Below are 57,671 nucleotides of genomic sequence, written 5' to 3'. Positions count from 1 at the left end.
TTGTCACCGTTCTGGCCAGTTGCTCGGAAGACTACCTGGACATCAACAGTGACCCCAACCGCGCAGTGGAGAGCAACATGACCGCGGCGGTGATTCTTCCACAAGCCATGCTCAATACTGCCAACCGGGTAGGTACTGGTTTTGGCTTTTTGAACAACTGGTTGGGTTACTGGGCACCCGGTGCCAACTACTCACCCAACGGGGAAGAACAATCTTACAACATCACCACGAACTTCGGAGCTGGTTTGTTTACGGGGATCAATGACAATACCTACGATTACGTGTTTGCTGAATTGAGAGCACGTGCTGCCGGGGAAAACTTCTATGCGGCAGTTGCCAAAACTATGAAGGCACACAACTTCGTTCAATTGGTCGATATTTATGACAAAGTGCCTTACACTGAAGCCATGAAAGGGCTAGAGTTTGTGCGGCCTAAATACGACGATGGTAAATTGATTTATGATGAATCCATGAAACAATTGGACTCTGCCTCCATTTTGATGAAAAAGGCGATCGCCGCCAATGAAATTGGTGCAGATGCCCGTTTCCGCGACATCATCTTCAAAGGTGATGGTACCAAATGGCTCAAGTTTATCAATACCCTGAAGTTACGCCACCTCATCCACCAATCAGCAAGAACTGATCGTGCGGCGTACATCACTGCGGAAATTGCCAAAATTACGACTGAAGGTTCTGGCTTCTTGGGTACAGGTGAAGACGCTGCTGCAAAACCAGCGTATACGCAGGACAAAGCCAACGCTTATTATGCTTCATACGGATTCAATACCGCTGGAAACCAGGCCACTGACTTCTGGAGAGGCAACAAAATTGCCATTGGCTACCTGAAAGCAGATAGCGACCCTCGGATTGGTTACTTCTACAAAAAAACGACCAACGCATTCCCTGCCAACGGTGCTGAGCCTTTCAGAACTGAAGCTCCTGCTGAATACCGGGGTAATGAGTATGGCCGTCCGATCGACAACTCTACTTATCCTTACCAAATTGCCAACTTTGTATCTCAAGTAGGTGGAGTTGCTGCTGCTGGACCTGTTTCAGCCAGCTCTTTTGGTCTGGTGAAAGGGTTTGACCAGGCCGCCTGGATTCTTACTTCGGTAGAGTCTATGTTCCTACAGGCTGAAGCCATTCAAAGAGGTTGGTTGCCAGGTGACAAAGAAGCTGCATATAAGGCTGCGGTAAAGGAATCTTTCCGCTGGTTGAATGTAGATTTGAGCAGAGCTGCTGCTGATGCCAGTTTCGACAAGTGGTACCAGACTCAAGATGAGAATGGTAATAAAAACGTGAGCTATGCCAAAGCTGATGACAAGCTCAAGATTGTGTTGTATCAAAAATACCTGGCCATGAACGGCAGCAACCCACTGGAAGCTTGGACCGATTATCGCCGCAACGGTGCCTATCCTGCCATTCCACTTTCTGTGAATCCAGGACGTACCAGCCCTGTTTTGCCCGTTCGTTTGTTGTACCCACAAATAGAGTACAACCTGAACACTGCTAGTGTAACTGCGGTGGGAACGATCAGTCAATTCAACTCCAAAGTTTGGTGGATGAATTGATTTTGTTTAATTTTCAAATACAACACGAATGAAAACCATTTTTAAAATAGCTTTAATAGCCTTAGTTGGATTCAGTTTTAGCGGGTGCTTGAAAGATGAGCCGATTACTGATTACTCGGATACGTCCATCAAACCCGTTATACTCATTCCCAATGGCAATTTCCCTGCGGTGCAGTCCGTCAATCCGATTGCACTGGATTTCAAATCAACCGCACAAACCGTTGATTTGTATGCTCGGGTTTCCTGGAGCAAACCACTGGACAAGGACATCACCGTAACCTTTGCCAAGGATCCTAGCATCATTGCTGCTTACAACACCAAATTCGGTACTAAGTACGAAGAACTGCCAGCTGCAGCGTACAAACTTCCTGCTTTGTCTGTGGTAATTCCTGCAGGCCAACAGGAGGTCAAAGTGCCGATTGAATTGTTTGCCGATAAAATTGATCTGGCCAAAAGCAACATGATTGCTTTCCGCCTGACCGATGCATCTGGCCAAACTGTAGCCAGCAACTTCCGCCAGATCGTTTTCCCTGTATTGGTGAAAAACGTTTACGAAGGCAACTACAATGTGACCGGATATTTCTACCACCCAAGTGCACCTCGAAGCATTAGTGCAACGAAGTACCTGTCCACTGTGTCTGGTACACGTAGCGAAGGCCAGGTAGGTGACCTCGGTGGCTGGGGCTTCCGCTTCGATGTTGCGGCTAACGTTGGTGGCTGGGAAAGTGCGGGCTCTACGCCTGCTGCACCATCTGCTGGGTTCATGACCCTGGACAACCCATTTGGCAATGGTACTTATCCAGGCCCAGGTGGATTCACCAGTGCATTGTTCCCCAATACCTATGATGCTGCGACCAAAACCTTTAAGTTCCACTATGGCTATGCCGGTGGTTCTACAGGGCAGACGGGCTATTCTCGGGAAATTTTTGAGACTTGGAAAAAGCTTTAAGTTAACAAGCAAGTCATAAAAAAGTCCATTTGAGCCTTAGCGGGTTCAGATGGGCTTTTTTTTGTAACTTGTATAGTTTCTGTTATATTTATACGTTAAATCATAAAAAATCTTCCGACATGAAATCAAATCAATTCCTCAGCGTAATGCTGCTGTGCTGCGTTCCCATTCTGGGCTTTGGACAAGCGCGCTCTTTTCGTGACTTCATCGTAGCGGCCAGTTCACCGACCAACCCGAAGGCCAGCGAGACCAACTTTAAAAATGCAGGCGGAACCGATCGCTTCCTGCTCAGTGAATGGGGCAAAGGCTGGGCGCTGTCCCGGGGCAGCGAACTGGTCAAAGACGGTTACGCATTTAACTTCGATTTTGAAAAAAACGAACTCTACCTCCGTAAAGACGATGAAGACATGATGATTGTAGCCGACAACAATAGTGTGCGACGTTTTGTGATCGCCAATGGAACCGATTCGGTTCGTTTTGTCAAAAGTATTGCAATCGATAAAACCAATAAGGTGTTTTTTCAACTCATGGGAGGAAGTACTACCGGAAAAATAGCCTTATTGAAATTGCGCACTTCGAAAGCACTCCCAGTCAATAAAAATGACTATGCCCGCAATGTGAGTGGCGATTATTCCACCCAATATCGTAGTGAAAGTGTGTACTATTTTGTGGATTCGGAAATTGGAGTGAAGGGTTTTGAAAAAATAACCCGCGATGAATTGCTCAAATTATTTCCCCAGCACCAGGCCATCATCGTGAAATTGGTGACCTCGAAGAAAAACATTGACGAAAAAACCTTGATCGCCTTTACGAATGAGGTGAATGGATTGTAATTGATATATATTAAGCTGTACATTCAGCGCAAAATCATGCAAATGTTTTCCAACCCCCGACCCCTAAAGGGGAGTACATTGTACGTTAAATCAAAATGCTCCTTTTTTTTCAAACAGGAAGACGGCATTTTTTACCACCCGAAAATGTACTCCCCTTTAGGGGTCGGGGGTTCTGAGGCTATTTCGCCCCCAAGGGGGCTTGAAACCTTCTGGAGTACTGCATTATTTTTTTCCTTTTTCCTCCTCTTCCACTCCTGCAGCCCCAAACCCCAAAACTTCCAACTCCAGGTTTCCTTGCGCAACGCTCAACCCTGTACCTTCTATTTGTATCGACTTTCAGATAAAGATGGTCCCACTTTGATAGACTCCTTTCAAAATGCCCAACTCGATGCCCAATTTACCTTGAAGGATCCAGCACCATGGAGCGAGGCATTGTACCAACTCAGCATCCCCAATTTGCGCAGCAATTTGTATTTCATTGCGGACGCAGCAAGTATCCAAACCGATATCGATGGCGTTGCTCCACGAAATTATACGACCAGAGGCTCTCGGGGTTCCACTGCTTTACAAAACTTGCAACACATCCAGAATCCTTTGCAAGACAGCATGACCATTCTGAACAATAAAATCAACAACAAAATTGGAGATCAGGCTACCTTGCTCGCCGCATTTGGCATTTTGAGTCAACAAATGAAGGACAACTATTTCCACTTTGCCGATACCACCACTAGCCCCTTGGCTGCTTTGTTCATCACCCAGCAGCTGGATTTTGGCAATGACCGCGCGGGGCACAAGGCATTTATCACCCGCCTGGAAAAACGATTCAGGCAACACCCTCAGTTGGCTGCCTTTATCCAAAAAACGAAAGATTATTTGGCCCTTTTTGAAGTAGAATACGAAATTGGGGATAGCTTGCCCTCCGCCAGTTTTGTGGATCGCAGTGGTCAAATCCAAAGCCCGGCCCAATGGAAAGGGGCCTACTATTTGCTTGAATTTTGGTCAAGTTATTGCGCCCCCTGTCTGTTTAATCTGGAGCAAAAGAAATCGCTATACCAAAAATACCATCCTGATGGCTTCAATATGTTGGCCTTTTCGCTGGATGAAGACCAGGAGATGTTGAATGGTACCCTGCAAAATGGGCAGTATCCCTGGCCAGTGGTGGCTGATTTGAAAGGTTGGGCCAGTCAGGCGGTCAACACCTATAAAATTGACAGTATTCCCTATAATATTCTGGTGGGACCCAGTGGAAAGGTCATTGGTAAAAACATGGATGCAAAGGCCATCGAGGGCTTCCTGAGGCGGGCAAAATAGAGCTTGAAATTTCAAGTTTAAGGCAGATTTGACAAAATAGGCCCAGGAAATGTCGGCTATTTGTCATTTTTTCAACTAGTAACCCATTTTACTAAGCAGCGAATTTTCAAGTTGCTTCGTTAACTAAATGCAATAACATTCGGCGCTTAGCCCGTATTTCTTTTTTCAAACAAACAGCATTTCAACATTCCCAAATAATAGTCTGGAAAAAATACCTGCTCTATCAACACTGTTTTACGCATTTATTCTGCCATTGTTAAAAAATTTAGAAATAGTTATTGCTTTTTTAAACAATGGCTTAATTTTGAGTTAGGATTAGTTTCTTAAACAGATAAAATCGGATTAGTATGAAAAAACACTTACTAGCGCTTGCGCTGGTAGTCTTTGCTATGGCGTCAGCTGTAGCACAAAGGGCTATTACCGGCAAAGTGACAGACAAAAGTGGCGGCCCGCTCATCGGTGCCAGTATCCTTGTGAAAGGAACAAGCAGTGGTAGCGTGACGGATGTAGATGGGACCTACTCCTTAAACGCTCCTAATGGTGCAACTACCCTCGTGGTAAGTTATACCGGTTATGCTACCCAAGAAATCACTCTTGGAACTTCCAACATCATCGATGTAACACTGGAAGAAAGCGCATCTCAATTGGGTGAAGTGGTTGTAACTGCACAAGGTATCCGTCGGGAGAAAAAAGCCTTGGGTTATGCCGTATCCACCGTGGGCGAAGAATTGATTGCGGATCGCCCTCAGGCGGACGTAGGTCGTGTGCTTCAGGGCAAAGTACCTGGGGTAAACATCACTTCTACCTCTGGCGTATCTGGTACCGGTACCAACATTACCATCCGTGGTTATTCTTCGATTACTGGTTCGGTTCAACCTTTGTTTGTAGTGGATGGGGTTCCATTCAACTCCAATACCAACCAGCGGGGTGGTTTCACCCAGGGTGGCCAATCGGCTTCCAGCCGCTTCTTGGACCTGGATCCCAACAACATTGAGAGCATCAGTGTATTGAAGGGTTTGGCTGCAACCGTAACATATGGTGACCAAGGCCGGAACGGGGTAATCCTGATCACTACCAAGAGTGGTAGTAAAAAAGCCCGCAAAGCTGAATTCAGCCTGACTCAGTCTTACTTCACCAACACTGCTCACCTGCCTAAGTATCAAAACGATTACGTAGGTGGTTTCCAACAGAACCTGGGTTACTTCTTCAGCAACTGGGGCCCAACCTTGGATGAAGCAAGAACCTACCCTTCGCAGAACACCAATGCGGCACTGACCCAGCACCCTTACGCCTTTTTGTCCAACGCGGCACTGCGTGCAGCGATGGCCGATTATGTGGCTTCCGTACAGCCTTACAAAATGCAGGTATTCCCCAACAACGTGAAGGACTTCTTCCGTACCGGGAAAATTTACAACACCTCCTTGAATGTATCGGGTGGTAGCGAAAATGTGAGCTACAACGTTTCGGCAGGATACCTCAATGAAGAAGGTTACATTCCAGAAAACGGCTTGAAAAAGTTGAACCTGGGGGTTGGTTTGAATGCCAAGCTGAGCAAAAAACTCTCTGTAATCACCTCCTTTACCTTTGCCAATACCGACCAATTCTCTCCACCTTTGAGTGGCGGTACGGGTAACAACGCCCTGGACTTTCCTTCGGTATTGGGTAACGTAATGTACACCCCTCGTCAGGTTGACTTGATGGGCTGGCCATTCGAAAGCCCAGTTGACGGTAGCTCAGTGTATTTCCGTAGTGGTAACGACATTCCTAACCCACGTTGGGTGTTGAAAAACTACAAAACGACTGGTGTCGTAAACCGTATCTTCTCGGCGACTACCTTCAATTTTGAAATTGCGAAAGACGTTAACCTGCTGTACAAAGTGGGTTTGGATACCTACACCGAAGACCAAGAGTTCCGATTTAACAAAGGAGCAGGTTCATTCTTCCCTAATGGTGCTTACTTCACACGTAACATCAACAACACCATTTGGGACAACTCGGTGATCTTGTCGGCTACCAAACCGATCGGTGCAAAACTGAACGTTTCTGCCCGCGTGGGTGGCAACATGCGCAACGACGTATACAAAGAAGATGGTGCAACCAGCCAAAACCAATTGGCGCGTAACCTCTTCCGCCACAGTAACTTCATCGACAACGTAGCCAGTGATGGTATCTCTGAACAAACCCGGATGGGTATCTTTGGAGAAGTTACGGTTGATTACAGCAACTTCTTGTACTTGAACTTTGCTGGTCGCAACGACTGGACATCTACTGTAGAAAAAGAAAATCGTCGCATTTTCTATCCATCAACTAGTTTGTCCTTCATTCCGACTTCTGCATTCTCTGGATTGGATGGTGGATTCCTTAACTTCTTGAAAATTCGTGCGGGTGTAGGTACTTCGGCTGGTTTCCCCAACCCTTACCAAACGCGTAACACACTTGGCCAGTCCGCTAGAGCCTGGTTGAATGCGGCTGGTGCTGCGGTACAAAGCCACGCGGTAAGTGACTTTTTGGGTAACCCCAACCTCAAGCCTGAGTTGCACACAGAATACGAAGGAGGCATCGAAGCCAAAATGTTCAACAACCGTTTGAGCTTCGACCTGACCGTATACCGTCGCGATACCCGTGACCTGATCACCAACTCTCCATTGGATCCAGCTACTGGTTATACTTCTACTACCATCAACATTGGTAAAATCCGTAACCAGGGTATTGAATTGAGCGCAACCATCACGCCAGTCAAAAATAAGGACTTCAATTGGGACATGACCTTGACTTTCAGCCGCAACACCCCAAAAGTACTTGACTTGGGAGGTACTTTGCAGGAAGTTCAAATCACTGGCTTTGGTGCAGCTTTGGGTAACTATGCCATCGTAGGCAAACCCTTCAACATCATCAAAGGTACAGGTTACCGCCGCAACGATGCCGGCCAGGTTTTGGTGGATGCATCTGGTAACTTGTTGACCACGGCTTCTCCGGTTGTTTTGGGAGACCCTAACGCTGCGTTCAACACCAGCTTGATCAATGGCATCAATTACAAAGGTTTCAGCTTCGACTTCATGATCAGCTACCGTCACGGTGGTGCAATGTATAGCTCTACCGCTGGCGCATTGATGGGTCGTGGTTTGACCGAAGATACTGGTTTGAGTGTTGGTTACGACCGTGCCCAGACTTTCCTCTTCCCAGGGGTTAAAGCGGATGGTACGCCTAACGATATCCAAAACACCGCTGCTGGTGTAGCCTTTAACAACCTCTACTTCTTCGGTGACGAAGGCCGTATCTACGATGGTTCTACCATTCGTTTGCAAGAGGTTTCTTTGACTTACAGCTTGCCACAAAAAATGTTGGCCAAAACGCCATTTAAGACATTGTCTCTGGCTGTTTCTGGTACCAACTTGTGGTACAAAGCACTGCACTTCCCTCCAGGATTGAACTTTGATACAGACAACCTGGGCTTGGGTGTAGGTAATGGTTTGGGCTTCGAATTCTTGACAGGTCCTAGCGCCAGAAGAATTGGTGGTACCTTGAAGTTGACCTTCTAAAACTGGGGTGTCAAAACCTCTATTTAGTCGTTCTAAAAAAACAAAATGATGATTCGTAATATCAAGATATTGTTTTTGGTATTGGCAGTGACCCTTATGGGTTCTTGTGAACTGGACTTGTTGGACAACCCCAACGCAGTAACGGTGAACAATGCCGATATCAATTTTATCCTCAACCGCATTGAGCTGGCTTACTCTGGAAACTTCAATGCTTTCAGTGACCCAGGCATGCGCCTGACCCGGATGTTGAACCAGGGTGCTGCCATTTACGACAACGCGGTTACTCCCGGTAACAACGGCCCATGGAACAGCTCTTATTCTGACATCATGGCTGACGTAAAAGCCTTGATTCCACTGGCTGAAGCTTCAGAATTATTCGTTCACGCAGGTATTGCCCGCACCGTTCGGGCTATGGTGTTGATGAACCTGGTAGACGCCTATGGCGATGTACCTTATTCTCAAGCCATCGACCCCAATAACTTCAACCCAGGGGTGGACAAAGGTGCAGATGTATACGCTGCTGCACTGGCGGACTTGAACAAGGCGGCTGAAAACTTTGCTGCTAAATCCAAGTCAGGTGCACCTGGTGATTTGTACTATGGAGGTAACACCGATAGCTGGATTCGTTTGGTGAATTCACTGAAATTGAAGTATCACCTTAACTTGCGTTTGGTGAACAAGGCTGGATCGACTTCGGCAATTGGTGCTTTGGTAACCGAAAACAAGTTGATCTCTACTGCTGCTCAGAACTTTCAGTTCAAGTACGGTACCAACCTGACCAACCCGGATACCCGTCACCCACGTTACGCTGGGCAGTATAGCCCAACTGGTGGTGGTGATTACCAATCGAACTCCTACATGGGGCAATTGTACAACTCCAAAGGTTTTCCTGACCCACGGGTGCGTTATTACTTCTACCGCCAAACCATCAAAAACCCAACTGACGTCAACCAGTTGCGTTGCATTACCAACCAAAAGCCCAGCCACTATGGTGCCAATGATGTGTATTGCTTGCCAACTACTGTCGGCTACTGGGGACGTGACCACCTGAACAACGAAGGTATTCCACCAGATGGTTTGTTGCGTACTGCCTGGGGGATCTATCCTGCCGGTGGTTTGTTCGACGATGACGCTGGTAGAGGTGTATCTCTTGGAGCTGGTGCAGGTGGTGCAGGTATTCACCCCATCATGATGCGCAGTTTCGTTGACTTCATGTTGGCAGAAGCAGCTGTGACACTAGGCACTGGTGGCGATGCAAAAGCACTGTTGAAATCGGCTGTTGAAAAATCAATGGCGGATGTACGCAGCCTGGCTCTTGGTACTACTGAAGCTAGCAAGATCAATACTTTTGAACAAAGCAAAGGTTTTGTTTGGGCCGATGAAGTGAAAAAGTATGTGGACAAAGTATTGGCAGACTATGATGCTGCAGGTAGTGATGATGCCAAATTGAACATCATCGCAACTGAGTACTGGGTGGCACTGTTTGGCAACGGTATTGAGGCTTATAACCTCTACCGCAGAACGGGCAAGCCTAGCGGTCAGCAACCAGCATTGGATCCTAACCCAGGCCCATTTGTGCGCTCCTACTATTACCCACAGGCGTATATCACCAGAAACAAGAATGCGGTTCAAAAAACCAATTCTACGGTTCAGGTATTTTGGGATAACAACCCTGCGAACAACTTTATTAAATAAATGAAAGGGGCGATAAAAAAATAAGTGATCATTTTGCCAGAGGATTAGATAAGTAAACGCTTCATTTCAAGTGGCTTATCTAATCCTCTGGCTCAGGAAAAATGATTACTTATTTTTGCCCCATTACAAAGGCCTTGCCTTTGCATTTATCAACCAGACAAAACGAGTGTTTATATGAAAAACATCATAAAATTCTTCTTTTTGGTTTCAGTAATGGCTTTTACGGCTTGTGAAACTGAAATAGTTGAACGTTTGGACGAATTCAGCTTCGAAACGGGAGGTTACATGCGTACCGTTGAATTCCCCATTCCAGCTTACAACGTCAGCAAAGCCAATATGGCGGGTACCAAAATGACGGTTACGCTGGAAGCAGTTACGGCAAATTTTGGTGCTGAATTTTCAGCCTATGATTTGGTTGTACGTTTCGTAGACAAAACCGCAGCAAATGGCACCAACAACAAAACTGATGTCGCGCTGAAATCACTAGCTGCAAGTTCATTTACTCCTGATGGAACCACCAAGTATCCACGTCTTAGTATGTCAATCACGGGCAAAGAGCTACAGGATGCTTTGAAGTTGACTGATGCCGAATTGGCCAAAGGAGATCAGTTTGAGGTTCGTGGAACCATGAAACTCACTACTGGTAGAAGCTTTAATGCAGCCAACTCAAGTCCCGATATTACGGGTGGTGCATTCTACAATTCACCATTTTTGTATCGGGTGAATGTCATCGATTAATAACTTTTGTTAAATAATTTGGGAATGGAGTGCTTTTTAAGCGCTCCATTTCTATTTTTGCAGAGTTTTAACATTTGTCTGCCAAATTGCAGATGTGTATCTGTAAGCATTTTTTGAGGCAGCCCTAAGTCAGATCCAAACGTTTATCAATTTCCAGCGCTTATCTTGCAACGCATTATATCCCTTGAACAATACTGCTCTAAACACAATGTCTATACCAGGTGTTAGCCTGACTGTATATTTTTTTGACATTCAATAAAATCAAATTCATTGGTATGAAACAACATTTACTGGCTTTACTGCTGATGCTCTGCGGAGCGACGGTTGCCTTCGGACAATTGACCATCAGCGGAAAAGTAACCGACCGGGATGGCGAACCACTGATTGGCGCCAGCGTAATGGTTAAAGGTACAACCAACGGTACTGTATCCGACATTGATGGAAAATTCAAGCTCAGTGCGCCTAGCGACGCCACTCTCGTTGTCTCTTACACGGGGTTCTCTACCCTGGATGTGGCCGTCAACAACCAAACTGATATCACTATTACCATGCAGCCGGGTATCGACCTTACCGAAGTGCTGGTAACGGGTTACGGTACGGCCATCAAGCGGGAACTGACGGGTAACATCGCAAAAATCCGTACAGAGGACATCAAAGACATGCCCGTTACCAGCTTTGACCAGGCTATGCAAGGCAAAGCCGCAGGGGTACAAATCACATCTGGCAATGGTAAATTAGGCCAGGCCGTACAAATTCGGGTACGTGGCCAGTCTTCGGTATCCGCTTCCAACGAGCCTTTGATTGTAATTGACGGCATTCCTGCTACAACAGCGGACCTGGGTTCATTTGGCGGAGCTACCAACCCACTTGCCGACCTGAACCCACAAGACATCGCATCTATTGAAATCCTGAAGGACGCTTCCGCTGCGGCCATCTATGGTGCCCGTGCTGCCAACGGTGTAGTGCTGGTAACCACCAAACGTGGTAAAACCGGCCGCACTAGCGTTAATTACGGCTTCCAGTATGGCGAGAGTAATCCTGCCCGCCAATTGGAATTCCTGAATACCGAGCAGTACCTGAAATTGTATCGTCAGGCTGCAGCTGCATCTGACCGCATTGAGGGGCTTGCTGCTTCTGATCCGGATTCCTATACTGCGTACATGGAAGATTTCTTCGTTACACAAAGTTTGGGAACTATAGGTACTGATAAAGCAGAAGATACCAACTGGGGGAAACTGGCCTACCAGGACGCACCGATGCAGCAGCATGACCTGAACATTTCAGGTGGTAACGATAAAACTACCTTTTATATGTCAGGCCAATGGTTTGACCAAAAAGGTATTTTGATCGGAAACGCCCTCAATCGCATCACTGGTCGGATCAACGTTGATCACCAGGCTTACAAGTGGCTGAAAGTAGGGTTCAATACCAGCTTGAGCCGTTCGTTCAACGAGCGTATCTCTGGCGACCGCCAGTTTGACAACCCTATGCAGATCGTGGCATTGCCTCCGATGACTCCGGCTAACGATCCAGATACTGGTTTGCCAGTAGGAACTCCTCCAGGTGACATCAGCATTCCAGTGTACTACAATCCGCTGATCAACCTTGGTAACGCTTATTACAACACCAACACGAACCGCAACCTGAGCAGTGTTTATGCCCAAATCAGCATTCTGGATGGACTGAGCTTCCGTTCAGAATTTGCACTGGACATGTTGGATCAACAGGAAGAACTGTACTACAACAGCAAAACCCAGCGCAACTTCGGCGCACCTCAGGGTATTGGTCAGAATCTGTTCACCCGGGTTGAAAACTACAACACGAACAATTACTTTACTTACAATACTGGATTTGGTAGCACCAAATTGGATCTGACCGCTGGTATGGCTTATCAGCAATCACAACAGAAGACTAACTTCATCGAAGGTCAGGATTTCCCATCCGACGCCTATCGCCAGATTGCCAGTGCTGCCCGTAAAACAGACGGTAACTCTACCGAAACCAACTTCCGCTTCTTGTCTTATTTCGCACGTGCCAACGTCAAATTGGCTGAGAAATACCTCGTGGGTGTAAGTGTACGTACGGATGGATCTTCCCGTTTTGGTAAAGAAAGCCGTTATGGTTTCTTCCCTGCCGCTTCTTTGGGCTGGATTGTGTCTGAAGAAGGTTTCTTGAACAGCATCAAAGCGATCAGCTTCCTGAAAGTTCGTGCCAGCTATGGCCGTACGGGTAACGCTGAAATTGGTAACTTCCCACAATTGGGTCTGTTCCAGGGCGACGCTGGTTACAATGGTGCTCCTGGTCAGCGTCCTTCGCAGTTGGGTAACCCTGATTTGAGCTGGGAAACTACCGATCAGTTTGATGCAGGTATTGACTTTGGTTTGTTCAAAGATCGTTTGACCGGGGAAATTGACTTCTATAGCAAAAACACCACTGGTCTGTTGCTGAATGTTAACGTTCCTGCGTCTACTGGTTTTGCCACTCAATTCCGTAACGTCGGTAAATTGACCAACCGCGGGGTAGAAATTGTATTGAACACCGATGTTGTAAGAGGTGCTTTCCGTTGGAGAACCAGCTTGAACTTTGCTGCCAACAAAAACGAAATTACCGACCTCCAAGGCCAAATCATCGAAGCTGGTTTGAACAACATGAGCCGCGCTGTAGAAGGTCAGCCATTGGGTACTTACTTCACTGCTGAGTACGCTGGAGTAGATCCTGCTAACGGTAATGCATTGTGGTACAAAAATGCAACTGAAGGCAACCGTGAGACCACCAGTACTTACAGCCAGGCACAGCGTGTAGTCGTAGGTAGCCCACTGCCCGATTGGATCGGTGGTGTAACCAACACCTTTAGCTACAAAGGCCTTGAGTTGTCCGTATTGTTCAGTGCGGTAATCGGCAACGAACTCAACTTCTACGGAGTAGGTCGTTTCTCTTCTGCTAACGCTCGTTTTGAAGACAACCAAACCGTGGACCAGCTGAATGCCTGGACACCTCAGAATACCAATACCAATATTCCAGAAGCCCGTTTGTTCTACAACAATGGTGCTCAGCCTTCCAGCCGCTTTATTCAGGATGGTTCTTTTGTACGTTTGCGCAACGCAACTTTGTCCTACAATTTCCCCAAATCGCTCACCAGCAAGGCCAAGATCCAAAGCCTGCGCGTATTTGTAACGGGACAAAACTTGCTTACCTGGACCAACTACATCGGTTGGGACCCTGAAGTTAACGCCGATGACATTGTAACCAACATTGCACAAGGTTATGACTTTTACACTGCTCCTCAGCCAAGAACAATCCTGGCTGGTTTCAACATCGGGTTCTAATTCTCGGAACAGCGCAAAATGTTTTTAACCTTTAAAAAAATGAAAATGCTTAAAATGCTCAAACATATAGCGCCGTTTGCCCTGATCCTTTTAGGGGCTTCGGCTTGCGACAGCAAATTGGATGTTGCGCCTACGCAGACCATTGACGAAAACCTGGCCCTGGCCACATCTCAGGATGTAAAAGTTACCCTGACGGGTGCTTACGACGGTTTGGGGGATGCAGACGTTTATGGAGGCGCTTTTCAATACACTGGTGAATTACTCGGTGATGACCGCGAATTTGTATTCGGTGGTACGTTCTCTACCCATGATGAAATCTGGCGGAAAACTGTTACACCAGGGAATACCCAGACCTATGCAACTTGGAGAGATGCTTATGCTGCCATCAACCGTGCCAATAACGTGTTGTCTGCGTTGAGCATCGTGGACGAAGCCGATCGTGGGCAGGTTGAAGCAGAAGCCCGCTTTATCCGTGGTGTTCTGTATTTCGAGCTGGTGAAACTCTGGGGTAAAACCTGGGGCGATGGTGACAACAATGCCAACCTTGGTGTGCCGCTGGTTACGACTCCTACCCGGGCAATTACTGATGAGGACTACCGCTCAAGAGCAAGTGTACAGGCCATTTACGCACAAGTTATCGAAGACTTGACCAAAGCAGAAAGTTTGTTGCCTGCCACTGATGCCGGTGACGATGCTACCCGCGCCACTCGTGATGCGGCTTCTGCAATGTTGTCTCGGGTATACTTGATGCAAGGTAATTACGCTTTGGCTCGTGACGCTGCCAACAAGGTGATCCAGTCTGGCGCTCGGGAGTTGGAAGCTACTTTCCCGGATGTATTTGCTACCGGAGGCGAGAGCAATGAAATGATCTTCCGTGTGGCGGTTTCAGATCAGGACGCGACCAATAGCATGAATACCTATTTTGCTCCTGCAACCTTCCAGGGTCGCGGGGACATTCGGGTTCAAACCAAGCATACCGACCTGTACGAAGCAGGTGATGTACGCAAAACCTTCTTTACTACAGCAAGCAACCGTTTGTTTACCCGCAAATTCATCGATCAATACGGTGATGTTTCAGTTGTACGTATGGCCGAGATGTACCTGACTCGTGCCGAGTGTAACCAACGTTTGGGCACCTCAGTTGGCGCTACTCCACTTGCTGACGTGAATAGAACGCGTACCAGAGCTGGTCTGACTGCCCTGGGTACCGTAAACCTGGCTGCGATCTTGAAAGAACGCCACTTGGAGTTGGCCTTCGAAGGGAACAACCTGGATGACATCAAACGTACCCGTGGCAGTGTAGGCACCAAACCTTTTGGTGACAACTTACTTGTATTGCCAATCCCTCAACGGGAAATTGACACCAATAAGAGCTTAGCACAGAATCCGGGCTATTAACCTGGCGACGGACTAAGGTAAGTTTGAATACTAAGTGAAAGGCCGCTCTTGCAAAAGAGTGGCCTTTCTGCATTTTAAGGCTTCAATTGAATACTATAATGGTAACCTTGGTTGGAATTTTCCGTGATTGGTGCGGGAGAGTCTGGTGCAGTTGTACTAATAATGGTATACTGAATCGATAATGGAGTGGGTAGGGGAGGTGCTTCAGTTGGCAATGGATTCGGCTGCAATTTGAAGTGAATATTCAAAGTCCGATGGTGCTGCACCTTTAATTTATAAGTTTTAGGCACTTCAAACTCCAGCAAATGCACCAGTCGGATAGCTTCTTCATCACAGCCGTGCCCCAAACTGGCAATAACCTGGCTTTTGAACACCTTGCCTGTATGATCTATGCTAAACCGAATTCTTATCGTTCCTTCCACTTTGGCAGCAATGGCTTCCGGGGGGTATTGCAGGTTGTTTTGGATAAACAGCAACATGGCTTTTTGCCCTCCCGGGTAAACTGCACCTTTAATGAAATGATTTTCGCTTTTTTGACGCGCCATAAAAATTTTCTAAAAAAAAATCGAAAGATCCTTGTGAAATTAAACGGCAATTTATCAGTGGATTAGCTGAAATTGCCAATTGTAATGTTAAGCCAAAGTTAAGTCGATCCTTGACTTTCTCCTCGTAATTTTTTAAATTTAAATCAGATCAGAATACTGTTCGATTCTACATTGAGCGAATCGATGACAACCCGAACGAATGACAATAGCAGGATTTTTGAAGTATTTGCAGTATGAAAAACGCTTTTCTATGCATACCATTGATGCCTACAAGGTTGATTTGGAGCAGTTTAGTGCTTTTTTGCAAAACCAATACGAGATCGTTGAACCTGCGATTATCCAACACATCCACATTCGGTCCTGGGCAGTATCCTTAATGGAGCAGAAGTACTCGGCTTCCTCCATCCGGCGGAAATTGTCAACCCTCAAGTCTTACTTCCGCTTTTTGCAGCGTGAGCAAGTGATCACTCGTTCACCAATGTTACAGGTGAGTTTGCCCAAGCTTGGCAAACGTTTGCCAAGTGTTGTACCTGAACAACACCTGGAACAATTGCTCAATTCAACAGACCCCGCCGACGATTATGAAAAACTCCGTAATCGAGTGGTGGTAGAGTTGTGCTACCTCACCGGCATGCGCCGTGCCGAGCTTTTGAACCTAAAGGTAAGCGACTTGAATTTCGGCAGCTTTACAATTAAGGTGCTGGGAAAAGGAAACAAGGAACGCCTGATTCCCATTTCGCATGCTATGGCCACCCTCCTGCGGCAATACCTGGATGTGCGGCAACAGACCTTTCCCAACACCCCTGAGTTGGGACTTTGGCTGACCAAAGATGGGAAAGCAGCATACGCCAAACTCATCTACCGGATTGTGAAGGAGGCTTTGAGTACCATTACCACCCAGGAAAAACGAAGTCCACACGTCTTGCGGCATTCTTTTGCTACTCACTTATCGGATCACGGTGCTGATCTGAATGCAATAAAAGAGTTGCTTGGCCATTCCAGTTTGGCAGCAACCCAAATCTACACCCACCATTCTATTGAGCGACTAAAAAAAATTTACCAGCAAGCTCATCCCAAATCTGGCGCGGAGTAAATCCCGCTATTTCGAAGGATGAAGAATTGATCTTTATGGTCTAACCCTTTAAATCTTGAATTATGGTTGTGTACACTGAAGCAGTACAGTTCAAAGTTGACAGCAAGTTGCTAGACTTTATCGAGAAAAAATTGAGCAAAGTAGACCAGTTTTTCGACCGCATCATCAATGCACGTGTGGTGCTTAAACTGGAAAATACCGGACAGGTAAGAGAAAAAATCGCAGAAGTGCGCATCAATGTGCCTGGCGAAACCCTCATCGCCAAGGTAGGCAGCAAAACCTTCGAAGCTGCCGTAGAACAAGCAGTGGATTCCCTCAAACGACAAATCATCAAATACAAAGAAAAACAATCGTCGTAGCGGTAACCCTACGTGGTTGCCGTTGTCTAGGGCAACCGCAAGGGATTGCCCCAACGAGGGTAATCCCTTAGAGCCGCCCCAACGAGTTTAACGGGTTTAATCAACACCGCAGGAACTAAATTCACCTGCTGTTGGTTAAACCCGTTAAACTTTTTAGCCAGAACCTTTGAAAATATCAACAACCTTACCCTATATTTGCGCCACGCTTCCAAAAAAAGAAAATCAAAGAAAAAAAATTGCGCAAAAATTTGATATTTCTTGGAGAGGCACTATCTTTGCAATCGCTTTCGGAAAAAGACGCCGAAATGCTTACAAAACTTGACATTTTCGACAAAAATATCTGATTTGAACAGGTTGAAAAACCTTATAAAATCTGGTTTTTGATCAAACTGATTACATTTTCTGATAAATCATCTACCAACTGATTTCTCAGGTATCATTTTGATCCAAAACCAAAGCTACGCCAGCATAGCTCAGTTGGTAGAGCAGCTGATTTGTAATCAGCTGGTCGGGGGTTCGAGTCCCTCTGCTGGCTCCAGGCCCATGAATTTATTCGTGGGTTAGTTCAAATCAACCTCAAAGTTTTTGCTTTGGGTCTCCAAGGGGGTGCGCCGCAGGTGGAGAGGCGGGCCAGACTGTAAATCTGGTGTCTTTGACTGAGTTGGTTCGAATCCATCCACCCCCACTATTTTTGTCATACAAGCGGAAGTAGCTCAGTTGGTAGAGCATCAGCCTTCCAAGCTGAGGGTCGCGGGTTCGAGTCTCGTCTTCCGCTCCATGTATACGTTTCCACCCCACGGTTTCAACCGTGGGAGAACATATACAAGACAACCCACGACTGTAGTTGTGGGAACGTACCAGAGAAAAGACATACAAGCCGATGTAGCTCAGGGGTAGAGCACTTCCATGGTAAGGAAGGGGTCAAGGGTTCAAATCCCTTCATTGGCTCCAGGTCATAGATGCTTTTTGTTTCATAATTTACATCCAAAAATTCTATACTGATGGCTAAGGGAACATTCGCTAGAACAAAGCCGCACGTAAACATCGGCACAATTGGTCACGTAGACCACGGGAAAACGACGCTTACAGCTGCAATTACTACTGTTCTCGCTTCTAAGGGTCTGGCAGAGAAAAAAGATTATGACTCAATCGATGCTGCTCCAGAAGAAAAAGAAAGAGGGATCACGATCAATACAGCGCACGTTGAATACGAAACTGAAAAGCGCCACTATGCTCACGTAGACTGTCCGGGTCACGCCGACTACGTTAAGAACATGGTAACTGGTGCTGCTCAGATGGACGGTGCAATCTTGGTTGTTGCTGCCACCGACGGTCCGATGCCCCAAACCCGCGAGCACATCCTTTTGGCTCGTCAGGTAGGCGTTCCAAAGATCGTTGTATTTATGAACAAGGTTGACATTGTTGACGACCCTGAAATGTTGGAACTGGTTGAAATGGAAGTCCGCGAATTGCTGGATACTTACCAATTCGACGGTGACAATTCTGCGGTTATTCAAGGTTCTGCTTTGAAGGCTCTGGAAGGCGATCCTACTTACGTTCAACGCATCATCGATTTGATGGATGCAGTAGATGAGCAGATTCCAGAACCAGTTCGTTTGACAGACAAGCCATTCTTGATGCCAATCGAAGACGTATTCTCTATCACTGGTCGTGGTACTGTTGCTACAGGTCGTATCGAGCGCGGTGTTATCAACGTTGGTGATGCTGTTGAGATTATCGGTATGCAGAAAGAAGGCGAAAAGCCATTGGTTTCTACCGTTACAGGTGTGGAAATGTTCCGCAAAATCCTCGACCGTGGTGAAGCTGGTGACAACGCTGGTATCCTGCTGCGCGGTATCGACAAAGAAGCCATCCGTCGTGGTATGGTTATTTGTGCTCCTAAATCAGTTAACCCACACGTTGAATTCAAGTGTGAGGTTTATGTACTGAGCAAAGAGGAAGGTGGCCGTCACACTCCATTCTTCAAAGGCTACCGCCCACAGTTCTACTTCCGTACCACGGACGTAACTGGTGACTGTACGCTTCCTGAGGGAGTAGAAATGGTAATGCCCGGTGATAACGTAACCCTGAACGTGAAATTGTTGAGCCCAATCGCTATGGAAAAGGGTCTTCGTTTTGCGATTCGTGAAGGTGGCCGTACCGTAGGTGCAGGTCAGGTTACTGAAATCATCAAGTAGTAGCAACATCCCTGCGTGGATGTTGAAGTAACATCAACATCTTTACGTGGATGGTCTTGACCTGACATCCCAGGATTGTTCTCTTGAAGGCAGTAATACATGTAACTGATGCGTAGAGAAAATTTTCTCTACAATCACGATATGATCATTGAAAAGTAAGCATCTCACCCCTGGTGGGATGCTTAACTTTTCGATACACACGGGCATAGCTCAGCTGGTAGAGCGACGGTCTCCAAAACCGTAGGCCGAGGGTTCAAATCCTTCTGCCCGTGCCATACTCCCAACTCATGGCTTTAGCCGTGGGCAGGGAATGCTTCAAACTAACCCAGGGCTTAGCCGTGGGAACGGAGGCATAACTTAACGGCAAACCACCCTACAAACGTATTCGTGGATTAGGGCAAGAGGCAAAGATTCACAGGTTGGGTAACCACAATACACATGGAAAAGATTCAACTTTACTTAAGAGAAAGCTACCAGGAACTGGTCAAAAACGTATCCTGGCCAACTTGGGCAAATTTACAGGCAAATGCAGTAGCCGTAGTGGTTGCAGTATTGCTCTTGGCAGCAATTGTGTTTCTGATGGATGTGGTTTCCAAATTTGCATTGGACCTCATTTACGGAATCTAGATAAAATGCAGTGCCGTAAGGCATTCGACAGTTCAGTGCGGTCGAGTGCCTTTTGGCGTTTGTTTAATGATTAAACCTGTTTCTCAGGTTTGTCGAATAAATTGGTAGAGACCGATGTCTGAAGATAAAAAATGGTACTCATTAAGGGTGATCAGCGGCAAGGAGCGCAAAATCAAAGAGCGCATTGATGCTGAAATTCTGCGCAATGAATGGAATTCATTTATCTCGTCGGTCGTCGTGCCAACCGAAAAGGTCTACAAGATCCGTAACGGTAAAAAAGTAATTTCCGAGCGCAACATTTTACCCGGCTACTTATTGGTTGAAGCCGTACCTGGTAAATTGAGCGCTGAAGTTGTACAAGTGATCGCTAATGTACCCAACGTCATTCATTTTTTGGGTAAAAATACGCCCGAACCCATGAAAGACGCCGAGGCCAACCGCCTTCTTGGTAAGGTGGATGAATCTCAAGCTGCAGGCGAATCCCTGATTGAACCGTTCATCGTAGGTGAAACCATCAAAATTGTGGATGGCCCATTCAGCGAATTCATTGGCGACATTCAGGAAGTGAACGAGGAGAAGAAAAAGCTGAAGGTGATTGTAAAAATCTTTGGCCGGGGCACCGAAGTCGAGTTGGGCTTCATGCAGGTGGAAAAAACATCGTAGGTTCAACCCTATGTGGTTGACCATTTGTGGTTGACCATTGCAAAATGGCGACCACGTGGGGCCGCCCTTACAGAATGCAGATTTTTTGATTTTCAATATATCGCGTAAAAAGTATCGTTGTTGTTGTTCCTCCGGAATGTGAGCCGGAATGAAACGCTTCCCATCCAACAGCTTTACTTAGCGGTAAAATTATTTACTAAAATGGCAAAGGAAGTAGAAGTTTTCATCAAACTTCAGGTCAAAGGCGGTCAAGCAAACCCAGCTCCCCCCATCGGTCCGGCACTCGGTTCCAAAGGGGTGAACATCATGGAGTTTTGCAAGCGCTTCAATGCCGCTACCCAGGATAAAATGGGTAAGATACTTCCGGTGGTGATCTCGGTTTATAAGGACAAGTCCTTTGAATTCGTGATCAAAACACCTCCGGCAGCTATCCAACTCATGGAAGCCTCCAAAATCCAGAAGGGTTCTGCTGAATCCAACCGGAAAAAGGTAGGTACCGTAACTTGGGATCAGGTAAAAGCGATCGCTGAAGACAAAATGCCCGACCTCAACTGCTTTACCATCGAATCTGCCATGAAAATGATCGCAGGTACGGCACGCAGTATGGGGCTTAACATCTCCGGTACTCCTCCTTGGGGCGCCGCAGAAGTGGAGGCATAATCTTATTTCTTCAAAAGGGAGTTGGCGGCTGAACGCAGCAACCGACGTTGACCTTAAATCTTTTTTGACATGGCAAAAGTTGGAAAGAAAAGAGCCGCTGTCAATGCCAAAGTAGACCGCAATAAGCTGTATACTCTGGAAGAAGGAACTGCTCTGATGAAAGACGTGAACTTGACCAAGTTTGATGCTTCGGTTGACATTCACGTACGCCTGGGCGTTGATCCACGTAAACCGGATCAAGCGCTTCGTGGCACCGTAGGCCTGCCACACGGTACGGGTAAAACCAAACGTGTAGCTGTATTTTGTACTCCGGATAAAGCCGAAGAAGCAAAAGCTGCAGGTGCAGATTACGTAGGTTTGGAAGACCTGATCCAAAAGGTTCAGGAAGGTTGGACGGATGTCGACGTTATCATCGCAATGCCACAAACCATGGCTGCGTTGGGTAAAGTTGCCCGTATCCTCGGCCCTCGTGGTTTGATGCCCAACCCTAAAACCGGTACGGTAACCACCAACATCGGGGAAGCAGTTTCCGAAGTAAAGAAGGGTAAGATTTCCTTCCGCGTTGACAAGACGGGTATCATTCACGCTTCGGTTGGTCGGGTCTCTTTTGCTCCTGCCCAATTGATCGAGAACATCAATGAATTGCTGCATACACTACAACGTATGAAGCCTTCAACGGCTAAGGGTACTTACATGAAAAGCATTACCCTTGCTACTACGATGAGTCCAGGCGTGAGAATTGATCCCAAAGTGATTCGCTAAGTTTTAAAACAGGAGTCAAATGAATAAGGCTGAAAAGACAGCAACTATCGAAGAATTGAAGGAGCAGTTTGGTGAAAATAACTATTTCTACCTCGCTGATGCTTCTACCATGTCGGTAGGTGATGTCAACAAATTCAGAAGGCTTTGCTTCGAAAAAGGTGTTTCAATGCAAGTCATTAAGAACACCTTGGTGAAGAAAGCACTGGAGGACACTCCTGCTGAGAAAAATTACGCTGGTATTTTTGAAGCACTCCATGGCCCTACTGCCATTTTGTTCTCCAAAGATCCTGATGCACCTGCCAACTCGGTTGCTAAAATGCTGAAAGACTATCGTCGTTCAGGTAGCGACCGGCCTTTGTTGAAAGCTGCATATGTGGATTCTGCGGTGTTCATCGGCGATGACCAATTGGATGCACTGACCAAACTCAAGTCGAAGCAAGATTTGCTGGGCGAATTGATTGGTCTGCTTCAATCACCTGCAAAAAACCTCGTCAGTGCCCTGCAATCTGGTGGTTCTACTATCGCTGGATTGGTCAAGGCTCTCGAAGAGCGCCAAGCGTAACCCCAACCCATGGTTCATCCATGGGAGGGAATGCGAGCTTCAGCCCACGAATTTATTCGTGGGAGATTAGATCACGAATTTATTCGTGGGATATTCAGAAAGTTCGTACCTCAGCAAACCCACAAACGATTTTGTGGGTTGCAAACGGTTAAGGCTTCCAAGCTAACCGCTCATTATATACCATTTTCAAACCACTTTTTTAAAAGACATAACAATGGCTGATTTGAAAGCTCTTGCGGAAACGCTTGTAAATTTGACGGTTAAAGATGTTCAGGAACTGGCTGGTATCCTGAAGGATGATTACGGCATTGAGCCTGCTGCTGCTGCTGTAGCAATGGTTGCTGGTCCTGCTGCTGGTGGTGATGCTCCTGCTGCTGTTGCTGAGCAAACCGAATTCGACGTTATCCTCCAGTCTGGTGGTGCCAACAAACTGAACGTGGTTAAAGAAGTGAAGAACCTCTTGGGTCTTGGCTTGAAAGAAGCAAAAGACTTGGTTGACGGTGCTCCACAACCACTGAAAACTGGTGTTTCTAAAGACGAAGCTGAGTCTTTGAAAGCTAAGTTGGAAGAAGCTGGCGCTCAGGTAGAAATTAAGTAATTTCTCCTCGCGCAAGCCAAAAGCAACTAGCTACACTGACTTTTACTAGTATAGCTTTTGGAATGGGCAGTGCTTCAAAAAATCATTTTTGAAGCACCAGGGCTTAGGAAATCGACGTTGGTTGCTTCCTAAGCCCATTGCCATATACTTTGTATTGTACATTTTGTGATTTTTATGCGGAAAAATGAAACTTTTTTTACATTGGTTTCATTTACTAGTCAGGAAAACCACTACATAGTTTGACTTGACTTTTTTGCACCCCTCGGCTATAATGGCCTGGGGCTTTTACCATCAACAACAAACTTGTTGCGCAGATGACATTCAATGGTAAAGCACAATCGGCTGAAGCGAAGCGTATTACCTTCAGCAAAACTAAATTCCCCACTCCTTATCCTGATTTCCTTGAAATTCAGCTAAAGTCCTTTCAAGAGTTTTTCCAACTGGAAACAACTCCTGAAAACCGGATGAACGAAGGATTGTACAAGGTGTTTCAGGAAAATTTCCCAATCACGGATGCGAGAAACATCTTCGTACTCGAGTTTCTGGATTATTTTATCGACCCTCCCCGTTACAGCATTGAAGAATGTATGCAACGTGGTTTGACTTACAGCGTTCCGCTCAAGGCTAAACTACGCTTGTCCTGTAACGATGAGGAACACGTCGACTTCCAAACCATTGTACAAGATGTGTTCCTGGGGAACATTCCGTACATGACGCCCAAAGGTACTTTTATGATCAATGGTGCTGAGCGTGTGATCGTTTCACAGCTCCACCGTTCACCAGGGGTATTTTTTGGTCAAAGTGTACACCCCAACGGTACCAAGATTTATTCGGCTCGGGTTATCCCCTTCAAGGGCGCCTGGATGGAATTTGCTACCGACATCAACACAGTGATGTATGCGTACATCGACCGGAAGAAGAAATTCCCGGTTACTACCTTGTTGCGTGCCATCGGTTACGATACCGACAAAGCTATCCTGGATATCTTTGACCTGGCCGATGAAGTAACTGCTACCCGTGAGGCGCTCGAAAAAAGCATTGGCCGCAAATTGGCTGCCCGTGTATTGCGCAGTTGGACCGAAGACTTTGTGGACGAAGACACGGGTGAGGTGGTGACCATCGAACGGAATGAGATCATTCTGGAACGTGACACCGTTTTGGACGAAGACAACATTGAAGCAATTCTGGAAGCATCGGTGACTACGGTCATCCTGCAAAAAGAGGACATCGACCAGGATTACTCCATTATTTATAATACCCTGCAAAAAGACCCGACCAGTTCCGAACTGGAAGCGGTACAATACATCTATCGCCAATTGCGCGGTACCGATCCCCCCGATGAGGAAACGGCTCGTGGCATCATCGAGAAGTTGTTCTTCTCTGATAAACGCTACAACCTGGGTGAAGTAGGGCGCTACAAGATCAACAAAAAACTGCAGTTGGATATCTCGGAAGAGGTATTGGTGTTGACGAAAGAAGACATCATTTCCATCGTTCAGTTCCTGGTGACCTTGATGAACCAAATGGCGGAAATCGACGACATCGATCACTTGGAAAACCGCCGGGTACGCACCGTAGGTGAGCAATTGTACGCTCAATTCGGGGTAGGTTTGGCACGTATGGCTCGTACCATCCGGGAACGGATGAACGTACGTGACAACGAGGTCTTTACCCCTGTTGATCTGATCAATGCTCGTACCTTGTCGTCGGTGATCAACTCCTTCTTCGGAACCAGTCAATTGTCGCAGTTCCTGGATCAAACCAACCCATTGTCGGAAATCACGCACAAGCGGCGTATTTCTGCACTCGGGCCAGGTGGTTTGTCCCGTGAGCGCGCTGGTTTTGAGGTTCGTGACGTACACTACTCCCACTATGGTCGTTTGTGTACCATCGAAACTCCGGAAGGACCAAACATCGGTTTGATCTCTACCTTGTGCGTACACGCCAAGATCAATAAAATGGGCTTCCTCGAAACACCATACCGGAAAGTAATCGAAGGGATGGTAGAAAAAGTGGAACAACCATTGTACTTGTCAGCAGAAGGGGAAGACAAAATGCGGATTGCCCAGGCCAACGCCTTGCTGAACAATGATGGCACCTTCGTCCAAGACCGCGTCAAATGCCGTGAGCATGGTGATTTCCCGGTTTTGACACCAGAAGAAATCGACTACATGGACGTAGCACCCAACCAAATCGTTGGGGTATCTGCTTCCATGATTCCTTTCTTGGAAAACGACGACGCCAACCGTGCCTTGATGGGCTCGAACATGCAACGTCAGGCGGTGCCACTGATTCGCCCACACTCTCCAGTAGTAGGTACTGGTTTGGAAGGCAAGGTTGCCCGTGACTCCCGCATGCTCATCAACGCCGAAGGTGAAGGGATAATTGAATACGTGGATGCTACCGAAATCCATGTACGTTACGACCGCACCTCTGAAGAGCAGCTGATCTCTTTCGAAGACAACTTGAAGAAATACAACCTCATCAAGTTTACCCGTACCAACCAGGGTACCTGTATCAACCTCCGCCCCATTGTACGCAAAGGCGACCGCGTTGAAAAAGGACAAATCCTCTGTGATGGTTACGCTACTGAAAAGGGTGAATTGGCCTTGGGCCAAAACATGAAGGTTGCCTTCATGCCCTGGAAAGGATACAACTTTGAGGACGCCATCGTAATTTCTGAGCGCGTGGTACGGGAGGACATCTTTACCTCTGTACACATCGAGCACTTCGAAATTGACGTACGCGACACCAAGTTAGGCGAGGAAGAACTCACCAACGATATCCCGAACGTGAGTGAAGAAGCCACCAAAGACCTGGACGAAAACGGGATCATCCGCATCGGTGCCTGGGTTAAGGAAGGCGACATTCTGATTGGGAAAATCACACCTAAAGGGGAATCCGATCCTACTCCGGAAGAAAAACTCTTGCGTGCCATCTTTGGTGACAAAGCCGGCGACGTGAAAGACGCTTCCTTGAAGGCGCCCCCCTCAACTACGGGTGTGATCATCGACAAGCAACTTTTCGCCCGTGCGAAAAAAGATAAAGTGCAGAAAAACCAGGAGAAAGACGTACTGTCCAAACTGGATGATCAGCACAAAGTCGCTACCAACGAGTTGTTGACCATTTTGGTGGATAAATTGATGCTTTTGTTGAAAGACAAAACTTCACAAGGTATCCGTACCATTTATGGCGACAACCTGCTGGCTAAAGGGGTGAAATTTACCCAGGACACTCTGCGTGAACTGGATTATACCTCGGTAGACTATACCAACTGGACCGACGAGCCTAAAACCAATGAATTGGTAGCCCGCTTGTTGCACAACTACAGCATCAAACTCAACGAAGAAATTGGCCGCTACAAGCGCGAGAAATTCAACGTGAGCATTGGTGACGAGCTTCCTGCCGGTGTACTCAAGCTGGCTAAGGTATACATGGCCAAAAAGCGCAAGCTGAAAGTAGGTGACAAACTTGCTGGACGCCACGGTAACAAAGGTATTGTATCCCGTATCGTTCGGGCCGAAGACATGCCTTTCCTTGAAGATGGAACACCAGTTGATATCGTGCTGAACCCACTTGGGGTACCTTCACGGATGAACCTGGGGCAAATCTTCGAAACCGTATTGGGCTGGGCTGGTGAAAAACTGGGTGTCAAATTCGCTACCCCAATCTTTGACGGGGCTACCCGCGACGAGATTGAAGAGTGGATCCAAAAAACGGGCTTGCCAAGTTTGGGTCAAACTTACCTCTCTGACGGTGAAACGGGCGACCGCTTCCACCAACAGGCTACGGTAGGGGTGATCTACATGCTTAAACTCAGCCACATGGTTGACGATAAGATGCACGCACGTTCCATCGGGCCATACTCCCTCATTACCCAACAACCATTGGGTGGTAAGGCGCAGTTTGGTGGTCAGCGCTTCGGGGAAATGGAAGTTTGGGCACTGGAAGCCTTCGGTGCTGCCAACATCCTCCAGGAATTGCTTACCATCAAGTCCGACGACATCAATGGCCGCGCCAAAGCGTACGAAGCAATCGTTAAAGGAGACAACTTGCCGGAACCAAACATTCCCGAGTCCTTCAACGTACTTGTACACGAATTGCGCGGTCTGGCGCTCGATGTGAAATTTGAATAAACCTAAAAGCTGAGGAAAGTTGAGAAGCTTGAGTTCTCGGTCGCTGAGCGTAGTCGAAGCGCCAAGAACTCAACCCTACTCAACCTCCCTCAACTTCATAAACCTTTAGGAGCATGCCATTCAAAAAGAAGGGTAATATTCAAAATCAGAATTTTGACAGCATCACCATCAGCTTGTCTTCTCCAGATGAAATTCTGGAGCGTTCTTATGGTGAGGTGCTCAAGCCAGAAACCATCAACTACCGCTCGTACAAACCCGAGCGCGATGGTCTTTTCTGCGAGCGCATCTTCGGGCCTGTCAAGGATTATGAATGCTATTGCGGTAAGTACAAGCGGATCCGCTACAAGGGGATCGTGTGCGACCGTTGTGGGGTTGAAGTAACGGAGAAAAAAGTTCGCCGGGAGCGGATGGGCCACATCAAACTGGTCGTACCCGTGGTGCACATTTGGTTCTTCAAATCACTGCCTAATAAAATTGGTTATTTGCTCGGATTGTCTTCCAAGAAATTGGAGTCAATTGTTTATTACGAGCGCTACGTAGTGATTCAGCCAGGGATCAAAGGCAACGAGGGCGTTGGCAACAACGACCTGTTGACCGAAGAAGAATACCTGGAACACCTGGAGTCACTACCAGCAGAAAACCAAATGCTGGAAGATTCCGACCCTAACAAATTCATCGCCCGCATGGGTGCTGAAGCGGTGCGCGACATGCTCAACCGCCTGGAGTTGGATCAACTGTCATATGACCTGCGCCACCAGGCCGCCAACGAAACTTCTCAACAACGTAAGTCAGAAGCGCTCAAGCGTCTGCGCGTAGTGGAAGCTTTCCGCGATGGACAAACCCGCATGGAAAACCGCCCCGAATGGGCTGTGATCCAATACCTGCCCGTTATTCCACCAGAATTGCGCCCCTTGGTGCCATTGGATGGTGGTCGTTTTGCCAGCTCCGATTTGAACGACTTGTACCGTCGGGTGATCATCCGCAACAACCGTTTGAAGCGTCTGTTGGAAATCAAAGCCCCAGAGGTCATCTTGCGCAACGAAAAGCGGATGTTGCAGGAAGCGGTCGACTCTTTGTTCGACAACTCCCGCAAATCCAATGCCGTAAAAGCAGAAGGTGGTCGTCCACTCAAATCCTTGAGTGACATCCTCAAAGGAAAGCAAGGTCGTTTCCGTCAAAACCTCTTGGGTAAGCGGGTAGACTACTCCGGTCGTTCAGTAATCGTGGTAGGCCCAACCCTGAAACTGCACGAGTGTGGTTTGCCAAAAGGTATGGCTGCCGAATTGTTCAAACCCTTCATCATCCGCAAACTCATCGAACGCGGTATCGTGAAGACGGTTAAATCGGCTAAAAAACTTGTAGACCGTAAGGATCCCGTGATCTGGGAAATCCTCGAAAATATCTTGAAGGGACACCCTGTGCTCCTCAACCGTGCTCCAACATTGCACCGTTTGTCCATCCAGGCTTTCCAGCCTCGTTTGGTAGAAGGTAAGGCGATCCAGTTGCACCCTTTGGTGTGTAGCTCGTTCAACGCCGACTTTGACGGTGACCAAATGGCGGTACACGTACCCCTGAGCCAGGCGGCGATTTTGGAAGCTCAAATGTTGATGCTTTCTTCGCACAACATGCTCAACCCTCAAAACGGTACTCCAATTACCCTTCCTTCTCAGGACATGGTATTGGGTCTGTACTACATTACCAAAGAACGTAAAACCGTTGGGAATGTAGTCGTGAAAGGGGAAGGTATGAAGTTCTACTCACCTGAGGAGGTCATCATTGCCCTCAACGAAGGCCAGGTAGACCTGCACGCCAAAATCAAAGTACGTGTTCCTGTAGAAGTGGATGGCAAGTTGGTCAAAAAACTGTCTGAAACTACGGTAGGACGGGTCTTGTTCAACGAGGTGATGCCTGCTGGCGTACCTTATCAGAACACCCTGATGACCAAGAAAAACCTCAAGGCGGTAATCGGAGAAGTAATCGAACGTACCGATTTTGCGGTGACTGCAGATTTCCTCGACGACATCAAGGACATGGGCTTTACCTGGGCCTTCCGTGGTGGTCTGTCCTTTAACCTCGGAGACTTGATCACTCCTTCCATCAAGCAGGATGCTCTGGAAGAAGCTCAAGGGGAAGTGGATGAAGTGTGGGACAACTACAACATGGGTCTGATCACCAACAACGAGCGTTACAACCAGATCATCGACCGTTGGACCTATGCGGACAACCGCATTACCGACACGCTGATGCGTGAGTTGGCCAGCCACAAGCAAGGCTTCAACTCGGTGTTCATGATGCTCGACTCTGGTGCACGTGGTTCCAAACAACAGATTAAGCAGTTGTGTGGTCTACGGGGCTTGATGGCCAAACCTCGGAAGTCTGGTGACACGGGTGGTGCGGTTATCGAAAACCCGATCTTGTCCAACTTTGTCGACGGCCTGTCCGTACTTGAGTACTTTATCTCTACGCACGGTGCGCGTAAAGGTCTTGCGGATACCGCCCTTAAAACGGCAGACGCAGGTTACCTGACCCGTCGTTTGGTGGACGTTGCTCAGGACGTGATCATTCTGGAAGAAGACTGTAGCACCTTGCGTGGTCTGGAAACCTCTGCACTCAAAGACAACGATAAAGTCATTGAACCATTGGTATCCCGTATCGAAGGGCGTTATACCTTGCACGATATTGTACACCCTGTTACGGAAGAACTCATCCTCACTGCAGGTGATTTCATCGATCCAAAGACGGCGGAATACATCGAAAAAATTGGTGTAGAAACGATCACCATTCGTTCTGTACTGACTTGTGAATCCAAGCGTGGGGTTTGTGCCAAATGTTACGGTAAAAACCTGGCGAATGGTCGGATTGCCGAAGAAGGTGACGCAGTGGGGATCATTGCAGCTCAATCCATCGGTGAACCGGGTACTCAGTTGACACTGCGTACCTTCCACACAGGGGGTACGGCATCTTTGTCCAAAACTGAATCCGAGATCGTTGCCAAATTCGCTGGTAAAATTGAATTTGACGGTGTCAAACTGACTGAAGCTCCTGATGAAAATGGCGCTCGGGTAGTTTTGTCTCGTACCGGTGAAATCCGGATTGTAGATGCAGATACGGGCAAGCAATACGTTGCCATGCACGTACCTTATGGCTCATCCTTGAGTGTACTGGAAGGCGATATCGTGAGCAAAGGCCAGATGCTTTGTAACTGGGACCCTTTCAACGCGGTAATCATCTCCGAATTCTCAGGTATTGCCAAATTCGACTCGATCGAAGACGGGGTTACCTTCCGGATTGAACGTGACGAACAAACGGGCTTCTCCGAAAAGGTCATCATTGAAAGTAAGAACAAGCGGAAAATTCCGGTGATCTTCATCATGAGCCCCGACGGAGTAGAACTGAAAACGTATACTTTGCCAGTAGGGTCTTACATCTCAATTGAAGATGGGGTAACCATTACTGCGGGTGATAAAATTGCGAAGATTCCACGGAAACTGGGTAAGATCCAGGATATCACGGGTGGTCTGCCTCGGGTAACGGAGCTTTTTGAAGCGCGTAACCCATCCAACCCCGCCATCGTTTCTGAAATCGACGGTGTGGTGAACTTCGGCAAGATCAAACGGGGTAACCGCGAAATCTCGGTAACCGCCAAGGACGGCCAAATTAGAAAGTACCTGATTGGTTTGAGCAAACACATCCTGGTACAAGATGGCGACTTCGTGCGCGCTGGTACACCGCTTTCTGACGGTACCATCGCTCCACGCGACATCCTGTCCATCAAAGGGCCATTCGCGGTACAACAGTACCTCGTAAATGGTGTTCAGGAAGTTTACCGCTCACAGGGTATCACCATCAACAACAAACACATCGAGGTGATTGTACGCCAGATGATGCGCCGCGTGTTGATCGAAGACCCAGGCGATACCAGCTTCCTTGAAGGTGAAACGGTGGACAAAATGGAATTCCTGGAGCAAAACGACTGGATTTTCGACAAGAAAATCGTTGTGGAATCTGGCGAATCCAACCGCTTGAAGCCAGGTCAATTGGTGACATTGCGCCAAATTCGGGAAGAAAACTCTTTCCTTAAGCGCAACGACCGCCAGTTGGTGGAATACCGCGATGCCGTAGCTTCTACTTCCAGCCCACAATTGTTGGGTATCACCAAGGCCTCCTTGGGTACCAACAGCTGGATTTCGGCTGCATCCTTCCAGGAAACCACCAAGGTGTTGAGTACGGCAGCCATCGGCGCCAAAACCGACAACCTGATGGGCTTGAAAGAGAACGTTATCGTCGGCAAACGTATCCCAGCGGGTACTGGCCAACGCAAGTTCGACAACATCATCGTAACGCACAAAGACCGTGCTGCTGAACTGGAGTCCCGCTACCACCAGTTCGACGACATGGAAGACGAAGACTAGTAGGGTTGGCCCTCTGTGGCCAACCTTCACCAACCCATGGATTTATCCGTGGGAGGCACATATCACGATAACCCATGGCTTTAGCCGTGGGAAGGTCCGTGGGGAAAGCACAGGATGGATCGGCACTACGCCAATTCATCCTGTTTCTTTTTAAACCTACCAATAATCAGAGCCATCCACTCCATCCAATCTTCCCAGCTCCAACCAGGCGGCTCGTTTTTCCAGCCCGAGTGAATAGACGTTCAATACGCGGGGAAGCCCTCGAAAAATCCCTCGTTTTAAGTAATTTCAACAACATTTATTTTTATTATCTTACACGGCGTAAGACCCATGGCATACACAAACTCCCCTAAAATCAACCTTTAAAACCCTAAAAATGCCTACCCTCCTCCTCGTCTCTGCCAACGACCCAGACAATCGACTCAACCAGTTGTCGAATGAGGCCAAGGAAATTCAGCGCACCCTCAACAAAACCCACGGCAAGGCCTTCGACGTAGTATTGACCCCCGATGCCAGCATCCAGGATCTTATCGAAGAACTCAGAATACCCGATCGGGAGATAGAAGTGCTGCACTATGCCGGGCATGCCGACAGCACCCTCATTCAACTGACCGATGGCGACGCCAATGCAGCCGCTTTGGCTGAGAAATTAAAAAACCTGACCAGTCTGAAACTTATTTTCCTTAATGGCTGTGCAACCCGTGGACAGGTTGATTTTTTCCATAGTGTTGGCATCCCCTTTGTGATCGCCACTAGTTGTAAAATTGGCGACGACAAAGCCTACCTCGTAGCTACCCAATTGTACCAATACCTTTGCCTCGGCCGTTCTTTGCGCGAGGCCTGTGCAGAAGTGGAAACGGATGTCAGCAAATTGCAAAAGAAAGCAGATTTTGTAGCCAATCGTGGCCTGGCTTTGCGGGCGGGTGACCCCAATGATGAAAACACCAATTTCCCCTGGGGGCTGTATTCCAAACCTGGCTCCGAACAGGAAGATTACCGCTTGCCTTTCTCCCAGCGCGAACCACTGGCCGACCTAAATTTGGACCATACTTCTTTTTTAAACAAACTCATTCTGGCTCTGGCCAAGCTGGATGGCTCAAACATGGCGGGAATCCGCAGTCTGGCCGCTACCCAGGCCAGGGGTAACGTACCCGACAACCGCAAGATTTCTGAATTGCTGAAGGTGCTGCCTCTACCCCTCGCCATCCGGTTACGCGACATTACTGCCCAAATCGAAGTGCAAAATGATGAATACTTCCGGGGGTTGTTGTACGATTATGCTATTTTTTTTGACAATCTTTTCCTCTATGCTACAGGCTTGATGATGGCGCAAATGTGGCAATCCAACCAGAAACCTGATCCGGCCTTATCACCTCTAATCAAGGATTTTTTGCACAGCAACCTGCTCCAGAACACTGCTTTATTTTACCGGGATTTGTTACCAGCCTTGAGTGTCAGCTCCAGTGCAAATTCGAATGCTGACTTTAACTTATTGCCGCAAGAAAGCCTGGATTACCTGGCTACTCCAGCCTTTGCTACAGCTGCCGACTTCTTCTGGGGACTCAAACGATACTACTGGCAACGCATTCGACTGCGTACTGAGGAAGCAGTTCAATGTTGCTACCAGGCCCAGGAAATGCTCAGTGAAGCCTTTCTGCACCTGCGTTTTCAATTGGGCCTGGTTATGGCTTCTGTGCGTGAAATCAAGGTGATCAATCAGCGTTACGTACCCCAGGAGTACGACAACATTGTTTCCAAATTGCTGCTCAACGACAAAGACCCATTGCCACAAACGGGGTCAAAAATGCTGGAAAACCGCTCGGTATTGTGTTTTGCCCAGCCCGATTTTGATTGCAACAGTCCTTCACTTAACCTGTTTCCTTTTATCATCGACCGCAATGTGTTTACAGATAAAAGCAATACAGAGGTGGATATTTACCTCTATGCGGGCTACTACGTCCCCGAGGCTTACCCGAATCGTTGTTTTCATTTTGTATCAGTGGATCGCCCTAGCGAAGTTTGGCGCTTTGACGAAAACCTGGATGAAATCAGTTTGCTAAACATTGGGGAAGTTACCTCTCTTGCCCATGAGGCCAACCACCTGATGACCAATACCTGGGAACTCAAGCACTACCTCTCTCAATTCAAAGCACAATTCCTAAACCCTTAGCCATGACCGATAGCCCTTTTAAACTCTTTGAACCTTATGGCCCGGGTGATAAGGAAATCTACTTCGGGAGAGACGCAGAAATTTTCGCCTTGTATCATCTGCTGCAACAGACCAGGTTGTTGTTGATCTACGGCGCATCGGGAACCGGGAAAACCAGTCTGATCAATGCGGGCTTACCCAAGGCCTATAAAATGACCTCCTGGTTTTGTATTTCAGTGCGGCGACGCGACGACATTAATGCCTCTTTTCGGCAGGAGTTGGCCCGACAGTTGGGCCTGGACGAACCCGTCAGTGATCTGAACACTGCACTCCAGGAGCTGTACGAAAGCCGCTGGATTCCGATCCACCTCGTATTTGACCAATTTGAAGAGGTATTCACACTTGGTAAAGACGATGAGCGGCGGATTTTTTTTCAGGACTTGCAAAGCCTCCTGGCTTCGAACTTGCCTTGCAAAATCCTGATCTCCATGCGCGAGGAGTACATCGGTTACCTTTATGACTATGAGCGAATAGTGCCCACAATCTTTGAAAAACGCTTTCGTGTAGAGCCCATAAAAGACAGTGCTGTAGAGGGCATCATAACCCAAATGTGCAAACTACATGGCATTGAAATGGAAGTAGAGGAAGTAGAGGAAAGCGCTACAAATATGCCCTCTACCGCCCAACAAATTATGCTTCAACTTAAAGAGGGCAAACAAGCTGTTCATCTCCCTTACCTGCAAGTTTACTTGCATTATCTGTATCGACACGCCATGGATACTTTGGGGAAGCCATTATTCAATGCCGAAGGTATAGCGGCAGTTGGGCAATTGGGCAACGTGTTGCGTGGCTTTATCCTCACCCGATTGGAGGAAACGCAACATTACTTGACCAAATTAAAAGCCCCGGATGGCCTGGCTCAACACCTGCTCGATGAGTTTGCTACCGACGAAGGAACCAAACGTTCGTGCAAACGCTCCGAATTGGTTCAAAGTCTGGAGGTGCCGGAAGCTATGGTGAACAGTGCCCTTTACTTCTTGAGTGATACAGCCAAGTTGCTCCGCGCCGATGAAGACGATGTAGAGCGTTATGAACCTGTACACGATACCATCGCTAAACAGATCAATGAGCTGCGCTCAGTTGAGCAGAAAGAATTTAAAATTTTTGCTCAGGAGCTACAAATCGGGTATGCCCGCTGGGAAAAAGAGAAAAAAAACAAAGACCGTCTTTTGCTGGAACAAGACCTCGAAAAGGTTGAACTCTACCTCAAACGTTTGAAAAAGCGTGAAGAATATGCCAAGTGGGTGCCTTATTTCAAGGTAAGTAAAGCGCGAGTCCAACGGAAAAGAAACCTCCGCCGATATTACAACATCGGGGTAAAAGTGGTTGCTGTAGTAGCGGTTATAGCAGCTGTATACTTTTCTAATAAGTACCTTGGCACTTCTCATGAGTACGATGATATTTCTGAAAAATATGAAATGGTTAGAAAAGAGAGAAAAATGTTACTCTATCAGATTAACCATAAAAAAAGTAGTACCGAAACGGTTGATTCTTTATTAGTTGAGGCTAAACAACTGATTCTAAACCTGGACTACAACAGCGCCTGGGACAAGATGATTATAGCAGCAAGCCTGGATACCTTAAATGAGAAGGTGGCCACCGCGATGCTCGAACCAGCACTATGGAACATAGAAATAGACAGTTTTTCCATTGCTGATTCCATGTTGGGTGAAATTAATAAGGTGTTGAAAAACAATACGGTAAAGGTTTTATTGCAAAGAGTGCCAGCTTTGGCCGATTCAAACGAAAAAAGAAAACAATTGCGCAGTTGCATCAGCGAACTGAATGACTCCACCTATAACCAGTTGATGCAGCGTTATTATCCCGCCATGGTGAGGATACCAGAGGATAAGAACTATAAAATGGGCCCCGATGACAATGGTTTGGTTCAGTGGGTTCAGCTTGATGAGTTTGAGATGGCAGCTACCGAAACCACGGTTTGGCAATGGGCTGTTTTTTGCAAAACCACCAAAAAAGACTTCAAACAATATCTTGAAGAAGCCTGGTCTGATCCTGGGGATAATCCTGTAGTAAATGTAACTTGGTATGAAGCGGTAGACTACGCTAATTGGCTGAATGAGCGGTATTGGTTGTCCGAAAAAGAACCTTTAAATACTGCAATACTGAAACGTAGTAGAAAAAAATACCAGCTTGATCCCAGTGCCAATGGTTTTCGCTTGCCCACCGAAGCTGAGTGGGAATATGCCGCGGCTGGAGGCGAGAAGCTGCGTTATGGCAACGGCAAAGCTATTGCGGATCCCAAGGAAATTTGTTTTGACGCTTCAAAAAAATCCAAGTATGCTATTGTGGGAGAAAGCCCTAGCCGAACCCTTGGTGTGACCAGCCTGAATAGCCCCAATGTATTCGGCCTTCATGGTATGAGCGGCAATGCCAATGAATGGTGTTGGGATTGGTACGGTGAATATCTTGTGAGTAAAACAGCCTTACGAAACCCTTTGGGCCCTCTTGCAGGAAAGTTCCGTATTTTTAGAGGCGGTTCCTGGTTTAGTCCTCCCGAACGGGCAACGGTGTCCTGGCGCAGCCGTTACCCTCCTAATTACAGGGTGAATAAGATTGGCTTTCGTTTGGCTAAATCCATTCATTAAATAAGGTGGAAAGCAAGAGCTTTCCACCTTATTTAATGAATTTTGCCTCTCCGCAGAAAAAGGGATTTTAATCCTAAAAGACTTTGATGGGCTTACTTTGCACGCTGCGTTTCCCCAAAATATGAATCACCCGCTTCAATTTGTACAGCAGAATCTGCGCTACTCCCAGCAAACAATGTCTGCGTGGGCCGGTAAATACAAAAGTTTGTTTTTGATTCCGGAAATCCTGGTGGATGAGTTCACATTTGGGTGATGCAGCGTACAAAGCGGCCAGGCGGACAGAATTGGTGCCAAAGATCAATTGTTGGTTGCCGTATACCCGCAGAGCGAAGGCCACACAAAACCAGACAAGGAAATTGAGCCAGGTTTTTTTGCGGGTACTCGGATCGATCCAAAAACAGCACATTTCAGTGTGGGGTACCGAAGTATTCACCCGCTGATACATACCCTCCCGGCTTTCGTCGCCTACAAAAACTTCCAAAGTGCGCAAAATACTGCCCGCGCCCAATACAAAGCCACCCACCATCCGCGATTTCCAGTGGATGGCAAAGACTTGATTGTTCTCGTAATAGCCGCGAGGTACATCGAAACCTGAACACAGGGTATACGTAGCAGCAAATACATCCAGCTCTTGAGCTGTACTGATTTTTTTGAATTTTGGCAGGTAGAACATAGCGATTTTTTTGTAAGGTTTTAAATGTTTTTGCCTTACAAAATTGCCGCAAAAGAGAAGGGGGGGATGTACTTGGAATGTAGGGTTTTTGACTACTTGGAATTGAGTAGAAATGGTAACCGGCAATAAAGAAATAAAAAGGTGTATTGAGTTCTTTTGAAAATTTTAGCCCTAAGTTAAGTTTAAGCAAAGCCTCAATTTTTATTCAAATCCCCACATAAGCCATGCTCCATCGCGTACTTGATCAACTCCCCTTTGGTCTTCGCCCCCAGTTTTTTTCGCGCATTTTGAAAATGGGTTTGTACCGTGAACTCGGCAATAAACATCCGTTCAGCAATTTCTTTATTGGACAAACCGGGGTCTTCCACGAGGAGGCAAATGACTTCTTTTTCCCGAATGGTCAATTGTATTTCTTCCTCCGAAGGCCGTGCGTTGAGCTGTGCCTCTTGCACCCGGGGCCAGAGGTCGGGCGGAAAAAAGGTAGCTCCGCGGTATACAGCATGAATGGCGCCAATCAGGGTATCCTTGCTGCGCTCTTTGATCACGTAGCCATCAATGCCCTGCTGCATGGCTTTGAGGATGTAGTTGCCATCACCGATCATGGTCAACAGGATGACTTTGGTTTTGGGGTATTGTTTGCGGATGATTCGAGCCAATTCCAGCCCATCCGGCTTGGGCATGTTGATGTCCAAAACAGCCACGTCTACCTGGTGTTCCTGCAACAATTGCAGGGTTTCTTCTCCGTTTAGGGCGGTACCCACAATGTCCAGTTCGGCCTCTTGTGCCAAAAAGGACTGGAGTCCATCCAAAATGATCTGGTGGTCGTCGGCGAGTAGGATATTGATTTTTTTCATGGTGCAACTCTTTTAAAAACTGCTTCTTACAAGGGAATATCAATCATTACAGTAGTGCCTCGACCTGGTTTTGAGTCAAAATGAATGTGGCCTGAGTGCTCGTTCACGCGCGATTGGATGGACAACATGCCCAATCCGGGGCTATCCTGGATCGATTGTACGTCAAAACCACGCCCATCGTCGTCGATCACCACGTTTACATTCTCCGGAAAGTAGCTCACCTGGATGGAAATGTGTGTGGCCTGGGCGTGTTTGATCACATTGTGTACCAATTCCTGGATGATCCGGTAGAGGTTGAGTTCCAGCTGGAAATCCTGGCGTTGGTTCAGCCCGTGGGTCACCAGTTCTACCTGTAGTTTGGAAGTGCCAATCGCCTCCAGCAGGGCTTCCAACTGGGCTTTAAGGCCAAATTGTTTGAGGAGGGCTTCGCCAAATTCATGGCTGAGTTTGCGCACTTTGTCACAAGCTTCGTCCAACAAACGATTGGCCTGGTTGTAGGTGATGATGCGTTCTTGGGGTAAACTGTCGAGCACTTCCTCAACGGTCAGCAGGTTCATTTTGACGGTGGCCAACATGGAACCTACACCATCGTGCAATTCTTCGCCAATTTTTTGCTGGATGAGGTCCTGTGCTTCCAGTCGGGCATATTGCGTTTCCAATTCCTTTTGGCGCAGCAAGGCTAAATTCTGTTGAATCGCCACCTGTTCCTTTTTTCTGGCCAGTTCGGCTTCCTGTTGGGCGAGGTTTTTGTTGTTGAGCGCGATTTCTTCGTTTTGTTGGGCGATTTTTGCTTCCCGTACGGCCGCAATTTGCCTTTGGCGGAACAAATAAATACCCCCAATGGCGAGCAGCAATAAACCCAATAGCACCGCTCCCCAAGTCAAACTACGCTGATAAATGAGTTCTTTTTGGTTTTGCAAATATTGTTTGAGCAGGCTCTGTTTGTCCATTTGGTAGCGAAACAATTCCTGAAAGGCTAAATTCCCCTGCTCAGAATTTAAGTTGTTCAGCAAGCGGATGAGTTGGTCTTCATACCTTTTGGCTTGCTTGGGCAGTTTAAGTTCCTGGTAAGCATCGGAGAGAAAAAACAGGGTTCGGCCAACCAATAAAGTGTCTTTGGGCTGAAGTCGCAACACCTTGAGGTAATTGCGCGCCGCATCAGCAAATCGAGCCTGTTCGTAAAAAAAGTTGGCCCATTCAAATTGCAGCAAAGCGAGTTCTGCCTGGTTGTTTAAGGGTACTAAAATTTTGCGGCTTAGCTCCAAATTTTGCCGGGCTTGGGTGTATTTGCCTTGGTCGAGGTAGACCCGACCAAGGTTTTTGTAGGTCTTGGCTCGATCGAGCGGATTGAGGAGTAGACTGTCTGAAATTGATTTCAAATAATAAGTTTCAGACAATGGTAAATCTCGTTGGTAGTAGGCATTGTTGCCGAGCAACAAATGGCAGAGTGGGATATACTTTTTTGCATCCAAATTTTTGAAATCGCGTAGCGACCGCAGCAAGGAATCTTTGGCTGCTTGCCTTTGATTGAAATGATCTTGAATCAAAACAGCGTAATTCATCCGTAGGGTTGCACGACCAGATCGGATTTCCTCAAGTGTCTCAAGTTCGTTGGGCCGAAGCTGAGTATATAAAAGCATTCCACGTTGATAATAAACCCTGGCCAGACCAAAACGGTTACTATCCTTGTACAAGGTACCCAAGTCATTGTACATTTTAGCTAAAGCAAGCTCCTTTCGGTATTGGATGAATTCAATGGCTCTCCTGAGATAGTATTGTGCACTATCGTAGAGGTTTAAACGGGTATACAATTGCCCTAAGTTTTTATAACCTTTGGCAATATCAAGGCTATCCCCCAGTTTTTCACGTAAAATTAAACCTTGCTGATAGTACGTTTTTGCTTGCAACAAGTCGCCCATTTCCGACTTGGCCAGGCCAAGCCGGAAATGGGCATCGGCATACCCTTTAGCGCAATTGCCTTTTTGTGCTAATTTCAAAGCTTCTCGAGCAAATTCCTCAATCCGTTCGGCTTCGAGACTTTGAAAGGCTAACTCATTAAGAGAGTCTACTTGAGAGCAAATTGACGGTGGAATTCCTTGTGAAGCAACTCCTGTAGTGTTTTGTTGAGCATTACCGCATGGGAGCCAAAACCAAAGCAATCCCAATGCACCAATAAGCAGGATTCTCATCTTACAAAACCAAATAAAGTTGGATCATCGCCAGGGCGTTCACGGTCAGTAGCTGAACCTGTACTAACCGTCCCTGTACCACCGGTTTTAGTCGTTGTAGGGGTGTCGGCAGCTCTCGCATTCGAAGTAGGTTCCTGAAGTACATCGCCTATTACCGTCACTTCTATAGTGCTATCCACAATTGGAAAATTGATCGCACCCAGATCGATGCTGTGTACCACGGGAGTAATGAATTCGTAATTGGGCATGGCAGCAGCCTGCTTTACTTTGACGGTCACTTTTAATAAACCATTGTCTACATGCTCATTGTTGACACTGAAGCCGTCTGCCTGAAAATTGGAACGTGGGCAGAAAGTAACGACGTGTAGAAAATAATTGTCGGCAAGTTCTCCGCTTTCTTTTCCCAATTGGATGACTGGATGGAAAAATTTCATAATAAATGGTTTTAGTTGTGTTTTAAATACCGTACAAAGATCAAGGCAATTGACAGGTGGTATGCTACTTTTAAAACAGTATTTTACCCTACTTAGAATCAAGTAGAAAATGAGTGTAAGAGAATGGAAGTGTAAGAAATGTAATCAAATGTAATCGAAAAAGGCTTGAAAATCCAGTTTAATTTTGAATACTCGTTACATTGAGGTATAGTTTTGAATTGCATCACCTAACCTACAAATTATAACAATGCCCACAGTTTACGCCCTCCTCACAGCAATTGACAAATATCCAATTCCACGTCTTGAATTGCATGGCTGTGTAAATGATTTGCACAATTTCCAATCTTATCTGGAAGCACATTGTGAAAAAACGGGATTAAGCCTCAACCTACGTGTACTCACCGACGAACAAGTGACCCGCGACAACCTGATCAAAGGTTTTGACCATTTTCAGGCTGCTGAAGCTGGCGATCAATGCCTCTTCTTTTATGGCGGCCACGGCTCGATAAGCCCGGCGCCTGAAGCCTTCAAACGGCTGGATTCAGAAAACCTCGAATCGATTGTATGTTGGGACAGCCGGCAGGAAGGGGGCCGGGATTTGATGGATAAAGAATTGTCCTGGCTGATTTGGAAGGCGGTCAAAGATAAAGACCTGCTGTTTGTCAGCATTACCGATTGCTGCCATTCTGGTAGCCTCAGGGACACTGAGGCCGGGGTTGTACGGAGCCGATCCGTGGTTGAAGCAGGCCCCAAATCCACGCTGGAGGAGTATTTAGGTATTGCCGATTACCTCAAAAACAATGATGGTCAATTGAGTCCGCCCCTTGGTCGCCGAATTCACCTGGGGGCAGCCAGGGAAGAGGAAACCGCCAAAGAAACCCGTATTAATGGCATTCCAAGGGGGGCATTCACCTATTGTTTGGTAGAAATTTTGCGTCAATCGGGGGCGTTTTTTTCCTATGAAAGTTTGATGGGGCAAGTTAACCTGCGGGTACGCCGCCTGGTCGCCGAACAATCGCCACAATTGGAGAGCACCACAGCTGAGGATAAAAAATTGGGTTTCCTTTCCCTTGCGCCTGCCGCCGAAAGAACCCCTTACGCCATCATTCGGGACAAACAGAGTATCTGGTGGCTCAATGCCGGTGCAATTCATGGGATAAAGGCTGGTAGCCCGGATAATCCTACTACCCTGGCGCTTGTGGAAGATCAACACGTAGTAAGCGTAACAGAGGTAGAAGTGGAACGTTCAAAAGTATCCGGGATGGAGACTTACGACCCACTGCGCACCTATCCCGCCCAAATGCTGCGCCGGGCCATTCCAGCCTATCCATTGGGGATTGCTCCAGGAAGTGATCCTGAAGGTATTGCCGCAGTCGCCACCCAACTGGAAAAATTAAAAGCCAAATTGTTTACCCTTACCGAGGAGCAAACTGCTGATTTTCTGATTCATGCTAAAAACCATGAATTGTTTTTGAGCCGCAACAATGATCACGCCCCACTTTTTCAACGAATCAGTGGTTATGACGAAGCAGCAGCCATTTATTTTTTGCAAAAACTGGAAACCGTAGCAGCCTGGCAACAGGTACTCGATTTGCAAAACCCCGATACCCAAATCCGCGACGCTGAAATCACCCTGGACCTACAACGGGTAAGTGAAGCAGGGAATGAAAGCAACGATGCGCCCTCGGAACAAGTGGATTGGCGGGTAGCCCCAGTGCAATTTCCTTACCTGCAAAAGCCGGACGGTCAATGGGCTCGACCAGGGTTTAAACTCAAAATCATCAATTCAGGTTTGCGCCCACTATGGGTCAGCCTGCTTTACATGGGGAATGATTTTGGGATCAGCAATGTGCTTTTACCCAAAGAAGCCCTGAGCCCTGGCGAAGAAGCCAATGTGATGGAAGTGGTGAATGGGAATGCGTTTTTTGTGATTCCATTGCGTTTGGAGAAACACCACCTGGACAAGGGCATCCAAGCCATCGAAGAGTGTTTAAAATTGATCGTGAGTACCGAAGAATTCAATACGGATTTGTTCAACCAAAAAGGATTGCCGCCAGATGAGGCTAAACCTTTCCGTCCAAGCCTGCGGGCTGCGGGCAGGGAAATGGCAGAGGTTGTGACCAAAGACTGGCGAACATTCGAGGTTTGGCTGAGGATATCTAATAGACTTGAAGCGAGTTGATGATCAGGAAATTGATGATTTTCTTTTTAACTAGAAAGGGCTTTATCCCAAAATCACTAAACATTACTTTAATTACCTGATCATCAACTCACCTCAAGTCTAAGGTTTTACCAACAATCGGAGCCAGAACCCAGTGCTACCTGTTCCATTCCTCCCCAGTACAGGTAAAACAACACTCACTCAATGCAACGGACCACAACAGCTGCGTTTCAATCCCTGTAATTTGGGTATGGGGCAAAATTGAATTCGTGCTGCCCAAATTGACCCGGCCAAAACCACTGAGGTCAAATTGAGGAATGCAGGCACGATAAGGAGCCAAAGCGTTACTTGCCGTTGTCAAGTGGTTTTGAATCACATTCTGGACCGCAGCAGGCATGGGTGTAGGCAAACACTGGCGGCTGCTGGCCCAGGCTTGCGCTGCACCCAAATGGATGCCTCCAACGTACAGTGCGCTGATGTGTACATTGTTGTCTCCGCTCACCCGGAGGTTTTGCACGACGGTTTGTAAATCGCGGATCAGGGTTTCTGTTTCGACAATCAGTTGCCTGGTTCCGGTGCCAGCCAGGGTTCCCCTTAAGTTGCGGATTCGTCCCCGGTCAAAAGCAATGCACTGGATGGTACCCAGGGTGGCGTCCAGGGTGTTCAAGGCATCGGTGCAGGCGGTGATTGCATCGGGTGTCAACATAGGTGGCTCGGTGGACATACGCCCCCAAACCGTGCCCAGGGCTTGCGCTGCAAAGTAAAAGCTCGACAACTCTGCCCGACATAGTTTTTGGGTGACTGGCGGGGTGTTGATTGGAGGTGTTGTAGCTCCCGATTTTTTGATCCAAACCTGGTTGTTCCAGGTGATAGAGTTGCCATCTGGAGCTACACTGGCAATGGCATTGTTCCATTCTGGGATGGTGATGGTGTTGGCACTGGTAAAATAACCAGGCAGCTTTTTACCCTGATAAGTGAGGGTGAAAAAAGTGTTGTCTTGTTCAACCGGGTAAAGTTCTTGAGGGTAGGCCGCCAAGCCCCAACTTCCTGCTATGGACGGATACCCGGAAAAAGGGCTTCTTGTCCAAATCTGATTGTTCCAGAGTAGTCCCTGGCCACCGGTAGTCAGCGTAGCAGAGGCATTCCATTGGGTTGCAAATACGGTGGTAGAATTGCTGAAATACCCATTACTGCGACTGTTTCCAATGGTGAAAACCAGATTGTTGGCTTGTTGGGTAATGGTGCAAGGGATTTCCGCCCGACCATTGGAGTACCAGGTACCAGTGATTTGGCTTTGTGCCATCGACTGCAATGGTAACATTCCGAGAATACACATGGAAAAAAGAAGGGAAAAACGAGGTAGAAGTTTCATAGTGCTGTGGTTTTTACGTTCTTTAAGAATGGATAGTCTTTTAAAATTAAATAAAAAATAGATTATGTCAAAATTTTACCAATTATAACCAAGTGGTTAGCCCTTCAGTTCCCAAAGTTGAAATCCCCCATCCCGGGGGAACCCCATCTGCTCCCAATTTCCGACCTTAGCCCCAAAAAGAACATGTTACGCCATATTGTCCTTTTGTACGCCTTGTTTTTGCTGAAAACCACCCTGCTTGCCCAATCTTACGCCATTCGTGATGTCACCCTCATCCCTATGGATCGCAACATCAGCATCCCGCACCAAACTGTACTGATCGAAAACGGGATCATCAGCAAAATTGGGCACTTCAGCAAAATTAAAATCCCTAAATCCTTTACTACTATTGCGGGTACCGACAAATTCCTCCTGCCAGGTCTTATGGACATGCATGCCCACTTTTTTCAGGAGCAAGGCGAACACGTCAACACCACTGCCGAAGAATTGAAAATCATGCTGGCCAATGGCTTAACCACCGTGCGCATCATGGCTGGGCACCCTGATTATTTGGAAGCACGAGGCAAGGTGCGCAATGGGCAATGGATTGGTCCAGAACTGTACGTGGCCAGCCCCCAATTGGTGGGGTCCTGGCCCTGGCCGGAGGAGTTCAAAAATTATGAAGTAGTGGATAGCCACGAAAAAGCCGTAGCAGCTGTCAAACGATTTAAAGCAGAAGGCTACGATGCGATTAAGCTAACCTTCATGCTGAGTCGTGAAGTGTTCAACGCTGTGGTCCACACCGCCTATGAAATTGGCATGAAAGTCACTGGTCACATTGGCCCGCAGGTCAAATTGCCCCGCGCCCTGCAAACAGGTATGCAGATTGAACACATGGACGAGTTCATCGACCAGCTGCTCCCGGATACCACTTACAACCACGGCGAAAGTGTATCGGACATGAACCTTTGGTACCCCAAAGCCTGGGCTACCGTACCTTTTTTGGACGAGGACAAAATCCCAGGACTGGCCCGCAAAGTGCGCGACGCCAGGGTGTACGTTACCCCTACCAACCACTTTTTCTTCTCCTCCTTTGGCCGGGGAATGAGTGATGAGGAGATCAAATCGAGTCCGGATTTTCAGTACATCCCTGGCAGCATTCGTAGTGAGCGTTGGCGGGTACGCAAATATTACCAGGACGCCATCATGCCTGCCCCCGAACACCGGGAGAAATACGTGCGGGTTCGTGAGGCCCTGACCTACGCCTTGTGGAGAGCTGGCGTAAAATTGATGGCTGGGTCGGATAGTCCAGAATGGTTCCTGGTCCAGGGCTTTTCCTTACACAAAGAGCTGGAAGCCTTCACCCAGGCTGGGCTTTCGCCTTTTGCCGCCTTACAAACTGCTACAGTTAATCCCGCAGATTATTTGGGGATTGGTCAACGCAAGGGAACAGTGGAAATTGGCAAAGACGCCGATTTATTGCTATTGGACGCCAACCCCCTGGAACAAGTTGAATACACGCGGAGAATCGCCGGAGTGTTTAAGGGAGGGAAGTGGTATGAAAAAGCCAGTTTGGCGAAAATGTTGGAGGAGGCGAAAAGGGTAGGGGAGTGAAGGGGGTGTTTTTTGTAAAATATGGGCAAAAAACTAAACCAATACCTTGGCTAAAGCATTCATTGTAGGTAAATTGATCTACCTAAAATCACCACTATGAAACTCCTCGCCCGTATCCTCCTCGGCCTCGGCATTCTAATCCTTGGTTTCGTTGTGTACAATATGCAATCTGGGTTCCGTTCCTCCGACAAAAAGACCCAGGCTTATTTCAAAAAGCGAAACACCGCTGTCAAAATCAAAACCCTGCCCTATGTCGAAGGTCAGCTGCACTGGATCGAAACAGGACGGGATACCCTGCCCAAGGATGCACCGCTGGTTTTATTTGTGCATGGCGCGCCTGGATCTGCCCGCGATTTTTTCCAGTATCAAGCTGATTCGTTGCTCTTAAACCGCGCCATTTTGGTTTCCATGGATCGGCCGGGTTATGGCTATTCTTTGTATGGCAAAGCAATGACTTCCATTGCTGACCAAGCGAAGGCAGTCAAAGCGGTGATGGATCAATACCCGGGCCGTAGGATAGTTCTGGTAGGCCATTCTTACGGCGGCCCCATTGTAGCCAAAACGGCCATGGTTTATCCCGAAAGAATCCAGTCAGTCGTGATGTTGGCCCCAGTGAATGATCCCGACAACGAACCGATTTTTTGGTTTTCCTACATCGGCAAATGGGCGGCCACCCGCTGGATGCTTTCCGGAGCCTGGCGGGTATCTGGATCGGAAAAATTTTCACATGCTGCCGAATTGGATAAAATGCGGGGAGACTGGTTCAATCTACAAACGCCCATTATGCATTTGCACGGCCAAAAGGACATGCTGGCACCTGCCTCCAACATTGAATTCAGTGAAAAAAACATTCACCCGAAACAACTCAAAATGATGGTCAAACCCGAATGGGGGCATTTGATTCCTTTTATGAACCCGGATGATACGCGAAAGGCCATTTTGGAGGCACTAGGTATGCCGTAATCAATAAAAAAAAGGCCCTGGAGTTGAAGTGTAAATAATTGGTAGCCATTTTTTTGGGTAAAATCCATCAGGATTTAATTCAAAATCTGAGCGGGAACACCACCTTTGTTTCTGTCGTTCTTTCGCCCAAAATCCCCCCGTAGTTTCGCAGTATCAAAATATAGATGCCATGCGAAACCCTGTGTTGTATTACCTTGGATTGATCCTGCTGGTGAGTGCCTGCACTGCTGAACCAGCAGTTGATCTCAGTGCCGATCCCAGTATTCCGGCCTTGCTGCAAAACAAACTAAAACTCCAACACATCAAAACCCAGCAACGGGCTTCAGCTACCCTGGAACACCTGTTTATTGAAAAAGCTGAGGCACAATTTCCCCTTTTTGCCCAGGAGGCCGATTTCCACAACCTGACCATTCTCCACCACGACTGCTTTGACATTTACCTCAGCCCTCTGGATGAGCCGGGGGATTATTTGGCCTTGTTGCATTCTCCCGGACGCAGCACCCGACTGCTGTTTGTTGAATGGGGCTTACAAAATGGCCTTTACTACCAACAAGTGTTGGCTGCCAACGGAGAAGGGATCCGTTACTTTGAAGGAATGGGTTTTGAAGGTGAAGAAAATGCCGCTACCTATGCCTATGTTGGCTCCCTCTACAAATGTTGTTATGGCCTGGAGGCTGCTCCATTGAGTTGGCTAAACCGCTTTAAGCAGGATTGGACCGAGCTTTTGCAGAACGATGCCAAAGAATTGGCCGTTTGGGTCAAAGGGATACCCGTAGGTGGTATTTTGGCCCTTTATGGATATGCTGGGGTATACCTCGATTGAGCCCCATTACTCCTTTAACAGCAGCGTAGCGTACTTGATCCGTTGTCTTTTCCAGGTATAAGTGATGTGGATGCGGCCGTCGGAACCCTGAATCACTGCCGGGTAGGAAAACTCCTGCTTGGGTTCTTCTTCCAGGGCCATGAGTTGTTTCCAGTTTTTGCCATCCTTGGAAAGGGCGATATTCAAGGGTGAGCGATCCCCTCCCCATTGACGACTGCGTTTGGTTACGTGGTTGTATACGATGAGTTGGCGGCCGTCCTGCAGGGTCAAGGCATCAGTGCCGGAATTCGGATTGGGCAAACTGGTCTTTTTGAGCGGTGACCAACTTTTACCTTGATCCGTTGAAAAAGCTTCCAACACGTAGCCATTTTTGCTGCGACACAAAATTTGTAAACGCCCATCCGAGTGGAACAGCACACTGGGCTGAATCGCTGAAAATTCTTTGCCGTCGTTGATGGCGGGAGTTTTACTCCAGGTGCGCCCTGCGTCTTTGGTTGTTTCAAAGTGTACCCGCCAGCCGTCATGCTCGGAACTGCTGGGGCACAGCAGGGTGCCATCCTGGAGCAAAACGGGTTTATTTTTGATGGGGCCAAGGATGCCATCGGGGAGCTTTTCGGATTTCGACCAACTTTGGCCCCCGTCGGTGGAGCGCATCATCATGCCCCACCACTCGGCGGGGCTTGGCCCTACTTTGTAAAACAACAACAACTCGGCGCCGGGCATTTGGAACAAAACGGGATTCCAGCAGGGATAGCGGAGCGTTTCATTCTGTACCCCATTGGCAACTTCCACGGGGGTGGTCCATTTGCCATCCACTAGGCGACTGGTCCAGATGCCTACGTCCTTGTGCCGTTCGTGGGTACCGCCAAACCAGGCTGTGATCAGACCCTGCGGCGTTTCCGCAATGGTGGAAGCGTGGCAGGAGGGGAAAGGGGCGGTTTCGTAAATGAACTCGGATTTGAAGTTGGTGCTTTGGGCGGAGAGGTTGAGGCTGAACAGGAGCAGCGCGAAAAGCAGCTTGCGCATAGGTTTTATTTTTTGAGGCAAATCAAATTGTACACAAGGGTTTAACAGTAGGCTAGACCCGACGCTTTATATATTCTTCCGGATAATCCCGGACTTTCCAGGCCAAATGATCCAGATAACGTTCTCCCTCTGCCTCAAACCCCGCTCTTTCTGTTTCGTCCAGCTTGAAGGTAATTGTATAAATAGCCACCGTGCCACAGACCACTTCCAGAATGAAGTCTTCTTCGGATTGAGAGAGAATGTAGTCCCAGTTTTTATTGATGAGTTCCTGCATTGCAATTGCATTCGAGAGCGTCATCCTTTAGTGTGTCTTAAGTGCCTTGTGTTTCTTAGGTGGTAAAGAAATTTATGATCTGCTTTTCTTTTTTCACCACCTAAGAAACCTAAGAAACCTAAGGCACTTAAGCTACACCTAAGTACCGCACAACCTATGGATTGAGCGCTGCCAGAAAGGAAAATCTATTTTTTATTCTCCCCAAACAAATCATTGAGTATCGCCGCCAAACGGTAGCCGCTCAAAGTCAACTGTTTGCGCACTACTTCCTGCCCTTGTTCCAAATAAAAGGGAGTAGGTTCATCATTAGGCCGCAGGTATTGGTTGCGCCCCTGATCGTCTTTGCCTTTGACGCCGTAGACATATTTAGCCGCCAGCTTATTGCTTTCCAATGCCCAAAAATCAGGATCAAGCGTTTTTATATTGTCGAAACTTTTTTCAGGATATTGCTTCATTAGGTCTTTCGCCAGATCCCGGACACTTTCAATTTGGGCTTCAGTGAGAGGCACTTTGGGTTTGCCGAAAGGGCGAAGATCGTTGTATTTGCTCAGTGCACCACAGCCATCGTCCCACATGGCATGGAGGTTGCGCCAGGTACCTTTCAAGGGAAACAGGTTGCCCCCGGCGTCGCCACCAGGTATGTCATTGGTAAAGCGAGCTGTAGCGTGCAAGGGCTGATGTAAATCGCTGACAATGTGCACTAAAAAAGACAAAAAGCGGGCCTTCTCCATGGGCTTGGCCTGCGGGGCTTTCAAAATGCCGTTGCATTGATTGACCGCCCAAATGGCATTTACCTCTGGTACATCATGCACCACCAAACCATCATTATTGATTGGATAATCCGCATAGTGCCACGTGTCATAGGTATGGACGCCATCCGCTTTGAGGTCATCGGGCCAGGGACCGGTAACAATAAAGTGGTTGACCTGAGGGTAATCACGCGCCAGCACTGCGGTCAGTGAATCCACCTTGGCTTTGGCTTTTTTGTCCAGATTGAGGTACGCAATCATGGCGGTCACCATGTGGCCGTGATCCCACCAGGCCTTGGCCTGGATACCGCCCAAAAGCAAGATTATTACAAAACATATTTTTTTCATGGAAATCCCAGTAGTGGCGACCCTTTGTGGTCGCCCAATAATGAATAATATTTTTCAATCAAACCAACCCCAAATCCACCTGAATCGCCTTCACCTTCGCCTTCAGGCTTTCCAGTGTAGCATCATAATCAGCCGGATCATTCAGTGGCGCATTCACCGATACATAAAATTTAATCTTAGGCTCAGTGCCACTGGGGCGAGCCGATACCTTGGTGCCGTCTTCCAATATGAGTTGGATCACATTGGAAGCTTCAATCCCCATGCCTTGAGTGATGGGGGTTGTTTCTCCTGTACGCAGGTTTTTGCGGGTCAGGCTTTTGTAATCCAAGACCTCAATAGGAGCTGAACCTGCTACTGAGCTGGGCAGATTGCTGCGCATATCTGCCATCATTTTTTGGATTTCTTCCGCCCCGGCTTTGCCTTTTTTGGTCAAAGAGATCAAACCTTCGTAGTAGAAGCCATGCTTTTGGTACATCTGAGTCAGAAAGTCAATCAGACTCAAACCCTGGTCTTTGGCATAAGCAGTGAGTTCGGCGATCATGGCGCAAGAAGCCACCGCGTCTTTGTCCCGTACAGCATCTCCAATCAGGTAGCCGTAGCTTTCTTCACCACCTGCGATGAATTTAGATTGTCCTTCCAGTTCCCGAATCACCTGCGCGATGTATTTGAAACCCGTCAAGGTATTGTAGCATGGCACCCCATAAGCAGCACACATGGCATCGATGATATTGGTGGTTACGATGGTTTTGGCGACAAACTCCTTGCCTTGCAATTTACCTGCATCCTTCCATGCTTGCAAAAGGTAATAAATGATCAGGCTGGCCATTTGATTGCCATTGAGCAACTGCCATTCGCCTGCCTGGTTCTTTACGGCTGCCCCCACGCGGTCAGCATCGGGGTCCGTGGCGATAACCAGATCAGCATCCATCGCTTTGGCCTGCTGCATGGCGATAGACATGGCCTCTTGTTCTTCGGGATTGGGGTATACCACGGTTGGGAAATTCCCATCTGGAGTAGCTTGCTCCTGTACAATATGAACGTTGGTGAAGCCAATTAACTCCAAGGCCTTAGGTACTAGCGTAATACCGGTACCATGGATTGGAGTATACACGATTTTGAGGTCGTGTTGGCGTTTGATGACTGCTGGGTTGATGCTGTTGGCCTGGATGGTTTTCAGGAATTCCACATCCACTTCCTCTCCAATCATGGTGATCAGATCGGCATTGCCATTAAAGCGAATATCTGATAGGGATTGGATTTTGTTGACTTCAGCTACAATGTTGGCATCGTGGGGTGCAACTACCTGGGAGCCATCGGTCCAATACGCCTTGTAGCCATTGTATTCCCGAGGGTTGTGGGAAGCAGTGATCACAACACCACTGTGACAACCCAAATGCCGGATGGCAAAGGACAATTCAGGTGTAGGCCGCAGGGCTTTGAACAGAAAGACCTTGATGCCATTGGCTGAAAAAATATCGGCCACAATTTGTGCAAATTCCGGCGACATATTGCGGCTATCATGGGCGATGGCTACTTTGATTTCTGTCCCGGGGAAATTCTGGTTCAAGTAGTTGGCTAAGCCTTGAGTAGCTGCCCCTACCGTGTAGCGGTTCATCCGATTGGAGCCTACCCCAATGATGCCGCGTAATCCTCCGGTACCGAATTCCAGATCCTTGTAAAAAGAATCGATGAGTTCGGTTTCATTGTTGGCATCCAGCAAAGCCTGAATGGCCGCTTTGGTTTGGGCATCGTAATTGCCATCGAGCCAGCTTTGGATCCGCTGGCGGGTTGGTGTATCAATTGCGTTCGACATGGTTGGCGCTTTTCGGACTGTTTTCGATTGAAAAGTTAGACAGGTGTAAAACTAGGTTTTTTATCCATTTTTCAATGACCAAAAAAGAAAAAAGCGGAGCATTCGCCCCGCTTTTTCCAAAATAAAATCTTAAGCAGTAATTGGCTTTTAGAATTTACTCACCTTGGCATGCCAACGGGTATGCGCTGTTTCCAACACCAGGAGGTAAATGCCTTTAGTTTGGTCTTGTAGGTCGAGGCTGAGGGTATTTTGTCCAGTCCAGAGCTGATGTTTGCTGGTTGCGACAAGCTGCCCTTGGGTGTTGTACACTTTGAGCAAGGCAGAAGACTCGACCGAGGTTTCTACATTCAAGGTACTCACGCCATCGGTTGGGTTGGGGTAAACTTGGGCATTGAATTCGAAATGGCTGGGCAGCGCACCTGTACGCAATCCGTTTTCATTCAGTTTGGAAGGCATTGGAGCACCAGAAAGATTGGTGATGGTTCCGGTGTAACATGGATCAGGCACAGGCATGTACTTGACTGCGTGTGGAATCAGCACGGCAGCAGTACATGTGGGTATTTTCCCTTCCTCCCAGTTGCGGCAATCGTTCCAGTTGCTGGAGCCGCCGTTGCTGGTCCAGATCGACTTGGTAGTAGCGGACGGAGTGCTAGCTGCGGTGATGCTGGCTGGGGCCGAATAACTCACTTTTACATAACACTTCTGACCATTGTAGCCCGTATTGGTGTTGCGAATTTTGATGGTCAACCAGCGGTTGGAGGCATTGCTGAAGCTACCCGTCACACTGGCGGTGCTGCCACTTTTGCTATGGATTACATTGCCTGCCAAGTCGCAAAAATTGATGGTCAGGCTACTGCCAGGAGTGCCCAGGGTGATGGCATAACTTACCGTGCTGCTTGATTTGGCATAAATTTTACCCACTACCCGGTCGTTGGGCGAGTTGTCAGGAGTGCGCCCGCCCTGGCCCAGAGAGCTACAGTGGCTATCACCGAGGTCGTTGTCCATTTCCCATTCCTGATCGGTAACGGCGCTGCGTTGAGGGGTGTAGTTAAGGTGGGCAAACATGTTGGCAACGGTGGTGAAGGGGGTATTGCCAGGTACGGGGGCCCATACTGAATAGCCATGTCCATAAACACCGGAGGTAGTGTGACCAACTGCTTTGGTTTTGATGTAAACCCGCTTGTCGCCCTGCACGGTGGAAGTCATGGTGCCGTTAGCGCCGGAATAATCCATTAGGATGGTGCCTGGGGCAAAATCGGAATCGATCCACAATTCCTGATCCGTGCTGTACTGGTCATTCACACCGATGATAGCCTTGGCGCTGCGCTCAATCACGAGGTGGTTATTGGAGCTGGAACCACCTGGATACCAGGCGCCTGCTTCGGCACTGCGCACTTTGTAAGCCCCTTCTTTGAACTGCAATTTTTGGTGGCATTTAACCAGATTGTCTACGTCGTTCCAGTTGGGCAAGTCAGTAGTGCTGGTAGGAATGTGCGAGTAACGTTTACCCGTGGTCCCAATGTTGAACATGTCTTCAAAGAATACAATCGGGTTGCCGTCCATGGCCATAATTACAGCGTAAGCAGCCGCCATGCGAGGCTCGCGGGGGTCGATGTGTTTGCCATTGCCACCCAGTTCCTGGCCTTCATTCCAACCTGTGGCATCACCCAGTCCCTTCAGGAAATCCCCATTGGCAGTGAGATAAGGGCGATAGGTATCGTGGCTGTTTACAAAAGGAATGGTGCGGTGAACCCGGGCGGAAGGAGAGGCATAATCGTTGTACCGCTTGCTTTGCTGCAAACCTGGCAGGTTGGCCAGATTGTAGCTGCCACTCATGTTTTGGGTCACCATTTCGTACAAACTTCCGCCGGAGCCATAAGCGCGCAGGTTGAAGTCAAAAGTACCGGTATGCTCTTCATAGCCATAGCCTACGCTGGCCTGGGCCATGTTGGTCACATAGCCATCCAGGTCGCCTGTGCTCCCGATCCATTCGCCGATGTTGAGCATGGAGTACCCACCATTGGCCCAGCCGATGTCATATTTCACCCGGCGGCTACCATCGCGTTGGGGGTAAATGCTAAAGTGTTTGACCGCATCCCAGCGCAGACCATCTACACCACTTTGTTTTTTGAACCATTTCAACCAGTCAATGGCACCATTGTACATGTAATCGTAGCCTTGGGCAGGATTGTGGTAGGGGCGGGTAGCGGGATAACCTGCTGGTACTCCGGAGGTAGGTATGTTTGAGCTTTGGCCGTAGGAAGTGGCGGTATAATCGATGTCTGGCCCAAAATAGGCGGAACAGATGTCCCCGGTAGTACAATTGTTGTTGTCGTTGGGGTGGAAGTTGCGGTAGTTTTTAGCCCAGCGGCCGCTGCGCGTCCAGTAATCGTTTTGCGACTCGTCGATGGCAGGAGTGGCATAGCTGGCGTAGCGGAAGTTTTTGTAACCCGAGTTGCTCTGCATGGAGAAGGCATTGGGATCTTGTCCTCCGGCGCCGCTGGTGGTGCCTGCGCCGTCCACGTGGTTGAGCACGATGTCCTGGATGACTTCAATCCCGTTGGCGTGCATTACGGCGACCATGCGGAGGAATTCGTCTTTGGTGCCCAAGCCAGTAGCAGTTGTAGGGCTTCCCTTTTGGAACTTGTCACCCAGGTCGTAGTGATCCATGGGGCCATAGCCGACCCAGGTTGGCGACTGGTTTTTGTAAGAGGGTGGTACCCACACGGCATCCACGCCGATTTGTTTGAGGCGGGGTGCCAGTTCGGCCAGGTAGTTGGCCCAACCATTGGTATAGTTGTTGTTTTTGTAGTCCCACCAGAAACCCTGGAAAACTACTTTTTTGATTTTAGTGGTTTGGGCCTGGCTAAAGTTGAGCCCAACAAACAGCATCAACAGCAGTAGGGGGAATAAGCGTCTGATCATAAATCGGTTATTTAAAGCATGAAGCAATTGGAAAATTCCATGGTCATGCCGGGCTGATTTCGGGATGCAAAATATAACGAGTTAAAACGTGGAGCGTACCACTTTTTATAAAAGGAACCTGTAATAATTTCAGAATAAAAATTTGAAAATCAATTCTTTACTGATTTTGGACGCGAATTTTTTACAAAGTGGTACTTGTAAGCGAACGATTTTGGGGCTACAATTATTCTTTTTTCCATTTTCCAAATGACTGAGAATGTTCTTCGTAGATGGCTTTTCCCGAAGCCAGCAGCGCTTGAACGTATTGGGTTTGGGTGCTCAATTGCAATAAATGGTTGTTCAATTCCTCGGTTTTGGGGAATGACTTTAGGTCGAGTGCCGTGAGTTTTTGTAAGTCCTGGAGGTTTTCTTCCAGAATATTGAGGTTGTTTTGAATTTTTAAGGCTTCAAACTCATTGATTTTGGAAAGGCTATCCATTTTTTGTTGCCACAAGGGGATGAAGATGGCGCAGGAGTCGAGGGTAGCCTGGGCGAGTTGAAGTTCGGCAGGGGGATTGTTTTTAGAGGGCTGGGATGTGGAAGTTTGGCAGCCCCAACTAAGTGTGCCAAAAAGGATAATGATGATCAGGAGACGCAGAACAGACATGGTTTTGAATTTGTGGATAAAAACATGAGTTATCCCGAATTTTCAAAATAATTCCAAAGCGACATTACTTTATCACAAAGGAAAAAAAGAGGGCACAAAGGACACAAAGCAAAGCGTCGTCTACGTCTGACTCTGTGTCCTTTGTGCTTCTTTGTGTTTCCTCTGTGAAAATTATGTCGCTTTGGAATCAGATGTTCAATAAGAATTATTACTTCTTCCAAGGCAATTGCGTCACCCGCAATGCAGCCAAATAGCCCAAACGCAAACCTTCGTCACAATCCATACGAAAGTGTACACCCAATGGCAAGCGGCTGTAGGCATCTTCTACGCCCAATTCGGCAAAGTTGGTATAGGTTCTGGCTTTTGAGACGAACTCGGTGCGCCCTTTGTGGCTATCGTCGGTCATCTCATGTGTTCCAAATGCGTGAGTTAAGATGGCTGCACCAGCCCCACCAAAACCTGAGTGGCCAGAAGGATAAGCTGGAAATTCTGGAGTCATACCCGAGACACTCTTGAGCGGGTTGTTCAGCAAGGTTTTCCAGTTGGGATCCATCACGCGACGGATGTACGAGATGGGCCGCTCAACATTGTAAGTGTATTTGGAATTCCAGACGGCTACGGCTACATCACTCAGGGCCATGCCCATTTTGGCATAAAGCTCCACGGCTTCATCCAGTTTCATCTGCTCCTCTTCAACCATTTGATTGGCAATGGAAATGAGGCGAGCAGCTGGTTCAAAAGTCAATTCAAAAATGTCATCACTCCAATATTCGGCAATCCACTTGTCCTCGTCGGTGGCATTGTCTACCCACAGTTTTACCTCTTTGGCCTGGGTGTAGAATTTAGAATTGGGATCTTCACTCCAGGCAATTGGTGGTTTGGCCGTTTTTTCACTTTCTTTCAGTGCAAAAGTTCTCACTTTGCCCCAATAAGGGAACAATGCAGGCGTATAGTCAGGGAAGGTGGGCTGCCACAATTTTTCTCCTTTTGCGCCAGTAGTCGGTGGAGTGTAAGTGCTGGGGCGAGGATTTTTGAAGGCTTCGTGGCCCGCAGCATCGGTTTTGCTCCACTCGTAAACCGCTTCAGCCACTGCTTTGCCAAAGGCAATGGAGCGTGTGCTCACTTCACTGGAAACTTTGGCGGAAAACTCGGTGGTGATGGCTTTTTCCAGCACATTCATCTTGTCAAAATAGGATAAATTGACATGTGGGTAAAACAGTTTGTAACTGGTTGCGTATGCAGCATTGGCGGCAAGTGGCCAGCTGTATTCTTTGCCCGTCTCCACTGCAGGTAAGGACAGGGCAGTGAAATGTTTCGCCAGAGAATTGTTGTTGGGCATGCCGGGTACAATGGCTTCGTAAGCGGCCAGTTGGGTATAGGCCATCATCCGGGCTGCTGCTGGTGGGCGATAACCAGGAGCGTAGCGGTCAATGTCCAGCATCAGTTTGTTCCATTCCAGGGGAACTTTGGCGCTGTAAGTGCTGGCGTACTTGTCTGCTACATTGAAATCGTCGTCGTTGTCGGGATTACAACTGTTTAGCATCATGAAGCCGATGGCAACAAGTGCCCAAAGGAGTTTTTTTGATTGAAAAGTAAAATTCATGTTAGAGTACTTATAAGGTTAACAAATAAAAGATCAGGAGCTACCAACGCAACACGTTGATAAACTCTCGTTTAGAGTCAAAATGATTAGGAATGCTTAATTGGGTAAGGTTATACCAAAGACATGGGGGTGTCATGGTGTACCTCAGGGAATCTGCCTGCTGAAAGTTGCAGGCAATAGCTGTTTGCTGAGACAAACCTAGGCAGCATCAGAAGCCTTATAAAGTACAAATTTACGATTTTCTGGATATTATGGGTTTTAATTGAATATTTATAAAAAATTGAATATCATAAAAATAACATCAATGTTTTTACGGTTTACTGGTTTTTAAAATGGGGTGAAAGGGTAGGGGTGATAAAAATCACCATAGGCACAACCTAGCAATACTTCCGTTCCCTTATCTTGTTTGCACAAAACTCAAAAACAACTTATGCG

At 47.6% G+C, this 57,671-nt stretch carries 40 protein-coding genes and 5 tRNA genes (2 of these 45 cut by a window edge); 32 read left to right on the top strand and 13 right to left on the bottom strand.

Annotated features, from left to right (window positions below; translation table 11 throughout):
* The 9 genes from ACO08K_RS09040 to ACO08K_RS09000 all read left to right on the top strand — a co-directional run.
* Positions 1 to 1,571, top strand: partial view of a SusD/RagB family nutrient-binding outer membrane lipoprotein gene (locus tag ACO08K_RS09040; RefSeq protein ID WP_421796070.1) — the 3' portion only. It extends 37 nt beyond the left edge of the window; 1,571 of the gene's 1,608 nt are visible here — the last part of the coding sequence; its start codon lies off the left edge, out of view; its stop codon occupies positions 1,569 to 1,571.
* A 28-nt stretch (positions 1,572 to 1,599) separates the two neighbouring features.
* Complete coding sequence (locus ACO08K_RS09035) at positions 1,600 to 2,520, top strand: DUF1735 domain-containing protein (protein WP_421796069.1); 921 nt, start codon at positions 1,600 to 1,602, stop codon at positions 2,518 to 2,520.
* Between the two features lie 119 nt (positions 2,521 to 2,639).
* Positions 2,640 to 3,353: a hypothetical protein gene (locus ACO08K_RS09030; RefSeq protein ID WP_421796067.1), complete on the top strand. Its 714-nt coding sequence runs from the start codon at positions 2,640 to 2,642 to the stop codon at positions 3,351 to 3,353.
* A 144-nt stretch (positions 3,354 to 3,497) separates the two neighbouring features.
* Entirely contained in the window at positions 3,498 to 4,664 is a 1,167-nt protein-coding gene (locus ACO08K_RS09025) for a TlpA family protein disulfide reductase (protein ID WP_421796066.1), read from the top strand.
* A gap of 347 nt (positions 4,665 to 5,011) precedes the next feature.
* Positions 5,012 to 8,203 (top strand): SusC/RagA family TonB-linked outer membrane protein, encoded by a 3,192-nt coding sequence (locus ACO08K_RS09020; protein ID WP_421796065.1) that lies wholly within the window; start codon positions 5,012 to 5,014, stop codon positions 8,201 to 8,203.
* Positions 8,204 to 8,248: 45 nt separating this feature from the next.
* Positions 8,249 to 9,898 carry a SusD/RagB family nutrient-binding outer membrane lipoprotein gene (locus ACO08K_RS09015; protein WP_421796064.1) on the top strand — a complete coding sequence of 550 codons (1,650 nt, stop codon included), beginning with the start codon at positions 8,249 to 8,251 and terminating at the stop codon, positions 9,896 to 9,898.
* Between the two features lie 174 nt (positions 9,899 to 10,072).
* Positions 10,073 to 10,636, top strand: coding sequence for a hypothetical protein (locus ACO08K_RS09010; protein WP_421796063.1), 564 nt, complete (start codon positions 10,073 to 10,075; stop codon positions 10,634 to 10,636).
* Positions 10,637 to 10,911: 275 nt separating this feature from the next.
* Positions 10,912 to 13,962 (top strand): SusC/RagA family TonB-linked outer membrane protein, encoded by a 3,051-nt coding sequence (locus tag ACO08K_RS09005; RefSeq protein ID WP_421796062.1) that lies wholly within the window; start codon positions 10,912 to 10,914, stop codon positions 13,960 to 13,962.
* 54 nt (positions 13,963 to 14,016) lie between these two features.
* Positions 14,017 to 15,360 (top strand): RagB/SusD family nutrient uptake outer membrane protein, encoded by a 1,344-nt coding sequence (locus tag ACO08K_RS09000; protein ID WP_421796061.1) that lies wholly within the window; start codon positions 14,017 to 14,019, stop codon positions 15,358 to 15,360.
* Positions 15,361 to 15,434: 74 nt separating this feature from the next.
* Here the strand turns inward: ACO08K_RS09000 and ACO08K_RS08995 are convergent, their stop codons facing one another.
* Positions 15,435 to 15,905 (bottom strand): energy transducer TonB, encoded by a 471-nt coding sequence (locus tag ACO08K_RS08995; RefSeq protein ID WP_421796060.1) that lies wholly within the window; start codon positions 15,903 to 15,905, stop codon positions 15,435 to 15,437.
* A gap of 199 nt (positions 15,906 to 16,104) precedes the next feature.
* Here ACO08K_RS08995 and ACO08K_RS08990 point away from each other — a divergent pair, with 199 nt between their 5' ends.
* The 18 genes from ACO08K_RS08990 (at position 16,105) to ACO08K_RS08905 (ending at position 36,790) form a co-directional block, all read left to right on the top strand.
* Complete coding sequence (locus ACO08K_RS08990) at positions 16,105 to 16,998, top strand: tyrosine-type recombinase/integrase (protein WP_421796059.1); 894 nt, start codon at positions 16,105 to 16,107, stop codon at positions 16,996 to 16,998.
* 62 nt (positions 16,999 to 17,060) lie between these two features.
* Positions 17,061 to 17,357 carry a ribosome hibernation-promoting factor, HPF/YfiA family gene (gene hpf / locus ACO08K_RS08985; RefSeq protein ID WP_421796058.1) on the top strand — a complete coding sequence of 99 codons (297 nt, stop codon included), beginning with the start codon at positions 17,061 to 17,063 and terminating at the stop codon, positions 17,355 to 17,357.
* A 462-nt stretch (positions 17,358 to 17,819) separates the two neighbouring features.
* Positions 17,820 to 17,895, top strand: a tRNA-Thr gene (locus ACO08K_RS08980).
* Between the two features lie 64 nt (positions 17,896 to 17,959).
* A tRNA-Tyr gene (locus ACO08K_RS08975) sits at positions 17,960 to 18,042 on the top strand.
* A 17-nt stretch (positions 18,043 to 18,059) separates the two neighbouring features.
* Positions 18,060 to 18,135 (top strand) — tRNA-Gly (locus tag ACO08K_RS08970).
* 98 nt (positions 18,136 to 18,233) lie between these two features.
* A tRNA-Thr gene (locus ACO08K_RS08965) sits at positions 18,234 to 18,308 on the top strand.
* 50 nt (positions 18,309 to 18,358) lie between these two features.
* The gene (tuf, locus tag ACO08K_RS08960) at positions 18,359 to 19,555 is read left to right on the top strand and encodes an elongation factor Tu (RefSeq protein ID WP_421796057.1); all 1,197 of its coding nucleotides are present in this window, start codon (positions 18,359 to 18,361) and stop codon (positions 19,553 to 19,555) included.
* A gap of 199 nt (positions 19,556 to 19,754) precedes the next feature.
* Positions 19,755 to 19,830, top strand: a tRNA-Trp gene (locus ACO08K_RS08955).
* A 163-nt stretch (positions 19,831 to 19,993) separates the two neighbouring features.
* Positions 19,994 to 20,182, top strand: a complete 189-nt coding sequence (gene secE, locus ACO08K_RS08950; RefSeq protein WP_421796055.1) for a preprotein translocase subunit SecE — start codon at positions 19,994 to 19,996, stop codon at positions 20,180 to 20,182.
* A gap of 114 nt (positions 20,183 to 20,296) precedes the next feature.
* Positions 20,297 to 20,845: a transcription termination/antitermination protein NusG gene (gene nusG, locus ACO08K_RS08945; RefSeq protein ID WP_421796054.1), complete on the top strand. Its 549-nt coding sequence runs from the start codon at positions 20,297 to 20,299 to the stop codon at positions 20,843 to 20,845.
* A gap of 201 nt (positions 20,846 to 21,046) precedes the next feature.
* A complete protein-coding gene (rplK, locus tag ACO08K_RS08940; protein WP_421796053.1) occupies positions 21,047 to 21,505 on the top strand; it encodes a 50S ribosomal protein L11 in 459 nt (152 codons plus the stop codon).
* A gap of 69 nt (positions 21,506 to 21,574) precedes the next feature.
* Positions 21,575 to 22,267: a 50S ribosomal protein L1 gene (gene rplA, locus ACO08K_RS08935; protein WP_421796052.1), complete on the top strand. Its 693-nt coding sequence runs from the start codon at positions 21,575 to 21,577 to the stop codon at positions 22,265 to 22,267.
* A 19-nt stretch (positions 22,268 to 22,286) separates the two neighbouring features.
* Complete coding sequence (rplJ, locus tag ACO08K_RS08930) at positions 22,287 to 22,829, top strand: 50S ribosomal protein L10 (protein ID WP_421796051.1); 543 nt, start codon at positions 22,287 to 22,289, stop codon at positions 22,827 to 22,829.
* A gap of 214 nt (positions 22,830 to 23,043) precedes the next feature.
* Entirely contained in the window at positions 23,044 to 23,427 is a 384-nt protein-coding gene (gene rplL / locus ACO08K_RS08925) for a 50S ribosomal protein L7/L12 (protein ID WP_421796050.1), read from the top strand.
* 314 nt (positions 23,428 to 23,741) lie between these two features.
* The gene (rpoB, locus tag ACO08K_RS08920) at positions 23,742 to 27,563 is read left to right on the top strand and encodes a DNA-directed RNA polymerase subunit beta (RefSeq protein ID WP_421796049.1); all 3,822 of its coding nucleotides are present in this window, start codon (positions 23,742 to 23,744) and stop codon (positions 27,561 to 27,563) included.
* 113 nt (positions 27,564 to 27,676) lie between these two features.
* Positions 27,677 to 31,975 carry a DNA-directed RNA polymerase subunit beta' gene (gene rpoC, locus ACO08K_RS08915; RefSeq protein ID WP_421796048.1) on the top strand — a complete coding sequence of 1,433 codons (4,299 nt, stop codon included), beginning with the start codon at positions 27,677 to 27,679 and terminating at the stop codon, positions 31,973 to 31,975.
* 376 nt (positions 31,976 to 32,351) lie between these two features.
* Positions 32,352 to 34,145, top strand: a complete 1,794-nt coding sequence (locus ACO08K_RS08910; RefSeq protein ID WP_421796047.1) for a CHAT domain-containing protein — start codon at positions 32,352 to 32,354, stop codon at positions 34,143 to 34,145.
* Between the two features lie 2 nt (positions 34,146 to 34,147).
* Positions 34,148 to 36,790, top strand: coding sequence for an SUMF1/EgtB/PvdO family nonheme iron enzyme (locus tag ACO08K_RS08905; protein WP_421796046.1), 2,643 nt, complete (start codon positions 34,148 to 34,150; stop codon positions 36,788 to 36,790).
* 73 nt (positions 36,791 to 36,863) lie between these two features.
* Here the strand turns inward: ACO08K_RS08905 and ACO08K_RS08900 are convergent, their stop codons facing one another.
* The 4 genes from ACO08K_RS08900 to ACO08K_RS08885 all read right to left on the bottom strand — a co-directional run bounded on the left by ACO08K_RS08900 (position 36,864) and on the right by ACO08K_RS08885 (position 40,940).
* On the bottom strand, positions 36,864 to 37,463 hold the full coding sequence (locus ACO08K_RS08900; protein WP_421796045.1) for a hypothetical protein: 600 nt from the start codon (positions 37,461 to 37,463) through the stop codon (positions 36,864 to 36,866).
* A 194-nt stretch (positions 37,464 to 37,657) separates the two neighbouring features.
* Positions 37,658 to 38,317, bottom strand: coding sequence for a response regulator (locus tag ACO08K_RS08895; RefSeq protein ID WP_421796044.1), 660 nt, complete (start codon positions 38,315 to 38,317; stop codon positions 37,658 to 37,660).
* A gap of 26 nt (positions 38,318 to 38,343) precedes the next feature.
* Entirely contained in the window at positions 38,344 to 40,314 is a 1,971-nt protein-coding gene (locus tag ACO08K_RS08890) for a tetratricopeptide repeat-containing sensor histidine kinase (protein ID WP_421796043.1), read from the bottom strand.
* Between the two features lie 188 nt (positions 40,315 to 40,502).
* On the bottom strand, positions 40,503 to 40,940 hold the full coding sequence (locus ACO08K_RS08885) for a hypothetical protein (protein ID WP_421796042.1): 438 nt from the start codon (positions 40,938 to 40,940) through the stop codon (positions 40,503 to 40,505).
* 247 nt (positions 40,941 to 41,187) lie between these two features.
* Here ACO08K_RS08885 and ACO08K_RS08880 point away from each other — a divergent pair, with 247 nt between their 5' ends.
* On the top strand, positions 41,188 to 43,122 hold the full coding sequence (locus tag ACO08K_RS08880) for a caspase family protein (protein ID WP_421796041.1): 1,935 nt from the start codon (positions 41,188 to 41,190) through the stop codon (positions 43,120 to 43,122).
* A 136-nt stretch (positions 43,123 to 43,258) separates the two neighbouring features.
* On the opposite strand, the gene ACO08K_RS08875 is transcribed toward ACO08K_RS08880, so the two are convergent.
* Positions 43,259 to 44,473, bottom strand: coding sequence for a hypothetical protein (locus ACO08K_RS08875; RefSeq protein ID WP_421796040.1), 1,215 nt, complete (start codon positions 44,471 to 44,473; stop codon positions 43,259 to 43,261).
* Positions 44,474 to 44,656: 183 nt separating this feature from the next.
* On the opposite strand from ACO08K_RS08875, the gene ACO08K_RS08870 reads away from it, so the two are divergent.
* The 3 genes from ACO08K_RS08870 to ACO08K_RS08860 all read left to right on the top strand — a co-directional run bounded on the left by ACO08K_RS08870 (position 44,657) and on the right by ACO08K_RS08860 (position 47,852).
* Positions 44,657 to 46,066, top strand: a complete 1,410-nt coding sequence (locus tag ACO08K_RS08870; protein ID WP_421796039.1) for an amidohydrolase family protein — start codon at positions 44,657 to 44,659, stop codon at positions 46,064 to 46,066.
* Positions 46,067 to 46,162: 96 nt separating this feature from the next.
* Positions 46,163 to 47,029 (top strand): alpha/beta fold hydrolase, encoded by an 867-nt coding sequence (locus ACO08K_RS08865; protein ID WP_421796038.1) that lies wholly within the window; start codon positions 46,163 to 46,165, stop codon positions 47,027 to 47,029.
* A 169-nt stretch (positions 47,030 to 47,198) separates the two neighbouring features.
* Positions 47,199 to 47,852, top strand: a complete 654-nt coding sequence (locus tag ACO08K_RS08860; protein ID WP_421796037.1) for a hypothetical protein — start codon at positions 47,199 to 47,201, stop codon at positions 47,850 to 47,852.
* Between the two features lie 6 nt (positions 47,853 to 47,858).
* Here the strand turns inward: ACO08K_RS08860 and ACO08K_RS08855 are convergent, their stop codons facing one another.
* From ACO08K_RS08855 to ACO08K_RS08825, 7 genes are all read right to left on the bottom strand, one after another.
* Positions 47,859 to 48,878, bottom strand: a complete 1,020-nt coding sequence (locus ACO08K_RS08855; RefSeq protein ID WP_421796036.1) for a sialidase family protein — start codon at positions 48,876 to 48,878, stop codon at positions 47,859 to 47,861.
* A gap of 52 nt (positions 48,879 to 48,930) precedes the next feature.
* Positions 48,931 to 49,152 (bottom strand): hypothetical protein, encoded by a 222-nt coding sequence (locus tag ACO08K_RS08850; protein ID WP_421796035.1) that lies wholly within the window; start codon positions 49,150 to 49,152, stop codon positions 48,931 to 48,933.
* A gap of 185 nt (positions 49,153 to 49,337) precedes the next feature.
* Complete coding sequence (locus tag ACO08K_RS08845) at positions 49,338 to 50,249, bottom strand: S1/P1 nuclease (protein WP_421796034.1); 912 nt, start codon at positions 50,247 to 50,249, stop codon at positions 49,338 to 49,340.
* Positions 50,250 to 50,307: 58 nt separating this feature from the next.
* Positions 50,308 to 52,062 carry a phospho-sugar mutase gene (locus ACO08K_RS08840; protein WP_421796033.1) on the bottom strand — a complete coding sequence of 585 codons (1,755 nt, stop codon included), beginning with the start codon at positions 52,060 to 52,062 and terminating at the stop codon, positions 50,308 to 50,310.
* A 147-nt stretch (positions 52,063 to 52,209) separates the two neighbouring features.
* Positions 52,210 to 54,987 carry a T9SS type A sorting domain-containing protein gene (locus tag ACO08K_RS08835; protein WP_421796031.1) on the bottom strand — a complete coding sequence of 926 codons (2,778 nt, stop codon included), beginning with the start codon at positions 54,985 to 54,987 and terminating at the stop codon, positions 52,210 to 52,212.
* A gap of 223 nt (positions 54,988 to 55,210) precedes the next feature.
* Complete coding sequence (locus ACO08K_RS08830; protein WP_421796030.1) at positions 55,211 to 55,633, bottom strand: hypothetical protein; 423 nt, start codon at positions 55,631 to 55,633, stop codon at positions 55,211 to 55,213.
* Positions 55,634 to 55,841: 208 nt separating this feature from the next.
* Positions 55,842 to 57,236, bottom strand: a complete 1,395-nt coding sequence (locus tag ACO08K_RS08825; RefSeq protein WP_421796029.1) for a phosphatase PAP2 family protein — start codon at positions 57,234 to 57,236, stop codon at positions 55,842 to 55,844.
* Between the two features lie 430 nt (positions 57,237 to 57,666).
* On the opposite strand from ACO08K_RS08825, the gene ACO08K_RS08820 reads away from it, so the two are divergent.
* Positions 57,667 to 57,671 carry the start of an SH3 domain-containing protein gene (locus ACO08K_RS08820; RefSeq protein WP_421796028.1) on the top strand. It continues 769 nt past the right edge of the window, so only the first 5 of its 774 coding nucleotides appear in the window; the start codon lies at positions 57,667 to 57,669; its stop codon lies beyond the right edge, outside the window.

The sequence above is a fragment of the Haliscomenobacter sp. genome (genome assembly GCF_965225875.1).
Classification (GTDB): domain Bacteria; phylum Bacteroidota; class Bacteroidia; order Chitinophagales; family Saprospiraceae; genus Haliscomenobacter.
This window is presented reverse-complemented; position numbering and strand designations above follow the sequence as displayed.

Bases quoted from the DNA above. Each gene is read 5' to 3' on its own strand.
- ACO08K_RS09035 (WP_421796069.1), top strand. From the start codon at position 1,600: ATGAAAACCATTTTTAAAATAGCTTTAATAGCCTTAGTTGGATTCAGT.
- ACO08K_RS09030 (WP_421796067.1), top strand. From the start codon at position 2,640: ATGAAATCAAATCAATTCCTCAGCGTAATGCTGCTGTGCTGCGTTCCC.
- ACO08K_RS09025 (WP_421796066.1), top strand. From the start codon at position 3,498: ATGTACTCCCCTTTAGGGGTCGGGGGTTCTGAGGCTATTTCGCCCCCA.
- ACO08K_RS09020 (WP_421796065.1), top strand. From the start codon at position 5,012: ATGAAAAAACACTTACTAGCGCTTGCGCTGGTAGTCTTTGCTATGGCG.
- ACO08K_RS09015 (WP_421796064.1), top strand. From the start codon at position 8,249: ATGATGATTCGTAATATCAAGATATTGTTTTTGGTATTGGCAGTGACC.
- ACO08K_RS09010 (WP_421796063.1), top strand. From the start codon at position 10,073: ATGAAAAACATCATAAAATTCTTCTTTTTGGTTTCAGTAATGGCTTTT.
- ACO08K_RS09005 (WP_421796062.1), top strand. From the start codon at position 10,912: ATGAAACAACATTTACTGGCTTTACTGCTGATGCTCTGCGGAGCGACG.
- ACO08K_RS09000 (WP_421796061.1), top strand. From the start codon at position 14,017: ATGCTCAAACATATAGCGCCGTTTGCCCTGATCCTTTTAGGGGCTTCG.
- ACO08K_RS08995 (WP_421796060.1), bottom strand. From the start codon at position 15,905: ATGGCGCGTCAAAAAAGCGAAAATCATTTCATTAAAGGTGCAGTTTAC.
- ACO08K_RS08990 (WP_421796059.1), top strand. From the start codon at position 16,105: ATGACAATAGCAGGATTTTTGAAGTATTTGCAGTATGAAAAACGCTTT.
- hpf (WP_421796058.1), top strand. From the start codon at position 17,061: ATGGTTGTGTACACTGAAGCAGTACAGTTCAAAGTTGACAGCAAGTTG.
- tuf (WP_421796057.1), top strand. From the start codon at position 18,359: ATGGCTAAGGGAACATTCGCTAGAACAAAGCCGCACGTAAACATCGGC.
- secE (WP_421796055.1), top strand. From the start codon at position 19,994: ATGGAAAAGATTCAACTTTACTTAAGAGAAAGCTACCAGGAACTGGTC.
- nusG (WP_421796054.1), top strand. From the start codon at position 20,297: ATGTCTGAAGATAAAAAATGGTACTCATTAAGGGTGATCAGCGGCAAG.
- rplK (WP_421796053.1), top strand. From the start codon at position 21,047: ATGGCAAAGGAAGTAGAAGTTTTCATCAAACTTCAGGTCAAAGGCGGT.
- rplA (WP_421796052.1), top strand. From the start codon at position 21,575: ATGGCAAAAGTTGGAAAGAAAAGAGCCGCTGTCAATGCCAAAGTAGAC.
- rplJ (WP_421796051.1), top strand. From the start codon at position 22,287: ATGAATAAGGCTGAAAAGACAGCAACTATCGAAGAATTGAAGGAGCAG.
- rplL (WP_421796050.1), top strand. From the start codon at position 23,044: ATGGCTGATTTGAAAGCTCTTGCGGAAACGCTTGTAAATTTGACGGTT.
- rpoB (WP_421796049.1), top strand. From the start codon at position 23,742: ATGACATTCAATGGTAAAGCACAATCGGCTGAAGCGAAGCGTATTACC.
- rpoC (WP_421796048.1), top strand. From the start codon at position 27,677: ATGCCATTCAAAAAGAAGGGTAATATTCAAAATCAGAATTTTGACAGC.
- ACO08K_RS08910 (WP_421796047.1), top strand. From the start codon at position 32,352: ATGCCTACCCTCCTCCTCGTCTCTGCCAACGACCCAGACAATCGACTC.
- ACO08K_RS08905 (WP_421796046.1), top strand. From the start codon at position 34,148: ATGACCGATAGCCCTTTTAAACTCTTTGAACCTTATGGCCCGGGTGAT.
- ACO08K_RS08900 (WP_421796045.1), bottom strand. From the start codon at position 37,463: ATGTTCTACCTGCCAAAATTCAAAAAAATCAGTACAGCTCAAGAGCTG.
- ACO08K_RS08895 (WP_421796044.1), bottom strand. From the start codon at position 38,317: ATGAAAAAAATCAATATCCTACTCGCCGACGACCACCAGATCATTTTG.
- ACO08K_RS08885 (WP_421796042.1), bottom strand. From the start codon at position 40,940: ATGAAATTTTTCCATCCAGTCATCCAATTGGGAAAAGAAAGCGGAGAA.
- ACO08K_RS08880 (WP_421796041.1), top strand. From the start codon at position 41,188: ATGCCCACAGTTTACGCCCTCCTCACAGCAATTGACAAATATCCAATT.
- ACO08K_RS08875 (WP_421796040.1), bottom strand. From the start codon at position 44,473: ATGAAACTTCTACCTCGTTTTTCCCTTCTTTTTTCCATGTGTATTCTC.
- ACO08K_RS08870 (WP_421796039.1), top strand. From the start codon at position 44,657: ATGTTACGCCATATTGTCCTTTTGTACGCCTTGTTTTTGCTGAAAACC.
- ACO08K_RS08865 (WP_421796038.1), top strand. From the start codon at position 46,163: ATGAAACTCCTCGCCCGTATCCTCCTCGGCCTCGGCATTCTAATCCTT.
- ACO08K_RS08860 (WP_421796037.1), top strand. From the start codon at position 47,199: ATGCGAAACCCTGTGTTGTATTACCTTGGATTGATCCTGCTGGTGAGT.
- ACO08K_RS08855 (WP_421796036.1), bottom strand. From the start codon at position 48,878: ATGCGCAAGCTGCTTTTCGCGCTGCTCCTGTTCAGCCTCAACCTCTCC.
- ACO08K_RS08850 (WP_421796035.1), bottom strand. From the start codon at position 49,152: ATGCAGGAACTCATCAATAAAAACTGGGACTACATTCTCTCTCAATCC.
- ACO08K_RS08845 (WP_421796034.1), bottom strand. From the start codon at position 50,249: ATGAAAAAAATATGTTTTGTAATAATCTTGCTTTTGGGCGGTATCCAG.
- ACO08K_RS08840 (WP_421796033.1), bottom strand. From the start codon at position 52,062: ATGTCGAACGCAATTGATACACCAACCCGCCAGCGGATCCAAAGCTGG.
- ACO08K_RS08835 (WP_421796031.1), bottom strand. From the start codon at position 54,987: ATGATCAGACGCTTATTCCCCCTACTGCTGTTGATGCTGTTTGTTGGG.
- ACO08K_RS08830 (WP_421796030.1), bottom strand. From the start codon at position 55,633: ATGTCTGTTCTGCGTCTCCTGATCATCATTATCCTTTTTGGCACACTT.
- ACO08K_RS08825 (WP_421796029.1), bottom strand. From the start codon at position 57,236: ATGAATTTTACTTTTCAATCAAAAAAACTCCTTTGGGCACTTGTTGCC.